Source organism: Variovorax restrictus (genome assembly GCF_051216715.1).
In the GTDB taxonomy this organism is placed as follows: Bacteria; Pseudomonadota; Gammaproteobacteria; order Burkholderiales; family Burkholderiaceae_C; genus Variovorax.
In genome coordinates, this window is record NZ_JBPJZH010000002.1 from 889,618 (window position 1) to 944,948 (window position 55,331).

Genomic DNA, 55,331 nt, shown 5'->3' on the forward strand with positions numbered 1-55,331 from the left:
CCTGCACCGTGCTGATCGTGGCGGCCATCCTCGGAGACCAGTGCAACTACAGCATCGGGCGCTACCTCGGGCCGAAGGTGTTCCAGTGGGAAGACTCCCGCTTCTTCAACAAGAAGGCCTTCAACCAGGCGCATGCGTTCTACGAACGCTACGGCGGCGTGACCATCATCCTCGCGCGCTTCATGCCCTTCATCCGCACCTTCGCGCCCTTCGTCGCCGGCGTGGCCGAAATGAACCGCGCCAAGTTCACGCTGTTCAATGTGGTCGGGGCGCTGATCTGGGTGCTGGGCATCGGCACCGCGGGCTATTTCTTCGGGAACCTGCCGCTGGTGCGCGAACACCTGGAGAAGATCATCTGGGGCTTGATTCTGGTGCCGGGCCTGATCGCCATCTTCGGCGCCTGGCGCGCCGGTCGGGCAGAGAAGGTGCGGGCCGCAAGCCAGCCTCAACCCTGAGCGAACTCCCAACGTAAAAAGGCGCACCGAGGTGCGCCTTTCGACTGGGCCTGCAGCACTTCAATACCGGGGGCCGTTGTTCGGGTAGTAGCGCTGCTGATTACGCTGGTCAACGTTGCGTCCGACTTCGTTGCCCACCAAGCCGCCGATGGCCGCACCGCCGACGGTTGCTGCCGTGCTGCCGCCGATCGCGTTGCCCAGCAAGGCACCGCCGACGGCACCGCCTGCCACGCCGATCTGCTGATTGGGGCCCGTACCGGCGCAGCCGACCAGGGCCATGAGGGAAGCGGCCGCGGCCGTACTGAACAAGAGACGAATCTTCATGGTGTCCACCTTTCGATGATGTTGTGACGCCATTGTCTTGACCACGCTCGGCACGCCTGTAGGAACAGGCCGCCGGGCTGTGCGCGACAGGGCGCGCGATCGCTGAGGGACAGCCTGGCTCAGAGTTGCCGGCTGCGCGCCAGCGGCGGGTTCTGCGCGAAATAGCGCTGGATGCCGCGCATCAGCGCATCGGCCAGGTCTTCCTGGTACTGGGAGCTGCGCAGCTTGGCTTCCTCGCCCGGATTGCTGATGAAGGCCGTCTCCACCAGCACGCTGGGAATATCGGGCGCCTTCAGCACCGCGAACCCGGCCTGCTCGACGCTGGCTTTGTGCAGGCGCGCACCGATGTTGCGGATCTCGCCAAGCATGGCGCTGCCGAGCTTGAGGCTGTCGTTGATCTGCGCCGTGGTGCTCATGTCCAGCAGGGCCCGCTGCACCTGCACCTCGTGCTCGCCGACGTTGAGCCCGCCGACCTTGTCGGCCTGGTTCTCCTTGTTGGCCATCCAGCGCGCGGCGCTGCTGGAGGCGCCCGACTGGCTGAGCGCGAACACGCTCGCGCCGCTGGCCGCCGGCGTGGTGAACGCGTCGGCGTGGATGCTGATGAACAGGTCGGCCTGCACGCGCCGCGCCTTCTGCACGCGCACGCCCAGCGGCACGAAGAAATCGGCGTCGCGCGTGAGGAAGGCGCGCATCGGGCTGCCGTTCACGCTGGCGGCGTTGATGCGCTCGCGCAGTCGGTGCGCCACCTGCAGCACGATGTCCTTTTCGCGCGTGCCGGCAGGGCCGATGGCGCCCGGGTCTTCGCCGCCGTGGCCCGGGTCGAGCGCGACGATGATGATGCGGTCGGTGCGGCTGGCCGTGGCTGTGGCGGGTGGTGCGCTGCGCGCCGGTAATGCGGGCACGGGCGCGGCGGGCCGCGGCGGTGCGGCCGCCACCATCGGCGGCAAGACGGGCGGCGCCACCAGCGGCGGCGCGCCGGAGGCCGGCGGTCCCGGTCGCACGGCTTGCCGCGTCATCAGGTCGCCCAGCGGATCGGCGCCGGGCGGGGCCGCCGGCGTTGGCGCGGGCGCGCCGAGCGTGGCCTGGTCGCGCGGCGCGATGCCCGCCACGGCGGTGTCGCTGCCCGCGCGCGGCGCATCGCGCAGGCGCTCGGCGATCAGCGCTTCCATCGGGTCGACCGGCCGTTCCGGGTACAGATCGAGCACCAGCCGGTGCCGGTACGCGGCGATCGGCGCCAGCGAGAACACCTGCGGCTGCACCGCCTGCTTCAGGTCGAACACGATGCGCACCACGCCGGGCGCGAACTGGCCGACGCGCAGTCCGTCGATGAAGGGGTCGCCGGGCTTGATCTTGCCGACCAGATCGCGCAGCGCCGGGTTCAGTTCGATGCCCTGGATGTCGACGGCCAGCCGCGGCGGGCTGCCCACCGTGAGCTGCTGCGTCTGCAGGCGACCGTCGGATTCGATGGTGACGCGCGTGTAGTCGTTGGCGGGCCAGACGCGCACGGCCATGATGGTCGCGCCGCGCGCGATCTCCTGCACGCCCAGCAACAGCACCAGGCTGCCGGCCTTGAGGAAGGCGCGGCGCGGCGAAGGGGTGACGGGTTGCGCCTTCTTCATGCGGCGGCGGCCGCCAGCAGCGTGTGGCCGCGCGGCGTGCCGGCGGTCAGTTGGACGGTGCGGGTGTCGTCGGTCATGGCTTCGATCTTAAGGGTGAGGTCCGCGGGCGGCAGGTGGCCCGCGGCGTGGTCCGGCCACTCCGCCAGCTTGAGGCCGGGGCCCGCGAAGAGGTCGCGAAAGCCCGCGTCTTCCCACTCGCGTGGGTCGCTGAAACGGTAGAAGTCGAAATGGAAGATGGGCAGCCCGTCGGGCGCTTCGTGCGGCTCGACGACCGCATAGGTCGGGCTCTTGATGCGTCCCGTGATGCCGAGCGCGCGCAGCAGGTGCCGCACGAAGGTGGTCTTGCCGGCGCCCAGGTCGCCCTGCAGCGCGATGAAGGCATCGCGCGACGCCGGGGCCGCGGCGAGCGCGCGCGCGAAGGCCTCGGTGTCGGCTTCGCCGTGCCACGTGAGGGTGACGCTTCGCGTTTCTACAATCGGCAGGTGAACGGCAGCCATCAACTCGTCAATCGGATTCAGGCCTGGGCCCGGGAACTGGGATTCTCCCAAATCGGCGTCGCGGGCATCGATCTGTCGAGCGCCGAGGCCGGTCTGATGCAATGGCTGGCCCAAGGGTTCCATGGCGAGATGCATTACATGGCCGCCCACGGCATGCGCCGCGCCCGCCCGGCCGAACTGGTGCCGGGCACGGTGTCGGTCATCACCGCGCGCATGGACTACCTGCCGCGCGCCACGCCCGACGACTGGCAGGCGGTCGAGTTCGACCGGCTGACGCGGCCCGGCGAGGCGATCGTGTCGCTGTACGCACGGGGCCGCGACTACCACAAGGTGCTGCGCAACCGGCTCGCGAAACTGGCCGAGCGCATCGCACAGGAGGTGGGGCCCTTCGGCCATCGCGCGTTCACCGATTCGGCGCCGGTGATGGAAGCCGAACTCGCGTCGCGCAGCGGCCAGGGCTGGCGCGGCAAGCACACGCTGGTGCTGGACCGCGACGCCGGCTCGATGTTCTTCCTGGGCGAGATCTACCTCGACATGGCGTTGCCCGAAAGCGCACCGGTCACGCCGCATTGCGGCAGTTGCAGCGCCTGCATCGATGTCTGCCCGACGCAGGCCATCGTCGCGCCGCAGCGGCTCGACGCGCGACGCTGCATCTCGTACCTGACCATCGAGCACCCGGGTGCGATCCCGGTCGAGCTGCGTCCGTTGATCGGCAACCGCATCTACGGCTGCGACGACTGCCAGCTGATCTGCCCCTGGAACAAGTTCGCGAAGAAGAGCGCGCTGCCCGATTTCGATGCTCGCGACGGGCTCACCGGCCGTCAGCTGGCCGACCTGTTCGCGTGGACAGAGGACGAGTTCCTGCGCCACACCGAAGGCAGCCCGATTCGCCGCATCGGCCATGCGCGCTGGCTGCGCAACATTGCCGTGGCGCTGGGCAATGCGCTGCGCGCGGGCCAACCCGGCAGCCGCGAGGCACTGGCCACACGCATCGACGACCCGGACGCGCTGGTGCGCGAACATGTCGCCTGGGCGCTGGCGAATCGCCCTTCGTCGTAGCGCAGAGTGTTACCATTCGTTACTACCCGTGCGGGCCGCAAGGCGCATACGGGAGGCGGTCTTGACGTCGGTCATGTCCGGCTTCAAACCATCCGCCGCAGCGACCTTCGGGCGGCCCCCCGAGACCTTCCATGGATTCACGTGGTTTCCCGTCGGTGTCACGACTGACGGCCCTGGCCCTGTGCGCGCTGGCGTGCTGTTCGGGCCATGCGGCCGATTCGGTACCTTCTGCGGCGGTGCCGCGCTTCGAGATCGCCCGCTACCAGATCGAAGGCAACACGCGGGTGTCGAACGCCGCCCTCGAGCGCGCCGTCGCGCCGCTCACCGGGCCGCAACGCGCGTTCGGCGATGTGCAGCGCGCCGTCGAGGCGATCGAGCGGGCCTATGTCGATGCCGGCTTCACCGCGGTGAAGGTCACGGTGCCCGAGCAGGAACTCCTTGGCGGCACGGTCCAGATCCGCATCGTCGAAGCGGTCATGCGCTCGGTCAGCGTGGTGGGCAACCAGCACTTCAGCGCCGACAACGTCCGGGCGAGCCTCGGCAACCTGAAGCCCGGCACCGCGCCGCGCCTGCGTGATCTCTCCGAGTCGATCCAGCTGGCCAACGACAACCCGGCCAAGCAGGTGTCGGTGTCGATGGCCGAGGGCGCGGCGCCCGGCACCGTGGACGCCGTGGTGTCGGTGGTCGATCACCGCCCGTTGCGCTTTATCGCCACGCTGGACAACACCGGCACCGCGTCCAGCGGCCGCTGGCGCACCGGCGTCGCCGTGCAGCACGCCAACCTCTTCGGCCTCGACCACGTGGGCACGCTGGCGTACGCGACCTCGCCGGACAGCCCGACGGGCCAGAACCTGGACGTGTATTCCGTGGGCTACCGCGTGCCGGTGTACGCGCTGGGCGACAGCGTCGACCTCGTCTACGGCCGCTCGAGCGTGAACACGCCCTCGAGTTCGCCCACGCTCGGTGGCGTGCTCGGCTTCACGGGCAAGGGCGAGACCTGGGGGCTGCGCTACAACCATTTCCTCGGCCGCTCGGGCGAAACGTCCTCGAAGCTCGTGTTCGGGTTGGACCACAAGAACATCGACTCGCGCTGCGACGTGGCTGGGCAGCGTGTGAGCATCACCGGCCCGACGCCGCCGATCTCGTCCTGCGTGCCGTACACGACCACGCCGTTAAGCCTCACCTACTTCGGCCAGCGCGACGGTGTGGACCAGGCCTTGGCGTACAGCGTGGGACTGATGCGCAACATCGCGAGCGGAGCGCGCTTCACCAACCTGGACGGTCGCACCGACCGCTACTCGTACCTGACGCCGGGGAACCGCAGCACGCGCGACGGCTTCCTGGTGCTGCGGGGTGGCGCATCGCTCCTGCAGGGTTTGGAGAGCGGCTGGCAGATGCGCCTGGCCGGCAACGCACAGTTCACCGACACACCGCTGCTGGCGAGCGAGCAGCTCGGCCTGACCGGCGCGAACGCGGTGCGCGGCTTCGATGAACGCGCGGTGGCCACGGACAGCGGCGTGGTGCTCAACGCCGAGCTCTACACGCCCGAGCTCGGGCCGCGCGCGGGCCTGCCGGGCAACCTGCGCGGCCTGGTGTTCGTCGACGCCGGCTACGGCGCCAACCGCAACACCTCGGGCACCTATTTGCCAGGCCACACCCACGTGGCCAGCGCCGGCGTGGGCGCGCGCTACAGCTGGACCCGCGACCTCAGCGTGCGCCTGGACGTGGCGCGCGTGCTCGCGTCCGGCAGCGCCTTCACCGAAACGCGCGGCGACTGGCGCGCCCACCTGAGCGCGATGGTCGCGTTCTGAACAGGCACCCCCATGACAACGAGATCCTTCAAGCTTCGCATCCTGCCCCTGGTGGTCGCGGCCCTTTGCGCCGTCCGCGCCGGCGGCGCGCTGGCGCAGATCGCCATGGGCGCGTTGCCCACCGGCGGCATGGTGGTCGGTGGCCAGGCGTCCATCGTGCAGAACGGCACGACGCTCCACATCCACCAGACGTCCGGCCAGGCGCTGATCAACTTTTCGACCTTCAACGTCGGCTCGGCCGGGCTGGTCGATATTCGGCAGCCGGGCGCGGCGGCGGCGCTGCTCGCGCGCGTGACCGGCGGCGACCCCTCGCAGATCCAGGGCCAGGTGAAGGCCAACGGCTCGCTCTGGCTCATCAACCCGGCCGGCATCATGGTGGGGCCGGGCGCTCGCATCGACGTCGGCGGCTTCATCGCCAGCACGCTCAACGTGAGCGACGCCGACTTCCTGGCGGGGCGGCTGACGTTCACCTCCGCAGGCAACGCAGGCATCGTGAGCAACGCGGGGGCGATCACCGCGCCCACCGGCGGGCGCATCTACCTGGTGGGCCAGAAGGTGGAGAACACCGGCACGCTGCAGGCCTCGCAAGGCGAGGTGTTGCTGGCGGCCGGCCAGAACGTGCAGCTGGTCGACACGGGGCATCCGGGCGTCTCCATCATGCTGAGCGGTGCGAGCGGCGACGTGACGAACGTCGGCCGCATCGTGGCCGACGCGGGTCGCATCGGGCTGGCCGCCGGCCTGGTGACCAACGCGGGCGAGATCAGCGCCAGCAGTGCGGTGAGCGAGGGCGGCCGGGTGTTCCTGCGCGCCACCGACCTCCAGACGACGTCGCGTTCGGACATCCATGCCGATGGCACCTCGGGCGGCCACATCGTCCTGCTGGCCGACAAGGCCGCGCGCATCGACGGGCGCGTCTCGGCCACCGGGAGCGCCGGGCCGGGCGGCTTCGTGGACACCTCGGGCCACCAGTCGCTCGATGTGAAGAACGCGCCGACGGTGGGGCAGGGCGGCCAGTGGCTGATCGATCCGTCCAATCTGGAAGTGATCGCCGGCGGCGGCGGCGGCGCCACTGTGGAAGACGGCGCCATCGTGTCGACCGAGGCCGGCACCACGATCGGTGCCGACGTGATCACGGCGCAGCTCAATGCGGGCGCAAGCGTGGCGCTGGTCACCGGCAGCGCAGGCACCGGGCCAGGCAACATCGTGGTGAACGCCGCGATCGCCAAGACCGCCGGTGGGGATGCCAGCCTGACGCTGCGCGCGCACAACGACATCCAGATCAATGCGCCGATCACCAGCAGTGCCGGTGCGCTGGCGCTCAGCCTGAAGAACAACTTCTACGGCAACACCACCGACGCGGGCCATGCCGCCACGCTCAACGCGAACCTGGACCTGAACGGCGGCGTGTTGGATGTGTCGCAGGGCGAGGCGCTGGGCAACGGCACGCTCAACATCGTCGGCGGCACCACGCGGCTCGACGGCAGCGCGACCATCAACGCGGCGACGGTCAACATCGGTGCGAACGCGCGCGTGTCGATCGGCAACGACCTGTCGGTCCGGGGCGCCTGGGTCAACAACGGCGTCATCGACCTGCGCGACGACAACGGCGCGCTGCGCGTGGGCGGCAGCGGCAGCGGCAGCGGCAGCCTGCTCAACAACGGGCAGCTCACCTTGTCCGGCGGCAGCGTCATGCTCGAGGGCGACACGAGCTGGACCAACCACGGCACGATCGACATCGCCTCCGGCGCGGCACTGCGCAGCAGCATGGACCTCTACAACGCGGGCGTGATCCGCGGCACCGGCCTCGTCGAGCTCGGCGGTGCCTCGGTCGCTACGCTGCGCAACAACGGCGTTCTGGCGCCGGGCGGCGCCGGCCAGGTCGGCACGCTGACGGTCGACGGCAACTACGCCCAGGGCCCTGAGGGCACGCTCGCGATCCGGCTGTCGGGCGCCACGGCCGACCTGCTCAGCGTCACCGGTGCCGTGCAACTGGCGGGGGCGATCGACCTGTCGACGCTCGGCGGCGCGATGCCGGTGAATGGCGTGCTCGCCGACTTCCTGGTCGGCGGTGCGGGCGTCACGGGCGTCTTTTCGCAGGTGAACGCGCCCGCAGTGGTGACGGCGGAAACCACCGGCACGCTGTCGGTGGTCTACCCGGCGACGGGCAACGCGGTCGCGCAGGTGCGGTCGACGACGACACCCACCGCACCCGTCACGCCCACATCGCCGCCCTCGACGCCGGCGCCACCTCCGGACATGTGCACCATCGCGCCGAATTCGGCGCTGTGTCAGGCGCTCGCTCCGCCGACGCCGTACGAGCCGCTCAACCCGGCCATCCAGCAGCCGTCGAACGTGCTGATCAACTCGCTGCAGGCGCTGAACCGACTCGATGCGATCACGACCGCCGATATCGCCGGATCGGTCGCGGCCAGTGGCACGAAGAACGACACCCTCACGAAGACGTTTTGCAACTGAGCCACCGCATGAAAAACACGCACCGCATCACCTGCCTGGTCACGCTGCTGGGCGCAGCCCTCGTCTCGCAAGCCGCCCTGGCGCAGGACGTCGCCACCATCACCCACCTGGCCGGCCTGGTGGTCGCGCGCAGTCCGGGCGGCGTGAGCACCCTGCTCGCGGTCGACTCCAAGGTCCATCAGGGCGATACCCTCACCACCGAAGCCCGCGGCTATGCGCTGGTGAAGTTCAGCGACGGCGGCGAGGTCATGATGAAGCCCGACTCCGTGGTCGCGGTGACCCGCTACCACTACGACCCGGCGCAGCCGCAGCTCGATCGCTTCGAGATCGGCCTGCTGCAGGGCGGCCTGGTCAGCACCCCGGGCGTGGTGGGCCGCCGCAGCCCGCAGGCCGCGCTGGTCAAGACTTCCAAGGGCGACCTGCAAGGCGCCGCCACCCTCAACCTGACGCTCCAGCCATGAAAAAATCTGCCTTCCTGATCGTGCTGCTGTCGGCTTTTGCGGCACCGGCGACCGCTACTTACTTCATTGCGGAATACGTCCCGTCCTCGAGCGGGAGCCCTTCGAGCCCCGGGCCCGGGGCACCGGCCCTGCCACCTGGCCTGCATGTTCAGGTGATCGATGGGGCCATCGCTTTGAGCAACGCAGGCGGCACCCTGAACTTCAGCGCAGGCCAGTTCGGCTTCACCAGCAGCATCACGACGCCGCCGGTGCTGGTGCCCAAAGACCCGGGCATCAAATTCACGCCACCGCCGGTGTTCAACAGCAGCACCGGGTCGGGCGCTGCCAGCGCGAACGGCGCCGCGGCGAACGGCAGCGGCGTCGACTGCATCGTTCGCTGAGTCGACGGCGCCGGCGCGTCGCGCGGGCGCCGCTCACGTGTCGTGCGAATCGTGTGTCGCGGCCGTGCCGGCGCGCCAGTAGCCCGACGCGCGGATCCACTTCGGGTTGGCGCGGCATTCGTCGATGAGGTGCGCGCGCAGTGCCTTGGCGTGGGCCGACTCGCAGCCGATCCACGCATGGAAGGCGCCGGTCGGCAGGCGCGCGGCGTGCAGTGCGGCCAGCAGCGGCGGCGTGCCCGTGGTGGCTTCGGCGCGGTGGACCCAGAGGATCTGGACATCGGCCGCCGTCGGCAGGTCCACATGGTCGGCAGCGCTGTCGACCTCGGCCAGCACGACGGCGCGCGCGCCTTCGGGCAACTCGGCCAGGCGCCGCGCGATGGCCGGCAAGGCGGTGTCGTCGCCGATCAGCAGATGCCATTCGAACGCGGTCGGCACGATGAAGGAGCCGCGCGGGCCGCCCACGCCCAGGCGCTGGCCGGGTGCGGCCTGCTCGGCCCAGCGCGTGGCGGGGCCGGCTTCGTGCAGGGCGAAGTCGATCTCGAGCGTCTGCGCGGCGGCATCGAAGCGGCGGGGCGTGTAGTCGCGCATCGTCGGCTTGCGGCCTTCGGGCCAGATCGGGCCCTCGGGGCCGGCGGTCGGCAGCGTCAGCGCGCCCGTGACCTCGTCGGGGAAGAAGAGCTTCACGTGGTCGTCGAAGCCGGGGCTCGCGAAGCCGTCGAGCGCGTCGCCGCCGAGCGTGATGCGCACCAGATGCGGCGTGACGCGTTGCACCGCCTGCACCGTGAGTTCGCGGAAGCGCAGCGGGTGGCGCACGCGCTGCGGCGTGCGGTCGGGGAGGGTGAGGGTGTCGCTCATCAGATCTGTTCCAGTTGTTGGGCCGCCCGGTCGAGCACCGCAGCGAAGGCGTTGGCTTGCTCGGGCGTCAGCGCTTCGCGCGACAACCGCATCCGCATGGCGAGCTTGAGGTTCTCGATGGCGCGCGTGACCTGCGGGGGCCGGCCGCCTCGCGGGCCGGCGCCATCGACGCCGCCCTGCATGCGGGCGAGCATGGCGTCAGCGGTAGTGCGGTTCTCTTCGAGGAAGGTGCTGCCGGCGTCGGTGATGCGGTAGCGCTTGCGGCCACCGGCGTCGGCCTCTTCGACGCTGAGGTAGCCCTGTTCTTCCATCAGCGTGAGCGTGGGGTAGACCGTCCCCGGGCTCGGGCTGTAGGCGCCGCCGAGGCGGTCTTCGATGGATTTGATGAGTTCGTAGCCGTGGCTGGGCTTGTCGGCGATCAGCTGCAGCAGCACGAAGCGCAGGCCGCCGTGGCCGAAGACCCGGCCGCCGCGCGGACCGTCGCCGCGGCCGCCGCCCAGGCCGTCGTCGTGCTCGCCGCGGCGGATGCAGGCGTGCTGATGGCCGTGGGCGTGATGGTGGTGATGAGGATGGTGCATGGTGATCCTTCGTTGTATCTAATTCAATAACGATATATCTAAATAGAGTCTAAGTCAAACGTCGTCAAGTCGTGGCGAGGGGTGCGACATCAGATTCGCCTCATCCCCATGCGATAGCCTCCGCCGATGCGCATCCTTCTGGTCGAAGACGATCCCTCCCTCGGCGCCACGGTCCAGTCGTGGCTGCAACTCGACGGCTATGCGGTCGACTGGGTGCAGCGCGGTGACCAGGCCGACACGGCGCTGCGCACGCACGACTACCAGTGCCTGCTGCTCGACCGCGGCCTGCCGGGCATGACGGGCGAGGCGGTGCTCGAGGGGCTGCGCGCGCGCCAGGCCGCGATCCCGGTGATCGTCATCACGGCGCGCGACACGCTGGCCGACCGCGTCGAAGGCCTCGACCTCGGTGCCGACGACTACCTGGTGAAGCCTTTCGACCTGGAGGAACTGTCCGCGCGCATCCGTGCCGCGCTGCGCCGCGAGGCGCGCGCGCCATCGCCCACGCTGAAGCACGGCGGAGTCGAACTTGACCCGGCCGCCAAGCGGGTGACGCTGGAAGGACAGCCGGTGCAACTGACGGCACGCGAGTTCAACGTGCTGCACGCGCTGATGCGCCGCGGCGGCCAGGTGCTGAGCCGCGCGCAGCTCGAAGAGGCACTGTACGGCTGGGGGGAGGAGGTCGAGAGCAACGCGATCGAGGTGCACGTCTACAACCTGCGCAAGAAGCTCGGCGCGAAATTGATCGTGACCGTGCGCAATCAGGGTTACGGACTGGGCGCGGCGTGATGCGTGCGCGTTTTCAGCGCTGGCGCGACGAGCGGCGAGCCGCCCGCGGCGCCTACTCGCTGCGGCGCCGGCTCACTGCGTCCATCCTCGGCGCCAGCGTGCTCGTCTGGCTGGTGAGCCTGGCGGTCGTGGTGCACGTGGCCTGGCGCGAGACCAGCGATGTGTTCGACGATGCGCTCGAGGAAAGCGCGCGGCTGGTGCTGGCCCTGGGCAGCCCGCAGACGCCGAGCGGCGCAATCAGCGAACGGGCGGCACGGGGCGACGCCGCCAAGCTCGAACTGCACTACCAGCTGGTATCGAGCGACGGCCGCGTGCTGCGCCGTGGCGAGGACGCGCCCGCGCAGCCCTTCTCCCCGGCCTTCGGTAAGCGCAAGGGCTACGAAAACGTGTGGGTCGATGGCCGCGCCTGGCGCGTCTACCTGCTGCGCGCCGCGGCGCAAGATCTGCAGGTGCAGATCGGCCAGCCCTGGGACGAGCGCCTGGAGTTGCTGGAGGACATCGCCGAAGACCTGCTGTGGCCGATGCTCGGCCTGCTGGTGCTGCTGGGCGGGTTCTGCTGGTTCGTGATCCGGCGCCTGCTGCAGCCGCTCGAACGCACCGCGGCGCGTATCGCATCCAAATCGCCGGACGACCTCGCCCCCGTGCCCTCGGCCGACGAGCCACGCGAGCTGCTGCCGATCGTGCAGGCGCTCAACGGCGTGTTCGGCCGCCTCGACCATGCGCTGCAGGCCGAACGGCGCTTCACCGCCGACGCGGCGCACGAGCTGCGCACCCCGCTGGCGGCGCTGCGCATGCGCATCCAGCTGATGCAGCGCCAGCGGGCCGCGGCCCACGATGCGCCGATCGATCTGCAAGGGCTGCGCAACGAGGTCGACCGCTGCACCGCGCTGACCGAAAGCCTGCTCGCGCTGGCGCGGCTCGACCCGGAGCGGGCCGAGGCGCTGGCGAAGGAGCCGGTGGACCTCGGTGCGCTGTTTGCGCGGCTGGTGACGGCGCGACCGACCGGCTTCGGCGCGGCGGTGCAGGTCGATGCGCACGGCCTGGTGCTGCAGGCACACCCTGCGCTGCTCGACAGCGCGTTGCGCAACCTGGTCGACAACGCGCTGCGCTACGGCGCGTCGCGGGTGACGGTCGATGCGGTATCGACGGGCGAGGGCGTGCGCATCGCGGTGCGCGACGACGGGCCGGGCGTGTCCGACGCCGACCGCGCGCGGCTCACCGAGCGGTTCTTTCGCGTGCTCGGCACTGGGCAGACCGGCAGCGGCCTGGGCCTCTCGATCGTGGCGCGCATCGCGGCGCTGCATGGGGCCTCGCTGCGCTTCGAGCCAGGGATCGACGGGCGCGGGCTTGGCGTGGTGATGGAGTTTTCTGTGCCTTGACCGGCAGGGCGTGAACGCGCTGGCTGCCGGCGGCCTGCCCTCGCATCAACCCCACTTCATTTCGCCCTTGGCGACCTTCGCGCCGATCTGCAGTGCGACGCCCATGCCGGCCGTCGGGTAGCGCTGGGTCATGGCCGCGATGAGGGAGGCGCTGTCGGCCGCCTTGGCCAGTTCTTCCTCGAACGCCACGAGGTAGTCGCGCGTATAGGCGATCGCCGACGCATTCGTCGCGGCGCCGGGCGCCATGTGGCCCGGGATCACCACCGCCGGCTTGCGCGCGGCCATCGCATCGAGCGCCTTGATCCAGGCGCGGCGACCTTCGGCACCCGGGGTGTCAGCCGTCCACACATGGACGCCGGCGAACACCAGCACGCCACCGAAGACGGCGTCGAGCGACTTGACCGTGAGGTAGCGGCGGTTGGCGAGGCCGTCGGCATTGACGATGTCGATGGACTGGCCTTCAAGCGCGATCGAGGCGCCATCGAAGGCTTCCGGCATCACGATGTCCGCGAGGGTCTGCGGGCCGTTGTCCTTGAGCTGAGGGCCCCAGGTCGCGAGCTTCTTCTCGACGTTGTTTTTGATGGCCGCGATGGTGTCCGTCGCCGCGATGACGCGTGCCGCTGGAAACGCGGCCTTGATGGGGCCGAGGCTGAAGTAGTAGTCGGGATCGCTCTGGCTGATATAGATGGTGGTCAGCGTCTTGCCGCTGGCCTTGATCGCGTCGACGAGGGCCTTGCCGTCGGGCAGCGTGAAGCCGCCGTCGATCAGCACCGCTTCACGGGCGCCGGAGATCAGGACCGGAGCGCGGAAGAATCCGCGTTCGCCGGCCGGGAAATGCTGAAGGGTCAGGGGGGTCTTTGCTGCCATGGCGTTGTTCACTCCGAGAATGGCCGTCGCGACACCCGCGGCGGCAAGGGTTTGAATGACGTCTCTGCGTGTTTTCATCGGGCGCTTTCGGATGGATGGGGAGGGATGAGCTCATCCTAGGCAGCCTTCATTGATTCTTAAATACATACGTGCTAAACATGTCGTATGTCAAAAGCGAACAATCAGGCCGATGGCGGTCCCGACGGCCTGGGCAATCTGCGGCGCCTGGCCTACTTCGCGGCCGTGGTGGAAACCGGCTCGTTCACCGCGGCAGCGGACCGCCTGGGCATCACCAAGGCGGTGGTGAGCCAGCAGGTCGCTCGGTTGGAGCGCGAGTACAAGACCTCGCTGCTGGTTCGCACCACGCGCCGGGTGCAGGCCACCGACGTGGGCCGCGCCTTCTACGAGCGCTGCGCCGTGGTGCTGCGCGAGGCCGCGCAGGCGTTCGACGGTTTGGCCGAGCGGTCGGCGGCACCGTCGGGCACGTTGCGGCTGACCGCGCCTTTCGACTACGGCGTCGGCGTGGTCGTGCCGGCTATCGCCGCGTTCACCAAACGTTTTCCGGCGTGCAAGGTCGATGCGGTGCTGACCGACCAGACGCTGGACCTGATGTCCGGCAACTTCGAGATGGCGATCCGGGTCGGTTGGTTGGCCGAAACCAGCGAACAGGCGCGAAAGATCGGCACCTTCCGCCAGGTGCTGGTCGCGTCGTCGTCCCTGCAGCGGCAGGTGGCGGGGCTCGAACGCCCCGCGGACATCGCGGCGCTGCCGTTCGTGGCCAACACCAACCTGCGGGAGCATCTGCGTTGGCGATTCACCTCGGACGATGTCGGGTCCGAGCGCGAGGCCGATGCCGAGGTGGTCCAGGTGCAGGCGTCCATCTTTCTCGATGCCACGCTTGCCGTCCGCGAGGCCGTGCGTCAGGGTGCGGGGTTGTCGGTGCTGCCGGACTACGCGGCCGCGGACGATCTCGCCGCCGGGCGGCTCATCGAGGTGCTACCCGGCTGGCACCTGCCCTCGGGTGGCATCCATGCCGTTTTTCCTGCCGCACGCTATCGCCCGGCGAAGGTCCGGGCGTTCGTCGATCTGCTGGTGGAACGTGAGCAGGCGCGGCAGGGCGCTTCGACATCAGAAAGCCTTCAGCTTCCGGCGTTTCAATGAGTCCATGCCTTCGGTGCATCCGGCACCGGGCAGCTCAACCATCCTCCAGGAGTGACCCATGAAGAAGACAACCACCGCTTTCGTCCTCGCGCTCGGCCTGCTCGGCGCCGCCACACCTGCGCTCGCGCAGTACACCGGCCCGACGTCGGGCGCGCAGCCTGCGGCATCGGCCACACCCGGCTACACCGGCCCGAGTTCGGTGCCGACGATGACGGTCAAGCAGCTGCTCGACACCGCCACCGACGACCAGCATGTGCGGCTGCAGGGCCGCATCGTGTCGCACGACGGCGGCAAGAACTACACCTTCGCCGACGACAGCGGCCGCATGCCGGTCGAGATCTCCACCAAGCGCTTCCCGGCAGGCCAACCCATCGGTGCCGATCAGCGCGTGGAACTGGTGGGCGAGGTCGACAAGGACTTCCGCAAGATGGAGTTCGAAGTCGAGCAGGTGCGCCTGCTGCCTTGATCAGGCGGGCTGCGGTGCCCCGTCCGGCGGTCCGGCCTTCTGCGTCGACGCGGTGTCCCCGTCTTCCACGCGCAAGCGCGGCAGGAACTGCGGGTACTCGCGCTGCATGTACGCGATGACGCCTTCGCGCACCGCGCAGCGCAGGTCGAAGGCCAGGCTCGAATTCGACGCCGTGCACAGCACGCGCAGCTGCATGGTGCGCTCGGTGGCGTCGGTCACCTGCAGGTTGAAGAAGCGGCCGTCCCATTGCGGCGCGGCCTTCACCAGGCGCTCGACCTCTTCGCGCAATGGGCCGAGCGGCATGCCGTAGTCGGCGTAGATGAAGACCGAGCCCAGCAACTGCGAGCCGGTGCGCGTCCAGTTCTGGAACGGCTTCTCGATGAAGTAGCTCAGCGGCAGGATGAGCCGGCGGTCGTCCCAGATCTTGAGCACGACGAAGGTGCCGGTGATCTCTTCGACGCGGCCCCATTCGCCCTCGACCACCAGCACGTCGTCGATGCGGATCGGCTGCGCCAGCGCGATCTGCAGGCCGGCGATCAGGTTGCTGAAGACCGGCTTGGCGGCCAGGCCGGCCACGATGCCGATCACACCGGCCGAGGCCAGCAGGCTGGCGCCGACCTGGCGCGCGCCGGGGAAGGTCATCAGCATCATCGCGGCGCCGGCCACCAGCAGCACGCTGTTGGCCGAGCGCGCCAGCACGCGGGTCTGGGTGAGCACCCGGCGCGCCTGCAGGTTGTCGGCCGCGTCGTAGGGGTGCTTGGCGATCAGGCCGTCGGCGAAGCCGTTGACGGCGCGCACCAGCACCCAGGTCGCCATGGCGATCAGCAGCAGGCCGTTGAGGTGCCGCACGCCGGCGATGAAGCGCAGGTTATCGGGCGCGGCCTGCCACACCGCCTGCAAGGCGATGAGCGGCAGCAGCGCCTGCGCCGGCCCCTTGATATTGACCAGCAGGGCATGCAGCACCGGCGTGTGGCGCGTCACCCGCTGGAGCACCAGGCTGGCCACGCGGTGCACGAGCAGCGCGAGGAAGACGGCAATCAGGGCGGAGAGGAGGGGCGGGAACCACGGGTGGCCGAGCAGCATGTCTTTGGTCATCGTTCAGGGGGTCCTTTCAGGGGAAATGGAGGAGGGGTCGTCGAGGGATTGCAGGATGCGTGCCGCGTCGTCGCGCAGCTGGCTCGAGATGGCGGTCGCGAGGTCGAGCCGGCGCAGCAGCCATGGGCTGATGTCGTTGTCGAACGGGTCCGGCAAAGGGATCGGCCCGGCCAGCGCCGTGGCGGGCGGGCTCTCGGGCAGGTTGCTTCCGGCGATCGGGGCGCTGCCGATCGTCGCCTCGATGCGTGCGGCGGTGCGCGCGAGCGGGCCTTCGATGTCGGCCGGCGTGAGCCGGTCGCGCCGCAGCACCAGCATCGACTTGACCGCGCTCAGCTGCGCCAGCAGCTGGTAGCTGTGGGCCTGCAGGTGTTCCAGCGGCGCGATGGGCGGGCGCACGGCGCGCGGTTCGGACAGCGAACGCTGCGTCGCCTGCACCAGTGCCGAGAGGCTGTCGAAGGCTTCCTTGCGGGCCAGTCGCCATTCGAGCTCGGGGCTGGTGTCGACGGCGTGCAGCTGGCCCAGGCCGAGCGCGAGCCGCGCATGGAGCGCCTGTGCCTTCAGCGTGCGCGTCACCAGCGACGGGATCTGGCTGCGCTCCCACGACGGCAACACGTAGCAGAAGGCCCAGGCCAGGGCCGCGCCGATCAGCGTGTCGGCCACGCGTTCGAACAGCGCGAAGGTCGGCGCCGCACCGACATTGAGCATGTGGGCCTGCACCAGGCCGAGCACCGTCGCTGCCACGGCGGTGATCAGGTAGCGCCGCACCGCGAAGCCGTGCGCGATGGCCTGCGCCACCACCGACGCGACCAGCATGCCCATTGCCGAAGGATGCGCCGACAGCAGTGCCACCGCGAAGACGCAGCCCAGCAGCGTGCCGGCCACGCGCGCGTTGCGCCGCTCGAGCGTCTGCGACAGGCTGCCGCGCAGCACCACCACGATGGTCAGCAGGATCCAGTAGTCGTGCGAGCCCCAGGGCAGCAGCAGCGTGGTGCCGTAGCCAGCCGCGATGGCGAGCGACGCGCGGATCGCATGCCGCAGCGGCGGGGCGTCCCAGCGCCACAGCGTGCGCAGCGGACGCCACGACCAGTCGGTCGGGCTCACGAACATCTGCCAGTTGGCGCGCACCACGGCCAGGTCGGGCGCGATGTCGCCGCGCGCCATCGCCACCAGCCGGAGCACTTCGTCGTTGATGTGGCCGATGCGGCTGGCCAGGCCGCGCGCCAGCATGGCGGCGGTGGGGCCGGGCGGGCCGGGCTGCTTGGCGTCGGGCGCGAGATGGATCGCCATCAGCTGCGGGCGGCGGTCGGCTACCGGGTCCGGCCTGCGCCCCAGCAGCAGGGCGTCGGCCAGCGCGGCGGTGTCGTCGCCCAGCGCTTCGAGCACGCCGCGCATCTCACGCAGCGCCGGGGCATGCGCGGGGTTGGACTGCAGCGTTTCCAGGTCGAGCTCGCCGGCGAGCAGCTGGTCGCGCACCTCCAGCACGATCACCAGCATGCCGGCCAGGCGCTGGCGGTAGGCGGTGCGGGGCGACTCCAGCACGATGTCGCGCGTGGCCTGCAGCTGATCGGCCAGCGCGGCCTGTTCGCGCAGCAGGCGGCCCAGCAACGGTGCGGGCGTTTCGCGCACATCGCCGGATTCGTCGCGCGAACTGAACTGGCTGGCCTCGGTGCGCATCAGCGCCGCCAGCGACAGCAGCACGTCGGCCATCGCCTGCACGCGGTAGCGGCCGTTGAGCGCCAGGTTGGCGAGCACCGCGTACACCACGTACAGCCCGGCGCCCAGGCCGAAGAGCATCGTGCGGTACAGCGCCTCGTGCAGCCCCTCGGGCTTGGGCGTCGCCATCGAGAAGATCATCGAGAACATCACGGCGATCGCGATCGGGATGCCGCGCTTGCCCCACGCCATGGCCGTGAAGGCGAGAAAGGTGGCCGGCACCAGCACCAGCCCGAGGCGGATGGGGGCCGCGTGCAGCATCTGCACCGCGAAGAACAGCGGCAGGCCGATCAGCGGTGCCGGCAGCATCTGCCAGAACTTGCCGCGGCGCGGGCCGGGGAGGTCGGGCGGCGCGGTGACGATCACGCCGACCGCGGCCGAAGCCGCTGCGAAGGCGCCCAGCCCGGCGTGCACGCCGGCCGCGATCAGGAACAGGCCGAGCGCGACCGACAGTCCGTTGGCGATGTAGTGGCTCAGCGCGACGCGCAAGGCGGCGCGGCTGCGCTGGACGGCGGCGCTCGGCGCCCGCATCAGCGCTCGGTGGGGTCGCCCTCGGCGGGCGGTACGGCGGCGCTGTCGGCCGGCAGGTCGCGACGGATGCGGGTCAGTTTGCGGGGTGCCGGCGCGGCGGCCGGGGCGGCGGCCACGTCGCTCGCCACTTCTTCGTCGGCCGCGATGGTGCTACGGGTGTAGATGTCGGTGGCCGATGCATCGGCGTCCGGCGAGATCGAGGCCGACACCGCGCGGGCACGGTCGCTCGCGCGCATCTTGGCGTCCAGGCCGGCGAACTTGGAGTACTGCGACAGCAGCGGCACCAACTGGCCGTAGATGCGCGGGGCGCCCGCCAGGCATTCGCGCTGGTCGAGGAAGTCGGGCTCGCCGGTGAAGTTGCCGATCAGGCCGCCGGCTTCGGTCACCAGCAGCGAGCCGGCCGCCACGTCCCAGATGCTCAGGCCGGTCTCGAAGAAGCCGTCGGTGAAGCCCGCGGCCACGTACGCCAGGTCGAGCGCCGCGGCGCCGGGGCGGCGCAAGCCGGCCAGCTTGGGCATCAGGTCGGACATGATGGCCAGGTACTGCTTGAAGTTGTCGCCGGTGCGGAAGGGGAAGCCGGTCGAGATCAGGCACTCGGGCAGCTTGGTGCGCTTGGAGACGCGGATGCGGCGCTCGTTCATGTAGGCGCCGCGGCCCTTGGTGGCGGTGAACAGGTCGTTGCGGCTCGGGTCGAAGATGACCGCCTGCTCGACCTTGCCCCGCACGGCCAGCGCGATCGACACGCAGTAGACCGGGAAGCCGTGGATGAAATTGGTGGTGCCGTCGAGCGGATCGATGATCCAGACGAATTCGGAGTCCCGGGCGCCATGCTCGGTGCCGGATTCTTCCGCGAGGATGCCGTGGCCCGGGTACGCGGTGAGCAGCGTCTCGATGATGATGCGCTCGCTGGCGTGGTCGACCTCCGTGACGAAATCGTTCACCTGCTTTTGCGAGATGCGAACGGCTTCGACGTCGAGCGCGGCACGGTTGATGATGGCACCGGCGGCGCGGGCGGCCTTGACGGCCACGTTGAGCATGGGATGGAGGTTGGGCGACGACATGAATTGTGGGAAGAGCGGGCGAGGGCACGGGGCCCCGGGAAATGCGGCCCGGCGATGCGGGCGGCGACAATCGCAGGATTTTACCGGCTCGCCGATCTCCACGTGCTGCCCGGTTTCTTCTGCCGACGTTTCGAGCCCATGCGCACCCGCTTCATCCTGATCCAGACCAGCCACGCCGGCAACGTCGGCGCTGCCGCCCGCGCCATGAAGACCATGGGCTTCGGCGACCTCGTGCTGGTCGCACCCCGCTGGGCCAATGTGCTGCGCCGCGAAGAAACCATCCAGCGCGCCAGCGGCGCCCTCGACGTGCTGGCCAACGCCCGCATCGTCGACACGCTCGACGAGGCCCTCGACGGCGTCACGCACCTGTGCGCCACGGCCATGATCCCGCGCGACTTCGGCCCGCCGACGCGCACGCCGCGAGAGCACCTGGAGCCGTTGGCCAAGAGCGACCCGCCCGAGCACGTCGGCTTCCTCTTCGGCTCCGAGCGCTTCGGCATGCGCAACGAGGACGTGTACCGCTGTAACGTGGCGCTGAGCATCCCGGCCGACCCGGCCTTCGGTTCGCTCAACCTCGGCGCGGCCATCCAGCTGATCGCCTACGAATGGCGGCTGGCGCTGGGCGGCTTTCCGGTCACCGAATCGGTGGTGCCCACGCAGGCGGCCGACGCCCAGGCCGTGGCCGGCATGCTGGCGCACTGGGAACGCTCGCTGGTGCAGATCGGCTTCCTCGACCCCGACGCGCCGAAGAAGCTGATGCCGCGGCTCCAGCAGCTCTTCAACCGCGCGCAGCCTACGCCGGAAGAGATCCACATCCTGCGCGGCATCGCCAAGGCCATGGCCGACGCGAAGACCCCGCCGCCGCCGCGCCCCCACGGCGCCGCTTAGACTGCGCGCCCGCTGTCTTCATCTCGACAATAGCCATGCTTTCGCGCCTGCGTTCCGACATCCAGTGCATCCTCGACCGCGACCCCGCGGCGCGCACGCGCTGGGAAGTGATCACCCTGTACCCCGGCTTCCACGCCGTGGTGCTGCACCGCGCGGCGCACTGGTGCTGGACGCACGGGCTCAAGTGGGTCGGCCGCTTCGTCTCGCAGTTCTCGCGCTGGGTCACCGGCATCGAGATCCATCCAGGCGCCAAGTTGGGCGAACGCGTTTTCTTCGACCACGCGATGGGCGTGGTGGTCGGCGAAACCGCCGAGATCGGCGACGGCTGCACCATCTACCAAGGCGTGACGCTCGGCGGCACCTCGCTCTACAAGGGCACCAAGCGCCACCCGACGCTGGGCCGCGACGTGGTCGTGAGCGCCGGCGCCAAGGTGCTGGGCGGCTTCGTGGTCGGCGACGGGGCCAAGATCGGCAGCAACGCGGTGGTCATCAAGCCTGTGCCCGCGGGTGCGACGGCGGTGGGCATCCCGGCGCGGATCATTCCGTCGAAGACTGGCGCCAGCGCCGACGTGACGGGTAGCGAGCGCAAGTTCTCGGCGTACGGCATCACGCTGGACGATGACCCGCTAAGCCAGGCGATGCGCGGGCTGATCGACAGCGCCAAGGGCCAGGAGCACCAGATCGCGCTGATCTGGGAAGCGATCGAGAAGCTATCGTCGAGCACCGCCGACAAGGGCGACTGCATGCCCTGCGATGCGGCGCGCGAGGAATGCTTCGAGGCGGAGAAGCTGACGCAGCTGGTCGGCAAGTAGACGACACCGTCTACTGGCAAGACTGTCAGCACCTTGTGCAGCTGTTTCCGGCTGATTGACCCAGCCGTTTTACTGGAGATGCACGCCCTCCGAACGTCGGCTTTCTGCCGCATCACGGTGCGGCTCGTCCAACGAGTTTGCGAGGAGCCTATGACCTCGGAGAGGTGAGTGCAGGTTGGGCTTGTTGACGATCCGTGTGAGCAACAAGACAGCAGCCTGTCAGAGCATGACGAAGCCGCCCGAAGCCCCAATGGTCTGTCCCGTGATGAACAGCGCGCGGTCCGAAGCAAGGAATGTCACCAGTCCGGAGATGTCTTCCGGCCGTGACAAGCGCCCGACGCCTTTGGAGATGGGATAGACGTTCAACATCTTGCCCAACCGCTCATCGTTGTCGACAGTGGCATCGACATGCAGCGGCCCGTCCTTGATCCCTGCGTGGGACACGGCGCCCAGGGCCACGGAATTCACCGTGATGGCGTGGCGCCCATGTTCTCGCGCCAATGCTTTTCCGAAGCCGGCGATCGCCGCCTTGGCACCTGAGTACACAGCCATGTTGGCCTCGCCGATGCGGCCAGCTTCGGAGATGATGTTGACGATCCGCCCGCCCTTGCGCGCCACCATGCCAGGCAGCACGGCATGGCAGCAGTTCATGGTGCCGTAGACGTTGAGGTTGACGATCTTTGCCCAGTCCCCGACGGGCATATCCAGGAAGGGTGGCGTTCGTCCGCCCTTTTCTCGGCGCTCCGGGATGATCCCCGCGTTGTTCACGAGCACCGTCACCGGCGCATCGAAATGCCCGGTCCCTCGCTCCACCATGGCATCCACCTCTTCGGCGCGGGTGATGTCCGCCCGTGCAGCCATGGCCTCGCCGCCGGCCGCCACGATCTCCTGCACCACGGCGTCTGCACGCGCGGCGACCAGGTCGTTGACGATGACGCGTGCACCTTCGGCCGCGAGTTCGATGCAGATCTGGCGACCCACGCCCTGACCGCCGCCGGTCACGAGCGCGACCTGGCCTTCCAATCCGAGTTTCATGTGTATTCCTTCTGGGTTTCGTTGAAGACGTGAGGGCACTCAGCGGCCGGTGAAGACCGGCTTGCGCTTTTCGACGAACGCGCGCATGCCTTCCTTGCGGTCCTCGCTGTCGATGATCATGGCCGCCGCATAGCGCTCGTATTCGAGGCCCGAGTCGAGGTCGGTCTGCATGCCGCGATTGATCGCCCGCTTGGCGAAACGCACCGCGAGCGGCGGGTGCTCGGCGATGCGCTGCGCCAGCGCCAGGGCGGTGGCCATCAACTCGGCCTGCGGCACGACCCGGCTGACGATGCCCAGGCGCAGCGCGGTGTCCGCATCCACCAGGTCAGCGGTGAGGATCAGCTCCTTGGCGCGTGCTTCGCCGATCAGACGCGGCAGCCGTTGCGTGCCGCCGGCGGCTGGTATCACGCCCAGCTTGATTTCCGGCAAACCGACGCGGGCGTTCTCCGACGCGATGCGGATGTCGCAGCACAGCGCAATCTCGAGGCCACCGCCAAGGGCCACGCCGTTGAGGGCTGCGATCACCGGCTTCTCGAACTCCTCGATGTTGCGAAACAGGTCGTGCGTGGCCTTTTGCGCGACGAAATAGTCGGCGCCCGTGATCTGGTTGCCGGCGCGCTCCTTGATGTCGGCGCCGGCACAGAAGGCGCGATCGCCGGCACCGGTGACGAGCACCGCGCGGACGCGGTCGTCGGCACGTGCGTATTCGAAGAAAGCGCGCGCCAGATCGGGCTTCATGGAGCCGCCCAGCGTGTTCATGCGGTCCGGCCGGTTCAACGTGACGATGGCGACGTTGTCGCGCACTTCGTAGAGCAGCGTTTCGAGAGTGGGATGGGAGGAAGTCATTGGATTCAGGTCCTGGCTTTGAAGGTGGTTCAGGCGTGCGCTGCAGACAGCACGTGGGCGATGGCCACCGAGCCGAGGCCGATCATGTGGGCCATACCCCAATGCGCATTCGGGTGCTGGCGGCCTTCGGCCTCGCCACGGATCTGGCGGGTGATCTCGGCGATCTGGCCGATGCCGGTCGGCCCCAAGGGGTGCCCCATGCCGATCAGGCCACCGGATGCGTTGATGGCACAGCGTCCGCCGATGCGCGAGTCGCCGCGCTCGAGGTAAGCGGCCCCTTCTCCCGCTGCGCACACGCCGACGGCTTCGCTGTAGAGCAACTCTTCCACCGAGAAGGCATCGTGCAGTTCGAGCAGGTCCAACTTCGTGGGCGCGATGCCCGCCTGCGCGAGGGCCGCCTCGGCGGTGCCGCGTACCAGGTCGATCGCACCTTGGCCGTACACCGTCTCGTCGCGCTCGCTGCTGGCGGTCGACGCACGCACCCGCACGCAGCGTTGCGGGTCGATATTCATGCGGCGAAGGGCGCGGCCCGACACCAGCAGCACGGCCGCGGCCCCTTCGCCGCGTGGACAGCATTGCTGCACCGTGAGATCGCCCGCCACCTTGGGGGACGCCAGCACCTGTTCCAGCGTGCGCGGCTTGCGAAACTGCGCGTACGGGTTGAGCGATGCATTGCCGTGGTTCTTGACCGCCACCTTCGCCATCGCCTCGATCCCGGCACCGCGTTCGCGCAGGTAGGAGCGCGCCATCAAGGCGAACTTCACGGCCGGCACGGTGGCGGTGTCGCTGAGGCGCTCGAGCCCGTCCTTGTTCGCGGCACGGCGGCCGTCGCCGTGCTTGTCCACCCCCATGGCCAGCACCACGTCGCTGATGCCGTGGCTGACTTCCATGCACGCCTGGCGAAAGGCGAACGAGCCCGAAGCCGAGGCGTTCTCGACCTGCGTGACCGCCAGACCCGTCGAGCCCAGGTGGCGAAACATCACGCGGCCTGCAGCCATGCCGATGGAGGTCGTGCCCACGTAGGCGCTCTGGACCTGCTTCCAGTCCAGTCCTGCATCAGCCAGCGCCGCACGCACGGCGGTGAGGCCGAGGTGCGTGTAGGGCGTGTCGCTCGGGAACTGGTAGGGGTGCATCCCGATGCCCACGACATAGACGCCGTCGTTGCCGTCGATCCATTGGCTCATCGCGTCGTCTCCTGGGCCGGCACGAACTGGCAACCGTAGGTGTCGGTGGCGGCCAGCGGCACCGCAACGGCCCGCAGCGCCATGCCGGGTTGCAGGCGGCTTTCATCGTCGACGGCGATCACGCCTTCTTCGACCACCTGTTCGGCAATGCGGATGTCGCCCGCGATGCTCGGTGCCTGCATGCCCGGGACCAGCGCCACGTGCAGCGTGACGTACTCCAGCAAGGTGCCGCCGCCGGGCCGAACGACCTGCATCGCTTCGTCCGTCGGATGACCGCAATGCATGCAGCCGGGCGCCTTGGCCGGAAAGCTCAAGCCCTGGCAGGCCGGGCAGTGCGTGAAGAAGAAGTCGAGCGAGTGCCCGTCGGCCGCCAGGCGATACAGCGACGGCCGCTGCGGTTTCAAGGTGGAGAGATCCGGGGTCATGGGCTTCGATGGAAGTGAAGTAGACAAACTCATTCGACCTTGGCGCCGGACGCCTGGACGACTTCGCGCCAGCGGACCATCTCGGTCTTCACGAACTCGCCGAGCTTGGCGTCGCGCAGGTCCTTGAGCGGAACGCTGCCGAACTTCTCCGTCACCTGCAGCATTTCCGGATCCACAATGGCCTGCGCGATCGCATCTCCCATCTTCTTGACGATCTCGGGCGGCGTCTTGGCGGGGAAGAACACGGCGCTCCAGGCGCTCGACTCGGCCTTCGGGAAGCCGAGTTCACTCACGCTCGGGACCTCCGGCGCGGCGGTGAGCCGGCCCTTGCCTGTCACGGCCAGCGGCGTGAGCTTGCCGGCCTTGACGAAGGGCATCACCACCACCGGGTAGTCGAACATCAGGTCGAGGTTGCCCGCCATGAGGTCGGTCAACGCAGGGCTGCTGCCCTTGTAGGGCACGTGGGTCATCTTGGTGCCGGTCGCGACCTGGAACAGCTCGGCGGTCAGGTGCGTCCCGGTGCCGGGGCCGGCCGAGCCGAAGTTGAGCTTGCCGGGATTGGCCTTCGCGTAGGCGATGAGTTCAGGCACCGTCTTGTACGGCCGCGAGGGATTGATCACTAGGATCAGTGGCGTCTCCGACATCGCGTGCACCGGCACGAAGTCCTTGACCGGGTCGTACCGGATGTTCTTGTACAGCGCGAGGTTGGCCGCCTGCGTGCCCTGGGTGCCGTAGATCATGGTGTAGCCGTCCGGCGGCTGGCGCGACGCGGCTTCCACGCCGATCGAACCGCCCGCACCCGGGCGGTTGTCGACCACCACGGGTTGACCGAGCTTGTCGCCGAGGATCTTCGCCATCAGCCGAGAGGTGTTGTCGGTGATCCCGCCGGGCGTGAAGGGAACGACGAAGGTGATCGGCCGGGTCGGCCATGCCTCGCCCGCTGCGTGCGCGACGCCCAGCATCGCCGCCGTCGCGCAGAAGCCGACGACCGCTTTCTTCCAGAACTTTTGCATGCTTGTCTCCGATGGTTTTTGGCTCGTTTTCTCTACGGGTAATCGCAATATAGGACGGTATGTCGTAGATGTGCAAGAGGTGATGTGCCGATGTGCTGAGATATTTGTGGCTGCAGAATTGCCGATGAAGAATCAAAGTCACGACCCATTGCTCCGCTAATATTCGTCATCGTCTACGAAATATCGGAGGAACTATGCCCACACTCGTCCCTGCAGCCGCCCGCACCATGTCCCTGCTCGAACTGTTCGCACGCGAGAAGCGCGAACTGTCGAACTCGGACCTCGCGCGCCTGATGGACCTTCCGGAGAGCAGCTGCTCCGACCTGCTGCACACCCTGCATGAGCTCGGCTACTTGCTGCGCACGGCGCGCACGCGCCGCTTCTATCCGACGGCGCGGCTGCTGTCGGTGGCGAAGGAGATCTCGGCCAGCGATCCGCTGTACGCGGTGGCCGCCGAAGCCGCGGAACTGCTGCGCGACAAGACCGGGGAGACCGGCCTGTGCGGGCGCGTCGAAGGCGGCGTCGTCAAGGTTCTTGCCTTCACCGAGGGTCGGCATCCCCTTCGGTACATGCAGAACGTCGGCGACAAGCTGAGCCTGCACGTCTCTGCACTGGGCAAGGCCGTGCTCGCGCTCGGAACGCCCGAGGAGGCCGCGCGTCAACTGCGGCTGAAGCCCTTGCGCAAGATTGCCGAAGGCACCGTCGTCGACTTGGCCGTGCTCGAGGCACAGGTCGACCAGGCCCGCGCGCAGGGCTGGATCTGGGTCGAGAACGAGGGCGGCGACGGCCTCGCCGCGTTGGCCGTGGCCGGACACATCGGCGGCGAGCCGATGGCGATCTCGGTCGCCGGCCCGACCGATCGACTGCGCCAGCACCGCGAACCGTTTCTCACCGCCCTGCAGGAAGTGCAGGCCCTCGTGTTTCGCCCACGCCCCGCCAGAGAACCCGCCACGTCCCAGTGAGCGGGCTGGCTTCGGCCTTTTTGCCAACCCTTAAGGAGACATCCGGATGAACTTCACCCCCGACGCCGATCAGGAACTGTTGCGCGACAGCATTCGACGCTTCATGAAGAGCGAGGTCACGCCGCTGATCGCCAAGCACGACGTCGAGAAGACCTTTCCCTTCGAGATCCTCAAGGAGTTGGCACAGTTCGGCTACATCGGCGGGCGCTTGCCGGAGTCTCAGGGCGGCATGGGCATGGACCAGTTCACCTGGGCCATGCTGATGGAAGAGGCCGGCTACGCCTGGCTCTCGATGCGCACCATGCTCAACATCACCAACGGGCCGATCCACAAGATCGCCGCCGAAGGAACACCCGAGCAGAAGGAACGCTTCCTGAAGCCGCTGCTGGCGTCGGAGCGCCGCTGCTTCACCGCCATCAGCGAGCCGGGCACCGGGTCGAACATCGCGCAGATCCAGACGCGCGCCGACCTGAAGGACGACCACTACGTGCTCAACGGGCGCAAGCTCTGGATCACCAACGGTGCGTTCGCCGACTTCGGCATCGTGGTCGCGCGCACCTACAGCCCCGACTGCCAGGGGCAGCTGTCGACCTTCCTGGTCGAGCGCGAGGTGTCGCCTTATGAAGTGCGACGCGTCGACACCATGGTGCTGCGCAGCACGGGCACAGCCGAACTGAATTTCGACAACGTGAAGGTGCCGCGGGCCAACCTGATCGGCGAGGAGGGCAGCGCGCTCAAGCGCATGCTGGTCGGGCTCGACGGCGCACGCGTGAACATCGCCATGGGCGCCGTCGGTGCGGCGCAGGCTGCGCTCGACCTGTCGATCGACTACGCGCGCACGCGCACCCAGTTCGGCAAGCCCATCGGCAGCTTCCAGCTGGTGCAGAAGCTCATTGTGGATATGACGGTGCGCGTGGAGGCCGCGCGGGCGCTGGGCCTGCGCGCCGCCGCGGCCCTCGACGCCCAGAAGGACGCCCGCATGGCCTGCTCCATCGCGAAGCTCTACGCCACCGAGGCGGCGCACGAGGTCGCCAGCATGGCGCTGCAGGTGCACGGCGGGCTCGGCTACTCGACCGACTACCCGATCGAGCGGATCTTCAGGGACACCCGTGGCGGCACCATCCCGGAGGGCACGACCGAAGTGCAGACGCTCATCATCGGGCGCGAAATCCTCGGCATGTCGGCCATCGTCTGAGCGCACGAGGAACCACCATGGAGACAACCCCCAATCACGCGGCCGACCTTTCGCGCCTCATTCGTCCCCGTTCCATCGCCCTGGTCGGCGCGTCCGATCGCGAGGGCAGCATCGGCGAACGCACGCTGACCAACCTCGTCACGCACTCGGCGTTCGACGGCGAGGTTTACTTGGTCAATCCGAGCAAGCCCGAGATTCGGGGACAGCGCTGCTGGCCCAGCGTGGCGTCGCTGCCGGCTACGCCAGACGTCGCCGTGGTCGCGGTGCCGGCGAGCGGCGTGCTGACCGTGATTGAGGAATGCGCGGCGCGCGGCGTGGCCTTCGCAGTCATCCTGAGCTCCGGCTTCGGTGAGGCGGGTGCCGAGGGCGAACGCGAGCAGCATCGCATGAAGGAGATCGCCGAGCGCGGCGGCTTGCGGCTCTACGGCCCGAACTGCCCCGGCCTCACCAACGTGAACGGCCGCCTCGGACTGACGTTCTCGCCATCGTTTCCGCACGACCTGACGCCGGGGCCGATCGGCTTGGCGACGCAGGGCGGCGGGCTCGGGCGCAACGTGATGCAGGCCATGGAGCGCGGCATCGGCATCGGTCTCTGGGCGTCGACCGGCAACGAGGTCGATCTGCAGGTGGCGGACTTCATCCACTACATGGCCGAGGCGCCGGACATCAAGGTCATCGTCACGCTGCTCGAGGGGATCAAGGACGGCCCTAGGTTCGTCGCGGCGGTGCAGCGCGCGGCGGCCAACGGCAAACCGGTGATCGGGCTGAAGGTCGGCAAGTCCGAGTACGGCCGTCGCGCGGCGCAGTCGCACACCGCTTCGCTGACCGGCTCCGCCGAGGTCAACAGCGCGGTGTTTCGCCAGTTCGGCGTCATCGAGGTCGACGACATCGACGAACTGGTCGACACCGCCTGGCTGTTCGCCCGCGCGATGCCGGGCGCGCAGGACGCGCTGGGCATCTACTGTTCGTCGGGCGGCACCGCGGCGCTCACGGCCGATGCGGTGGGCTCGGCCGGTCTGACGCTTGCGGCCTTCACCGCGGAGACCACCGAGGTGCTGCGAGCCAAGCTGCCGGCCTATGCGGCGATCGGCAACCCGGTGGACACCACCGCCATGGTGCTGAGCGACAAGACGGTGGTCGAGACCACCTTGGGATGCGTCGCCAACGACCCCAACCTGGCGCTGACCATCGTCCCGATCGCGCTCGACTACGGCGAGACCACCACCCGGCTGGCCGACAACATCATCAATGCGCAAAAAGGCTGCGCCGCGCCGATCGTGCCGATCTGGATGAGCGACCGTCTCGGCGAGGGCTACCAGAAGTTGGTGGCCGAGGGATTCGCGCCGCCGCGCTCGGTCGGCAAGGCGATATCGGCCATCGGCCGATGGGTCGAATACGGGCGATGGCAACGCGCGAACGCCGGTGCCGAGCCGCTCGCGCTTGCGCCCTTGGCCGCGCCGCTCGGCGACGGCACCACGCGCAGTCTCTCCGAAGCCCAGGCCAAGGCACGGTTGCGTGAGGCCGGCATTGCGCTGTTGCCCCACGCGCTGGCCCGGAGCGCCGAAGAAGCGCGCGCTTTGGCCGACGGCATGGGCTACCCGGTGGTGGCCAAGATCGCGAGCGAACAGATCGTGCACAAGTCTGACGTCGGTGGCGTGCAGGTCGGGCTGCAGGACGACGCACAGGTCGAGGCGGCTTGGCGTCAGATCATGGCCTCGGTGCTCGCGCACCAGCCTGGCGCGACGATCGATGGACTGCTCATCGAGAAGATGGCACCGCGCGACGGTGTGGAACTGATGATCGGCGTGACCCGCGACCCGGTGTTCGGCCATGTGATGACCTTCGGCCTTGGCGGCATCTACGTCGAGATCTTTCGCGATGTCACGCGGCGCCTGCTACCCATCGGTGCGCGCGATGCGGCGGCGATGGTGCGCGAGATGCGCAGCTTCGCGCTGCTCGATGGCGCGCGCGGTCGGCCGAAAGCCGACGTGGCGGCGCTCGAGGCGCTGCTGGTGCGTGTCTCCGACTTCGTCGTCCGTCACGCGGACCGGCTCGAAGAGATGGACCTGAACCCCGTGTGGGTCGGCGCTGCGGGCGAGGGCGCGATGCCGCTCGACGCCGTAATCATCGAGCGAACCGGGAAGGGCGCATGACCGGCAACGCCGTACCGCCGCCGCTGGCGGGCATCACCGTGGTGGACTTCAGCGAGCTTTTGCCCGGCCCCTTCTTCACCCAGAGCCTGGCCGAGATGGGCGCGCGCGTCGTCAAGATCGAGCGGCCGCCGCATGGCGACAACGTGCGTCGCATGGGACCCGGTGTGTTTGACGCGGTCAATCGCGGCAAGCAAAGCCTGCTGGTCGATCTCAAGGACGAGCGCGGGCGCGCCGAAGTGCACGCGCTCATTGCCGAGGCCGATGTGGTGGTCGAGTCGTACCGCCCAGGCGTGATGTCGCGGCTCGGGTTCGACGCGGCCCGGCTGTGCGCCGAGTTCCCGCGGCTGGTCTACGTGTCGCTCAGCGGCTATGGCCAGGAGGGTCCATGGGCCGACCTGCCGGGTCACGACATCAACTATCTCGCCGCGGCGGGCGTGCTGGCGGTCTCGGGCGTGCCCGACGGTGGCCCGGCACAGAGCTTCGGCCTTCCGTTGGCCGACCTGTGCGGTGCGATGTACGCGCTGTCGTCCACGATGGCCGCGCTGTACCAGCGTGTGCACACGGGCCAGGGCCAGTACCTGGACGTGGCGCTGGCGGACTGTGCGCTGCACTGGATGAACCCGCGCTTCGGCGCCTGGCGCGAATCCAGCGTCATTTCGCTCAAAGCACAGCGCGAGGCGACGCTGGTCAAGCCCGCGTACGGCGCCTTCGCCTGCCGAGGCGGGCAGCATGTGTCGATCGCCGCGCTCGAGGATCACTTCTGGGCACGCCTGTGCGATGCGTTGGACCTTGCACCCTACGGCGGCGAAGAATTCCGCGCGATGAAGGCGCGCAAGGAAGTGGCCGTCGCCATCAACGCGCGTATCGCCGAGGTGCTGGCAGGCCGGGAGGCGGACGAGGTGTTCGCGCTGCTGCAGCGCCACGACGTGCCTGCCGCCCCGGTGGTCGAGCCGTCGCAGGCCAGCGGGCTTCCGCAGTTCGCGCAGCGGGACAAGTTCGAAGCCGGCGGCCTGCTGCCGGTGGCGCGCTTCCCGGTCGCCATGGCCGGCATGGTGACCGGCCGCCTCGGCGGCGCGCCCGCACTCGACAGCGCACGGGACTGACGCCATGGCACCGGTCTTCCGCACGCGCATCACCGAGCTGTTCGGCATCGCGCATCCGATTTTGGGTGGCGGACTGATGTGGCTGTCCGACGCCGAGTACGTGGCCGCGCTCGTGAACGCCGGCTGCATGGGCTTCATCACGCCGCGCTCCTTCGACAGCGACGAAGACTTCACAACGGCGCTGGTGCGATGCGCAGCGCTGACCGGCGGAAAGCCCTTCGGCGTGAACCTCACGCTGTCGAGCCGTCCCGAGGCGAACGGCGCCGTGCGGCGCTGGCTCGACATCGCGCTCGCGCATGGCGTGCGCCACTACGAGACCGCCGGCTATGCGCCGACCGAGCTCATCGGCACGCTGCATGAAGCCGGCGCCATCGTCCTGCACAAGGCGCCGAGCATTCGGCATGCGCTGTCGGCCGAGCGTGCGGGCGCCGATGCGATTGCACTGATCGGCATGGAAGAGGGCGGCCACCCGGGCACCAACGAGCTGCCGACCATGCTGATGGGTGCATTGGCCGCAGAACAGTTCCGCGTGCCGGTGGTGCTGGGCGGCGGCATCGGGCACGGCCGGCAGATCGCGGCCGTGCTCGCGCAGGGCCACGAGGGCGTGATGATCGGCAGCCGCTTCCTGGTCTGCGCCGAGATCCGCGCGCACCGTGCGTACAAGGAGCACCTGCTGAGCTGCGACGAGCACTCGACCGTGCGCCTGTTGCACACGCTCGGCAACACCTGGCGCGTGCTGCGCAACGACACCGCGCGGCGCATCGACGAGATCGAGCGCGCCGGCGCGGCCGACCATGCCGCGTTCGGTGAACTGATCAGTGGTCGCATCGCGCGCGACCGCTGCTATGCCGAAGGCGATTGGCAGCGCGGCATGCTGTCGCTGGGACCGTCCATCGCCTTCGCCAAGCGCATCGAACCGCTTTCGGCCATCGTGGCCCAACTGCTGGAGGAGGCGCGGACGTCTCTCGCCCGGCTTTCCTCGCTCGAACGGGCTTCGGCATGACACGTCGACAACTGCCATTCCTGGATCGGCTCGCACTCCCCCTGATCGCGGCACCGATGCTGCGCGTGTCGGGCATCGAGCTGGTGTCGGCGGCGTGCCGGGCCGGCGTCATCGGTGCATTTCCGACCGCCAACTGCGCTTCGCTGGACGAGTTCGATGCCTGGCTGCAGCGCCTGAGTGCTGAGGCTGTCAGGGCCGAGGGGCGCCACGCGCCGTACTGCCCCAACCTCATCATGCGGCGTGATCCGGCGAAGGTGCGTGCTGAGGTCGACCTCATCGTGCGTCACCGGGCCGAGGTCGTCATCACCAGCGTGGGCTCGCCGGCCTCGGTGATCCCGGCGCTGCACGACGGCGGCTGCCTGGTGCTTGCCGACGTCGCCTCGGTGCACCACGCCGAGCGCGCGCTGGAAGCCGGCGCCGATGGCCTGGTGCTCTTGACTGCAGGCGCCGGGGGCCACACGGGATGGGTCAACCCCTTCGCATTTGTGCGCGCGGTGCGGGCGTTGTTCGACGGCCCCATCGTCCTGGCCGGTGGCTTGTCGGATGGCGTCGCACTCAAGGCCGCCACGGTGCTCGGCTGTGACCTGGGCTCGATGGGGACGCGCTTCATCGCGACACGCGAAAGCCTCGGCAGCGACCCGTACAAGCAGATGCTGGCGGCGAGTTCGCTCGACGACGTGATGACCACGCGGGCGTTCACCGGCCTGCCGGCGAACTTCCTGCGGCCCTCGGTGGTCCAGGCCGGGCTGGACCCGGCCGCGCTCGACGAGTCCGTGTCGGTGCAAGAGGCGCGAAGTCGCTTCGGCGGCGGCTCAGAAGGCGCGGTGGTGCAGCGATGGGCCGATCTGTGGAGCGCGGGGCACTCGGTGTCAGGCGTGTCGTCCATCCCCACGGTGGCCGAACTGGCGCGGGCATTGGCCAGCGAATTCGGCAGCGCAGGCTGATCCCACACAACGGGTTGCTTGCAGGCCCGCTTTTGCGCGTCCCGAACCGCCGGACCTATGCAACCGAGCGCGAACGACGGCGGCTACTGTCCGATCTTGAAGTTGGTGTCCTTCGCCATCTTGCGGTAGCGCTCGATGTCTTCCCTGATGGCTGCCGCCAATTCCTCGGAACTGCCGCCCACCGCGTCGTAGTCGAGGCTCGCGAACTTCTGGCGCACGTCTGGCATGGCGGCGACCTTCGCCACTTCGGCCTGCAGGCGCTGAACCACGGCCGGCGGCGTCCCGGCCGGGGCGAGCAGGGCGGCGTAGCCCTTGGTCGACATGTCGATGCCTTGTTCCTTCATGGTCGGCACGTCGGGCAGCGTCGGCGAGCGCTGGTCCGAGAACAGGCCCAGCGCGCGCAGCTTGCCCGCCCGGATCATCTGCAAGGAGTTGAAGGTGTCGATCATGATGTCGGCCTGCCCCCCGATCACCGCCTGGGTCTGCGGGCCGGAGCCGTTGTACGGAACATTGATCATGTCGGGCGCACCGACGAGCAGTTTCAACTGCTCGCACATCAGGCTGTACCCGCTGGTCCCTGCCGCAAAGCTGGTGGAGCGCTTGCCGCTGCGGGCCAGCTCGACGAGTTCCTTCACCGTCGTCGCGGGCACGTTGGGGTTCGCAACCAGCAGCAGAGACCAGGAGGCGAGCATGCTGATCGGTGCAAAGCTCTTCACCGGATCGAAGCTGGTCTTGTAGAGCAGCGGGCTGAGCGCCAGCACGCTGCCGGCGGGGAACAAGAGCGTGTAGCCGTCCGGCGCGGCACGCGCCACCAGCTCGGCGCCGATGATGCCGTTGGCGCCCGGCTTGTTCTCGACCACCACGGGTTGCTTGAGCGCCTGTCCGAGTTTCTCTGCCAGGAGTCGCGCCACGACATCGGTGGATCCGCCGGGGGCATACGGCACGATGATGCGGATGGCGCGCGCCGGGTACTCGTCGGCCGCCTGCGCCGTCAGCGCTTGGGTGGCGGCCAACGTGGCCAGACCGAGCAGCAGCGTACGACGGCGCTGGCCTTTCAACGTAGCGATGTTCATGGGGTCTCCTGAAACGAAGGCATCGGGTCGACGCCGGACGAGGACGCGCTCTCGCGACCCGCGGTGCTCACATGCGGGCAAGGTCCTTGTCGTAGCCGGGCTCCAGCTCGACGTTCATCGACTGGAGGAAGCGGCTGACACAGACATAGAAGCTCGCCGTAAGCACCAGTTCGACAACCGCCGCATCGTCGAAGCCGCAGGCTCGAAGTTGCGCCACGGTCGCCTCGGAAGCCGAGGGGCCGCGCGTCACCTCCTCGGCGAGTTGCAGCACGGCGCGCTCGTTCGCATTGAACAGGCTGGAGGTGTGCCAATCCGCGAGCGCATCGATCTGCGCGTCGCTGACACCTGCCGCCGTCGCCATCGGCACGTGGTGGGCCCATTCGTACGCGGTCCCCGCCACCTGTGCGCCACGCAGGATGAGCAGCTCCCGCAACGGACGCGCGGTCTTCGCCTTCAGGCGTAGCGGCCACGCGAAGTCGAGCCAGCCGCGGAACATCTGTGGCGCGGTGCCCAGCACGCGGTACAGGTGCGGCATGCGGAAGTCCGGCCCCTGTGCGCGCCGCACTTCGTCGAACAAGGCCTGGGCAGCGGGATCTTCCGGATGTTCGGGGAGCAGGGGAATGCGTGACATGGAGGGTCTTCGTGCGTTGGAGGGAAAGCGGACCTCGTGTGGCTTCAGGCCGCCTTGGCGTCGGGCTTGAGGCCGGGCGACGGGGCGTTGCCTGCGGTCGTGCCGGCGTCCACCGGCAGGATCACGCCGGTGACCCAGCGTGCTTCGTCGCTCGCGAGGTAGGCCACTGCCTGGCCCACGTCCCAGCCCGAGCCTTCGGTCTGCAACAGCGAACGTTTGCGGCGCTGCTCGCGCACTTCGGGTGTCATGCGCCCGGCGACCATCGGCGTGTAGACCATGCCGGGCGCGACGCAGTTGACGCGGATGCCCTCCACCCCGTGATGCGCCGCCATGGCACGTGTCATGTTGACCACTGCGCCCTTGGAGGTCGGGTACAGCAGGGCCGGCGTGCCGCCGATCAGGCCGGCGACCGACGCGATGTTGACGATCGCGCCGCGGCCGACCTTGCGCATCTCCGGGATCGCGTACTTCGCCATCAACATCATCGAGGTGACGTTCACGCGCAAGGCGCGGTCCCATTCCTCGATGTCGAGGTCGACGGCGTTGCCGGCCGGACCGCCGATGCCGACGTTGTTGACGAGGATGTCGACACGACCCCACGCCTCGACGGCCATGCGAACGGCCTGTTCGCACTGGGCCGCGTCCGACACGTCGCACCGGGCTGCCAACGACGTGCCGCCCTCGGCCGCGATGAGGCGTTCGGTCTCTTGTGCGGGCGCCAGCTCCGCATCGAGCAGTAGGACCCTGGCGCCGCGGCGCGAAAGCAGGATGGCCGCTGCACGGCCGTTGCCGATGTCCGCAGTGCGCGAGCCGGCCCCGGTGACGATGGCGACACGGCCGTCGAGGCTGCTGCTGGCGGCCTCTGCATGCGCGGCCGCTGCCGGAATGGGTGATGCAGGAAAGGTGTTCACGGTGTGAGCGCTTGCCGGCGCCATCGGGAAAAGTGCCCGAACCTTAGGCCTGTGTCGCCGAGCGAAGAAGGGTGTTTATCCTAGGATGAAACGTTTCATATTGAGGCGTATGACGTTGCCGAAGCGCATGGAAAACCCCTTCAGTAGTTATCCGGATGAAACGTTTCATCAAAGCCTCTAGGCTGCGTTCAATGGCTGAACTCACGGACAAGAGCCCGGGATCGCGAATGGCGCAACGCGCGGCGTACGTCGGCCGCCGCGCCGGGCATCTTTTCGCAGTGCTCCTGCTGCTGAGCGTGGGCACGTTTCTCATGCTCGAACTTCTGCCGGGCAACCTGACCGATTCGCTGCTTGGCGACAATGCCAGGCCGCAGGACATCGCATTGCTGGAAGCGCAGCTGGGCTTGGACAAGCCACTGCCGCAGCGCTTCGGCTCATGGGTGTTGAACGCCTTGCAAGGCGACCTGGGCCGGTCGCCGCTGAGTGGAGAGGCCGTGACCGAGGCCATCGCGCACCGGCTGCCGGTGTCGGTGCAGCTCATGCTGTTCGCGCAGATCCTGGCCCTGGCGATGGCGTTGCCTCTGGGCATCTGGGCGGGCTACCGCGAAGGCGGCCTGGTCGATCGGCTGGTGTCCAGTGCCTCCTTCGGCGTGCTGGCCGTCCCGCACTTCGTGCTGGGGCTGCTGCTGATTCTGGTGCTCGCCATCTGGCTGCGATGGTTTCCCGCCACCGGCTACGTGCCGTTCAGCGAGAACCCGTTCGAGAGCATCCGCTCGATGACGCTGCCGTCGCTGACGCTCGCATTGGTCGAGGCCCCGGTGTACCTGCGGCTGCTGCGCAGCGACCTCGCCACGACGCTGCGGGAGGAGTTCGTCACCGTCGCCCGCGCCAAGGGATTGCCCGATCGGCAGATCCTGCTGCGCCACGCGCTGCGGCCGTCGATGTTCAGCCTGATCACCGTGATGGGCATCAACATCGGGCACCTGATCGGTGGCGCGGTCATCATCGAAACCGTCTTCGCGCTGCCTGGCGTGGGCCGCCTTCTGATCGAGGCCATCACGCGCCGCGACTACCTCACGCTGCAGGGCGTGGTGCTCTTCATCGGCACCACCTTCGTCGTCGTCAACCTCGTGGTCGATGCGCTGTACAGCGTGCTCGACCCGCGTCTCTCCGCACGGCATGGCTGATCGCTCGGTGGTTCGCAGCCCGCTCTCCCGTGCGTTGTGGCGCATGGGCCTTCCGCTGGTCTGGCTCACGGTGGTGTTCGTCTGCGCATTCGGCGCCGACGTCATGCCGTTCCCCCCGCCTTCCGACATGGACTTCGCCGCTGCCGAGCAAGGCCCGAGCATGGCGCACCCGTTGGGCGCCGACCTCGACGGCCGCGACGTGCTGTCGCGACTGGCGCATGGCGCACGCATCTCGCTGACCGTGAGCCTGCTCGCGCCGTTGATCGGATTGGTCATCGGCACGGTGCTCGGGCTGCTCTCCGCGTACTACACCGGTGTGGTGCGGACGGGCATCCTGGCCGTCCTCGACGCGATGCTTGCGTTTCCCAGCCTGGTATTCGCGCTGGCGCTCACCGTCGTGTTGGGCCCGTCGGTCCAGAACGTGACGCTCGCGCTCGGCATCATGTCCGTGCCGGCCTTCGCGCGCATCGCACGTGCCAACGCCTTGCCGCTGATGTCGCGCGAGTTCGTGCTGGCCGCGCGCACGGCGGGTGCCAGCGACGCGTACATCATGTTTCGCGAGATCCTGCCGAACATGGTGATGTCGCTGTTGACCTACGCGCTCACGATGATGTCGATCATGATCGTCGCGGAAGGCTCGTTGAGCTTTCTCGGCGTCGGCGTACCGCCCCCCACGCCCAGTTGGGGCAGCATGATCGCCGAGGGCCGGGAGTCGCTCGAGCGCGTGCCCCATGTCAGCATGATTCCCGCGGCAGCGATGTTCCTGACCGTGCTCAGCCTGAATCTGCTGGGCGACAGCCTGAGGCAACTCAAGTCGGGAAAGTCCGGAGGGTTGTCGTGACGCGCGAACCGCAGCTCGGCCCGCGTTCCGAGCGCACGATGCCTGCACCCGACGGCCGGGACGGTGAGGTACTGCTGAGCGTGCAGAACCTCGGCGTGCGCTTCCCGACGCCGCGTGGCGACCTGCAGGCGTTGGACGATGTCTCGATCGACCTGCGTCGATCGCGCACGCTGGCCATCGTGGGCGAGTCCGGCAGCGGCAAGTCAGTGCTGTCACGCAGCATCCTGCGACTGCTGCCTTCGAAGGCCCGGGTGTCACCCGCAGCGCGCATCGTGTTCGACGGCATCGACCTGCTCGCGCAAAGTCAGGCGCAGATGCAGAAGGTTCGCGGCCGCCGCATCGCGATGGTGTTTCAGGACCCGATGACCGCGCTGAACCCGGTGCGCACGATCGGCTCGCAGCTAGTCGAAGGGCTCAAGCTGCACCTGAACATGCCAGCTGCCGCGGCGTACCAGCGTGGGCTTGCGCTGCTGCAGCAGGTCGGCATCAACTCGCCCGAGCGCCGTCTTTCCCAGTACCCGCACGAGCTGTCCGGCGGCATGCGCCAGCGCGTGGTGATTGCCATGGCGATCGCCTGTGAGCCCGAACTGCTGATCGCCGACGAGCCCACCACGGCGCTCGACGTCACGGTGCAGGCCGAGATCCTCGAGCTGCTGCAGCGTCTTCAACGCGAGCACGACATGACGATGATCCTGATCACGCATGACCTGGGCGTGGCCGCGGGGTTCGCCGACGAGATCGCCGTGATGTACGCAGGCCAACTGGTCGAGCGCGCCGCCACGCACGACGTCTTCAAGACCCCGCGCATGCCGTACGCCGGCGCGCTGCTGCGGTCCATTCCACGGCTCGACGATGCGCCGCACGCCGAGCTCTTCACGATCGGCGGGCGTCCGCCCACGACCTACGGTGACGCGCCCGCAGGCTGCCGCTACGCGGCACGTTGCGAGCGCCGCGTCGAGCGCTGCGACGCAGAGACGCCGCCCATCGCCGAAGGCCCGCCGGGCCATGCGTTTCGCTGCTGGCGACCTTTGGAGTGGCGATGAAGACCGTGCCCGCCGTCGTCGATTCGGCCTCGCCCGGTCTGTTGATGCGGGTCGACAACCTGCAGGTGACGTATTCGCTCGGCGGCTCGCAGCGGATGCGCGCGGTCGACGGCGTCAGCTTCGACATCGCGCGCGGAGAGACGCTGGCGCTGGTGGGTGAATCGGGCTGCGGCAAGTCGTCGGTGGCACGTGCCTTGATGCAGCTGGCGCCTGCCTCGGGCGGCGACATCCAGCTCGAAGGCCAGTCGCTCTCGGCACTGCCGCACCGAAAGCTGAAACTGCTGCGCCGCCGCTTTCAGATGATCTTTCAGGACCCGATCTCGTCCCTGAATCCCAGGCGCAGAGTGCGCGACATCCTGGCCGCGCCCCTCAAGGTCAATGGCCTGTTCGACCGACGAACAAGCGAGCCCCGCATCTGCGAAGTGCTCGAGTTGGTGGGCCTGGACGCCACATCGGTGATGGACCGCTATCCGCACGAGTTCTCGGGCGGTCAATGCCAACGCATCTCCATCGCACGCGCACTGATCCTGGATCCCGCTCTGCTGGTGTGCGACGAGCCGGTGTCGGCGCTCGACGTCTCGGTGCGTGCGCAGGTCCTCAACGTGCTCAACGGCCTGCGCCGGCGCTTGGGCTTGGGCTTGGCAATGCTGTTCATCTCGCACGACCTCGCCGTGGTGCGCAACGTGGCAGACCGTGTGGCCGTGATGTACCTGGGGCGCATCGTGGAGATCGGCGACGCCGACGCGGTGCTGCGCACGCCGGCGCACCCCTACACCGCGGCGCTGCTGAGCGCCGTGCCGGTGGCCGACCCGGACGCCGGGCGCGCGCGCATTCGGCTCGAAGGCGAGATGCACTCGCCGATGTCGCTGCCCTCGGGCTGCCGGTTCCGCACCCGGTGCCCGGCTGCGCAGGCGCGCTGCGCGATCGATGACCCGGGGTTGGTCGAGGTCGGCCATGCACGCCGTGTTGCGTGCCACTTCCCCTTCTCGGCGACGTCCGCCGTTCCCGCGACGCGCATGACGACGGCGCACCCCTTTGTTCGAAACACCCCACAGGAGACCGCACCATGACCTCATGGACCCCGTTCCGATTTGTACCCACTGGCGTCGCACTGGCCGCCGTCGTTCTCGCGGGGACGCCAGCGCTCGCTCAGAAGAAGGGCGGCACGCTGACCATCGCGACCGAGGCCGAGTTCAGCGGCTTCAACCACCTGAAGGCGAAGATCTTCAACCAGAACACCACGGCACCGGCGTCATCGGTGATGGAGACCTTGTTCGCCTACGAAGGCAAGACCATCGTGCCGCGCCTCGGGCTGTCGCTGGCCGAGGCGCCTGACCGCTTGAGCGCCACCGTGAAGCTGCGTCAGAACGTCAAGTTCCACGACGGCACGCCCTTCAACGCCGACGCGGTGGTCTTCCATTACGCGCGGCTGATCGCGCCCGATTCGGGCGTCAACGTCGGCATGATCGCGTCCATCGAGAAGGTCGAGAAGGTCGACGAAAGCACGGTGCGGTTCGTGCTGAAGGCGCCGTGGTCGGCGCTGCATTCGGCGTTGGCGATCGAAGGCCTGACCAACTTCATTGGTTCGCCCACGGCGCTCAAGGACGGCGAAGCCTTTCACCGGTTTCCGGTCGGCACCGGCCCGTTCAAGATGAAGGAATGGCGCGCCGGAGACCGCCTGGTGATGGAGCGCAACCCCGACTATTGGGACAAGAAGCTGCCCTATGTCGACCAGTTGGTGTACCGCGTGATGCCCGACGGCAACACCCGTTATCAAAGCATGAAGTCGGGCGAGGTCGACATCGGCCGGATGGACGTCGCCGAACATGTGATCGCGGCGAAGAATGAGCCGTCGCTGAAGGTCTACAGCTACGAAGGCGCTGGGGCCTTCATGTGGAACTTCAACAACAGCAAGCCGCCTTTTGATGATCCGCGCGTGCGCCAGGCCGTGACGCACGCCTTCAACGCGAAGGCCATGATCGACACGATGTTCCAGGGGACGACCACTGCGACCAACGACCTCATGGGGCCGAAGTCGGAGTGGCACTGCCCCAATCTCAACTGGCGTGGCTACGACCTGCCCAAGGCGCGCGCGCTGGTCGCGCAGTACGGCAAGCCGGTGGAGTTCGAACTGGTCAGCACCAACACCCCGGCGGGCCGACGTCAGGGCGCGATGGTCCAGCAGTTCGTGCAGCAGGCGGGCATGAAGGCAACGATCCGCCTTGTCGAGCAAAGCCAGAACGTACGCGTCGGCCTGAGCGGCGATTACCAGATGGACGTCTGGCGCTACTCCGACATCGCGATGGATCCGGACATGATCCTCACGTACTACTTCGGTGGGGCGGCGGGCGAGCCCGTGACGCGTCACGACACCCGCAAGATCGATCCGCTGCTGGCCAAGGCGCGCAGCGAGGCGGACCCGAAGAAGCGCAAGGTTCTCTACTGCGAGGCCATGCAACTGATCTCCGACGAGGCGGTCGCGCTGATCCCGATTCGCACCACGTACTTCGCCATCGCGCGCCCGTACGTCAAGGGCCTGCCAGACATGCAGAACGGCCTGATCAAGACCCGCGCGATGTGGATCGAGAAGTGACAAGAGCCTGAAGCCAACCCCATTCGCACAAGGAACACCATGGCCCGCATTCCGTATTTCGACATGAACCAGGCACCCGAGGACTACAAGGCGTTGTTGGGAGGGCGACCACCGCTGAACCTGTACCGCATGCTGCCGCACGCCGGCCCCGCGCACTCGAAGGCGTTTCTCGGCCTGGGCGGTGCGATCCTGCGCAGCAATGAGCTTGACTCGCAATTGCGCGAAATCGCGATCCTGCGCGTGGGCATCCTCAGCGAGGCCAGCTACGAGGTCCACCAGCACAAGCGCGTGGCACGCAACGTCGGCTTGTCCGATGCGAAAGTCGCGGCACTCGAGGTCGGTGCCGACATCTCCGCGTTGGACGACACCGAGAAGCTTGTGCTGGAGTTCACCGACAAGCTCTTCCACGACGTGAAGGCGCCCGATGAACTGTTCGCCCGCGTCAGCGCGAAGTTCAACCATCGCCAAACGGCGGAACTGGTACTGACGATCGGCTTCTACATGCTGGTCAGCCGCTTCCTCGAGAACTTCGAGGTCGACATCGAGCCGCCGGGGACGATCCCCGATGCGGCGATCAACCCGAATTGAACGCGCCTCACCGCGCCTCACGACAAGCGCACTTGCGCCGCAGCGGGCGCCGTGCCAACGACCGCAGCCCGTCCACAACACCACGCCAAGACACGCTCATGAACACCGCCCCCACCGAAATCGATCCGACCCGCTCGATGCACCCCGAAACACTGGGCCAGGTGCCTGGACGCGGACGCCTGCAAGGCCGCCGCGTGCTGGTCATCGGCGCAGGCCAACGCGTCATCCCGGAAGAGTCCCCGCCGGTTGGCAACGGCCGCGCCATCTCGCTGCTGTTCGCCCGCGAAGGGGCACAGGTCGTCTGTGCAGACATTTCCGAGGAAGCCGCCACGCAGACCGCGGACGCGGTCAGGAAGGAGGGCGGCACCGCCTTCGTGGAGGTGATCGACGTCAACGATGCCTCGGCCATCGCGCCGCTGGTGCAGCGCGCACAGGAGCTGATGGGCGGGCTCGACGGCCTGGTTCTGAACGTCGGCATCTCGCATGGGCTGCCGCTCGACCAGCTGACCATCGAGGCCTGGGACAAGGAGTACTCGGTGAACGTTCGCAGCCACATGGTGTTCGCGCAGGCGGCGCTGGAGGTGATGGCGCCGGGCGGATCGATCGTGCTCATGTCTTCGCTGGCCTCTCTGCGCAACTCGAGCCGCAACCCCGCTTACGAATCGTCGAAGGCTGCCCAGGTGTCGCTGGCCCGCAGCATTGCCGTGGCGGGAGAATCTAAGGGCATCCGCGGCAATTCAATCCAGCCTGGCCTGATGGACACGCCGATGGGCCGCGATGCGACACGGCGCCGCCCCAACCGCGCGATGGCGGTCCCCTTCGGGCGGCAGGGCACCGGCTGGGAGGTGGCCTACGCGGCGCTGTACCTGATCTCGCACGAATCGAGCTACGTCAATGGTCATGCACTGCTCATCGATGGCGGCCTTGCCATCGGTGTGACCCGCGCGGTCTGATGCAACCTCGCGGAACTGTCGTCCAATCTCTCCTGCCATTTCTCCTGAAGGTCCGTCCATGAAAGCCGCTGTTCAGTTCGGTGAGGGCCTTCGCATCGAGGAGGTCGCCGTGCCACGTCCCGGCCCCGACGAGGTGCTGGTGAAGGTGCACGCCTGCGGACTCAACCGCGCCGACCTTTCGATGCTGGCCGGTCGCACGCACGGCGCGCACGGGGGAGCGGGCACGGTGCTAGGTCTGGAATGGTCCGGCGAGGTGACGGAGGTCGGTGCCCACGTGACCGAGCTGCGCTGTGGCGATCGGGTCATGGGCTCGGGGAAGGGCGCGTTTGCCGAGTACGCCGTATCCGACCACGGCCGCGTGACGAAGATCCCGGCTCGGGCGATGAGCTACGAACAGGCCGCCACGCTGCCGGTGGCCCTGCAGACGATGCACGACGCACTGGTCACCCACGGTCGGCTGCAGCGCGGCGAGACGGTGCTGATTCAGGGCGCCTCGTCCGGCGTGGGCCTGATGGGCCTGCAGATCGCCAAGCTGCTGGGGGCCGGCATGGTGATCGGCACGTCGACCACGCCGGATCGCCGCGAGCGGCTGAAGGACTACGGCGCGCAGCTTTCGATCGACACCACGGCGGCGGACTGGCCGCAGCAGGTGCTGGATGCGACCCACGGCCTAGGCGTCGACCTTGTCGTCGACCAGCTCGCAGGCACCCAGGCCAACAACAACATGCACGCCTGCGCGTTGAAGGCGCGCATCGTCAATGTCGGCCGCCTGGCCGGCAGCCGGGCGGAGTTCGACTTCGACCTGCATGCTCTGAAGCGCATCGAATACATCGGCGTCACCTTCCGCACGCGCAGCGTTCAGGAAGTGCGCGACATCAACCGCCGCATGCGCGCCGACCTGGGTTCGGCCATCTCGGACGGCCGCCTGTCGCTGCCGATCGACCGGTGCTTCGGGTTCGCCGAGGTGGCCGACGCGCTGGCCCACATGGCCCGCAATGCGCACTTTGGCAAGATCGTCTTGACAATGCCGCAATGACGCAACCCTGATGCCGTTGCCTGCGCGCGGGTCACCGCCCGAAGCCGAGCCGTCGGAACGCCGACTCGCACCGCTGTGGTTGTTGAGCGCGCTGCCGGCGGTCGGCCTGTTCGCGTCGTCGGCCTACTTGCCGTCGTTGCCCGCCATGGCCCGCGATTTCGGCGTGCCGACCGGCCAGGTGCAACTGACCGTCACGGCCTACTTGGCCGCCATGGCCGCGTTCATGCTGGTCGTCGGCCCCTGGAGCGACCGCATCGGACGGCGTCGCATCGGCCTGTGCTCGCTGGTTATCTTCTTCGTCGGCAGCGTGGCGGCATGGCTCTCGCCGAGCGTCGGCTGGCTGCTGGTGGCACGCGTGGTGCAAGGCATCGGGGCCAGCAGCGGCATGGTGCTGTCGCGCGCCATGGTCCGCGATGCGATGAACGACCACGAAGCGGCACGCGCCAACGCGCAGATGGGCATGTCGATCGCGATCGCGCCTATCGTGGCGCCGATGATCGGCGGACTGGTGCAGCAGGCCTTCGGCTGGCGCGCGAACCTTCTGCTGTTCGCCGTTCTTGGTCTGGCGCTCTGCATCGCGTCGATCCGCGGGCTGGTCGAGACGTTGCCGCCGAATCGCCGGCACGCGCAACGAGGTTGGCGACTGCTGTCGGGCTACTTCCAACTGCTGCGCACGAGGCGTTTCATGACCAACACACTGCCGGTGGCCCTCGGCGGTATGGGGATCTTCGCGTACAACACACAGGCGCCGGTGCTGCTGGTCGGCGATCTGCACGTCAGTGCCGCGGCGTTCGGCGTCTACGGTGCCTTGCCGCCCCTGGGTTACGTGCTCGGCAATTTCCTGACTTCGCGGTGGACGGGGCGCGTGCCGCAACGCAAGTTGATCGAGCGCGGTTGTTCGCTGCTGGCGCTGTCGGGCACACTGGTGGTCCTGCTGGGATGGATCTTCGGACCCATCGCTCCCTTGATCGCCGGTCCGATGCTTCTGTTCGGCCTGGGCAACGGCCTGCTGATGCCCACCGCCTCTTTGCGCAGCATGAGCGTCGCCCCGACGTTGGTCGGCTCGTCGGCTGCGCTGTCCGGCGGCATGCGCATGGGCGCGGGGTCGCTGGGCAGCCTGATCGTGGTGACCTTGGCGGTGCACGACGGTGCCACCCTCGGCGTGCTCGTTGGCACGATGGGATTGCTGTCGCTGGCGTGTTTTATGCTGCTGTCGCGCGGGGAGAGCTGAAGGGGCCGCGCTCAGCGCGGACGTGTCGGTCTTCCCGTGGATGCGGGCGGCGGCCCGCAGGACTGGCGTTCGATGTAGTGGCAGTCGATCATCACGCAGCGTGGCTTGCTACCGCCGACGCCTCTCAAGCGCGAAAGCAACAGCTCCGTGCTGGCTTGTGCGGCGGCATCCAGATCGACGCGCAGCGATGAAATCGCTGGCGCATAGCTCGCGGCGAAGTCGGGGTCGCCGATCGAGACCACCGAGATGCCCTGAGGGATGCGCATGTTGAGATTGCTGATCGCGTTCAACGTCTCGTTGAGAATGTTCGTGCCCATCGCCACGATGGCGGTGGGTCGGTCCGGTCGCTGCAGCAAGGTCGTCACGGCCTCGAAAGCAGCGCTCATCGCGGTGGGCAGGCGCACGATGAATTCGTCGTCGACCGGCAGGCCGTGTGCCTGCATTCCGCTGCGGAAGCCCTCGATGCGGCGGCGCATCGGCCGGTTCGGCGACTGCGTGACGATCAGGGCGATTCGCTGGTGGCCTAGCGCGGCGAGTCGCGACACGACACCGTGCATGCCTGGCACATGATCGAAAAGCACCTGGTCCGTCTTGCTCTTGATGTCGCGGTCGAGAAGCACCACCGGAACCTCCATGCCGTGGATTGCCTTCAACACGTCGGGGTCGCGCTCGTTGCCAGGCGCCAGGATCACGCCGTCCATGCCGCGGCTCTGAAAGGTCGAAAGGATGTCGATCTCGCGTTCGGCCACGTTGAGGCTGTTGGCCAGCAGCATCATGTAGCCCGCGGTTCGCATGCGCTCTTCCAGCGCGCGGAACAGCTTGGCGTAGAGCGGGTTGGTGACGTCGGTCAGCAGGCAGCCGATGGTGCGCGTCGTGCGCAACCGCAGCGACTGCGCCGCATGGTTGGGCCGGTAGGCCAGCGCAGCGATTGCCTGTTCGACCTTCTCGCGCGTCTTCGCGGTGACGTTGTCGACCTTGTTGATGACACGCGACGCACTGCCGAGCGACACGCCGGCGAGTTCGGCCACGTCGCGAATGCTCACGGACTTCGGCCTGGGTATGGGTGCCATGGAAAAGGAGCAACGAAAAAGCAAGGGCGCGAGAAGCGACGTCGCCGACAGAGACAGGGCTGCGGAATTGTAGACACGCTGCGCCGCACACTGCTTGTTCCGTCGGCATTCGGCCGAGGGGTTGGATCTTGCGCCACGCCAGCCGCAGTTCGCCAATGGTCTCGGCACGTCCCGCTCATGACGCAAGGAGCGGAACGTCCTTACGAGAGTTCCCGTGAATCGATTGTGCCGCTCACGGCACACCCCGAGTCGGTGCTTCACCGGCGCCGGCCATCGGGCATTTGCCGTCGATGTGCTGCATGTCGAGTTCGCTTCTCGAGGCCCTCGCCAACGAACAACTCCCGTTCATGACCGAAGAGGACGAAAGCGTCGACTCGTGAAGGAGATCCCGCCGGGATGGGTCTGGCGCTCGTCCGACGCTTGCTGCGGTAGTTGCGCTGGATCGGCGGGAGCGATTCACGACGCGCCAGCCGCTACCCTTCGAGTCGGTTGCATCGTCCTGCCCGCCTCGGTCTGGTCGCTATGGATGCCGGCGACGCTTCAGTTCTGCCCTGCCTCGACGATGAAGCTCACCACCGTCGTGGCGCTGCCTCCGATGTTGAGCGTCGCGAAGCGGCGCGCGCCTTCAACCTGGCACTCGCCGGCGCGGCCCGTGACCTGATGGGCCGCGTCGAGCACCATGCGCACGCCGGTCGCGCCCACCGGGTGACCGAGGCCGATCAGGCCGCCGCTCGGGTTGATGGGCAAGCGACCGCCGGCCGCGATGGTGCCGTCTTCGATGGCGCGCCAGCTTTCGCCGGGCGCCGTGATGCCGAAGTGGTCGATCGCCATGTATTCGGTGGTGGTGAAGCAGTCGTGCGTCTCGATGCCGTCGAGCGCGAACACGTCGGCCAGGCCCGCGCGCCGGAACGCGCCCTGGATCGCATCGCGCACGTGCGGAAACACATAGGGCTGGCCCGCACTGGATTGCAGCTTGGGTGCGAGCTTGAGGTGCGATGTGCGATGGCCCCAGCCCGCGATGCACGGCAGCGCGTCGAGCGACACGCCGTGCCGCGTGGCCCAAGCCTTGGCGAATCGCGGCGATGCGAGAACCACCGCCGCTGCGCCGTCGGTTACCTGCCCGCAGTCCTGCCGCCGGATCATGCCTTCGATCACCGGATTGGCGTCGTCGTCGGCGGTGAAGCTCGCGTCGGTGTACTGCCAGTCGCGCGTCTGGGCCAAGGGATTGCGGCGAGCGTTGCCGATGTTGATCTCGGCAATGTGCGCGAGGTGCTCGTACTTCAGACCGTAGCGTCGCTCGTATTCCTGGCCCACGAGATGGAACATGTGCGGCCAGACGTACTTGACGTCTTCGCCCTCCTGGCCGACCCAGGTCGCTGCGCCCAGGTGCTGTGCCGCCACCGCGCCGGGCACGTTGCGTTCGAGCTCCACGCCGGTGACCAGCACGCAGTCGTAGCGGCCGCATTCGATCTCGGCCGTCGCCGCCAGCATGGCGATGCTGCCCGAGGCGCAAGCGGCCTCGTGCCGACCCGCGGGCGTGCCCTCGAAGCCGGGGTCGATGGCCGCGAGCATGCCCCCCAACTGGCCCTGGCCGGTGAACAGCTCGCCGACGAAGTTGCCCACGTGACCCGCCTCGATCTCGCGTGCATCGAGCCCGGCGTCGGCCAGCGCGCCCTGCACGGCCTCGCGCATCAGCTCGAACAAGCCATCGCCGGCCCGTGCCGCGTTGCGGGCGAAGTCGGTCTGGTAACCGCCGAGGATGTAGACGGGTGGGATGCTCATGAGGTGTGCTCCGAAGGAATGGCGTTGCGTCGGTCGGCCGCCTCGCGCGCCTGGGCGCGCAGCGGTGCCTTGACCAGCTTGCCGTTGAGATTTCGTGGCAGCGGCGTGGCGCTGACGGTGACGAAGTCGGGTGTCTTGTAGTCGGCCAGCGTGCGGCGGCAAAGGGCGCGCACCGCCTCGGGGTCGACCGGTTCGGTCGCATGCACGAACACATGAACGCGCTCGCCGAGCACCGGGCACGGGCTCGCCACCGCGGCCACCTCGACCACGCCGGGATGGCGCTGGATGACGTTCTCCAGTTCCACGCAGTACACCTTGAAGCCGCCGCGGTTGATCATGTCCTTGATGCGGTCGAACACGCGCACGAAGCCCTCGGCGTCGACGCTCCCGATGTCGCCCGAGCGCCAGTAGCCGGCCACGAAGGACGCGCGCGTGGCCTCGGGGTTGGCCCAATAGCCGATGGCGTTGCCGGGGCTGCAGATCCACAGCTCGCCCGATTCGCCGACCGCGACTTCTCGCCCTTCGGTGTCAAGCACCCTGATGTCGACGCAGGGCACGACCGTGCCCACGGTGTCGGGTTTGCGTGCCGCGTCGCCGCGCTCGGTGAGGGTCACGGCCGAGGTCGTCTCGGTGGCGCCGAAGCCGTTGTAAAGCGCCAGGCCGGGCAATGCTTCGGCCAGGCGTGCGATGGTGACCTCGGGCATCGCGGCACCGCCGAAATGGCCGATGCGCCAGCACGAGAGATCGCGCTTCGGCAGGTCGGGGTGCAACAGGCAGAGGTTGTACATGGCCGGGACCATCACTGCGGCGCTGACGCGGCTTGCCTCGATCAGGGCCAGCGTCTCGCTGGCATTGAACTGGCGCTGCAGCACCAGGCAGCTGCCGATCTGGAGTGAGACCACCACCACCGCAAGAAGGCCGGAGATGTGCGAGCCGGGGATGGTCAGCAGCAAGCGGTCGTAGGCGGTGTAGCCGAAGCGGCGCACGTAATGACGCGCTGTGTGGAAGAAGCCCAGATGAGAGAGCACCGCGCCCTTGGGATGGCCGGTGGTGCCGGAGGTGTACATGATGCAGGCGGGCTGCGAGTCCGCAAACTCGGCTTGCACCGGCGTGTCGTCGCCGCTGGCCAGCAAGGCGGCGTATGTCAAGGCATCCGCTTGCCCCGTTTCAGGGATTCCGGCGTCTTCAATGCACACGAGGCAGTGCACGTCGGCGATCTGCTCCCGGGGCGGCAGGCGTTCGGCCAGCGACGCATCGAACACCAGCGCAGCGGCGCCGCACTGCCCGAGCATGTACGCCAGCTCGCCCGCGCTCTGACGCACGCCGATCGGCACCGCGATCGCACCGAGCCGCCAGATGCCGGCCAGCAACACGACGAACTCGGCGCGGTTGCCGACGAACAGCGCCACGCGGTCACCGGCCTTCACTTGCCGTGCGAGCAGACCCGTGGCGACACGGTTGGCCAAGCGGTCCAGCTGGCGGTATGTGATGGTGGCCTCGCCATCCTCGAGGGCCGGCGCATCGCCGCGCGCGGCCACCGAGGCACGCAGCATCGCATCGAGGTTGCGCGGCCGTTCGGCGTAGCAGGGCACGAGCCGGTCACCATAGAGCGCCTCGAGGCGCAAGACGTCGCTCATGGCTGGAGCCTCGCTTCGCGCGGCGCCGTGGGTTCGCGCATGCGTACCGCGCCATCGATGCGCACCACCGAGCCGTTCATCATTCCGTTCTCGATCAACGCCTGCACCATGTGCGCAAACTCTCCGGGACGGCCGGGTCGCGGCGGAAAGGGCACGTCGTCGATCAATGTGCGGCGTGTGTGCGCGGGCACGACCTCGTACATGCCGGTCTCGAAGGTGCCGGGCGCGATCGCCATCACGCGGATGCCGAAGCGCGCCAGCTCGCGCGCCATGGGCAGCGTCATGCTGGCCACGCCGGCCTTCGACGCGCCGTAGGCCGTCTGCGCCGACAGCGCCTCGTACGCGGCGACCGAGGCGGTGTTGACGATCACGCCGCGGTCCTCGCCGTCGCTCGCGTCGTCGCCGCTCAACCCTTCGGCGAACAAGCGAATGGTGTTGAAGGTGCCGACCAGATTGACCTCGATGACGCGGCGAAACACATCGAGTTCGCGCGGCACGACCTTGCCGGTGGTCTTGTCGGTCTTGAAGACCCTCGCGGGCCCGAGCACGCCCGCGCAGTTGACCAGGATGCGCGGCGTGCCCAGCGTCTGGCGAAGCTGCGCGAATGCTGCGGCCATGCCGGTATCTGAACAGACGTCGCCGCCGAGCGTGAGCACCTGCGGCATCGCTTTCGCGAGCGCATCAAGCGGCGCGCCCGGCAGGTCGATCGCGGCCACCCGCGCGCCGTGCGCGGCAAGTCGCTCCACCGTGGCCCGGCCCAGGCCGGAAGCGGCGCCTGTAATGACGGCCACTGCTTGGTCGATCTGCATCAAGGTTCCTTTCTTCAAGGGTCGGCGTCAAACGCGGGCCGGCATGCGCAACCCGCCGTCCAGGCGGATCACCTCGCCGTTGAGCATCGGGTTCGCGGCGATGGACATCACAAGCGCCGCGAATTCGTCGGCATGGCCCGGCCGCTTGGGAAACGGGGGCACGGCCGCGAAGACCACCTCGCGCGACTTGGGCGCGAGGTTGAGCGTCATCGGTGTCTCGAACACGCCGGGTGCAATGCCCATCACGCGGATGCCGTACTCCCCCAGTTCACGTGCCAGCGGCAACACCATGCCGGCCACGCCGCCCTTCGACGCGGCATACGCGGCTTGCCCCATCTGGCCGTCGAAGGCGGCGATGGAGGCGGTGTGACGATCAGGCCGGCCTCGCCGTCGCCGATGCGCCCTTCGATCATCTGCGGCACCGCGCAGCGGATACAGTTGATCGCGCCGAGCAGGTTGATTTCGATCACGCGGCGGAAGGCTTCCAGTGGCATGGCCACGCCGCGGCGGACCACGCTGCCGGGGTCGGCGATGCCTGCGCAATTGACGAGCATGGAGACGCGCCCGACGCGGTCCTCGATCTGCCGGAACACGGCTTCGATGCGCTCGGCGTCTGCCACGTCGGCAGTGAAGCCGATGGCGTCCATCGAAGACGCCGCCGCCTCGACGGTGGCGGCGGCCAGATCGATCAGCACGACCCGTGCACCGGCGGCCCGCAAGGCCTGCGCGGTCGCTGCGCCCAACCCCGAGGCGCCACCGGTGACCACCGCCACCCGGCCCTCGATGCATGTACGAACGTCCTGCACGCGCGGGTCAGCTCGGGCGGTTCATCTGGCAGTTCACCGGCAGTTCGGTGACGGGGCCCGGCACCTTGGCGACGGTCTTCCAGCCCATGCCCAGCCCTTCGGCGTCGTACTTGACGCCCTTCACAAGCTGGTTGATGTAGAGCGGATGGGTGGCCTGGTGGTCTTCCTTGCGCATCTGGATCTTGCCGAAGGGCGAGTCGTACTCCATGCCTTCGAGCGCCTGCGCGATCTTCACCAGATCGGTGGTGTTGCCGACCTTCTGGATGGCACGCGCGAGCATGTCCATCTGCACCAGGATCGAGGTGTAGTAGAGGTCTTCGCCGTACTTTGCCTTGAAGTCCTTCTGGTACTTCTCGAGCGCGGGCTGCTTGTCTTCCACCGGCACGTTGGGGTGCCAGGATGAGATCTGGAAGACCGTGTCCTGACCGGCTGCGCCGATCGAGGTCGGTACGCCGAACAGGCCCCCGTAGTAGGTCATGTAACGGGCGTTCGAGCCCGATTCCTTGCTTGCGCGCACCAGCAGCGACAGATCGTTGCCCCAGTTGCCGGTGAGCACCGTGTCGGCCCCCGACTGCTTGATCTTCAGCACGTAAGGAGAGAAATCCTTGACCTTGCCGAAGGGATGAAAGTCGTCACCGACGAACTGCACGTCGGGCCGGGCCTTGCCGATGATGGCGCGCGCGTCGGCGCTCACCTGGCGGCCGAAGGCGTAGTCCTGGTTGATCAGGTAGATCTTCTTGATCTGCGGGTTCTGCTTCACGTAGTCCGCGATGGCGTACATCTTCATCAGCTGGTGGGCCTCGAAGCGGAACATCCAGAAGCTGCACTTCTCGCCGGTGAGCTCGGGCAGTGCCGAGCCGTAGTTGAGGTAGAGCACGCGCGCATCGGGATTGCGCGCGTTGTGCTTTTCCACCGCGCCCTGCAACGCGCCGGCAATGCCGGAGTTGCCCGCCTGCACCATGAAGTTGATCTTCTGGTCGACGGTGGCGCTGAGCATCGAGACCGCCTTGGCCGGATCGCCACCGTTGTCCATCGGCACCACCTCGAGCTTGCGCCCCAGAACGCCGCCGCGTTCGTTGATCAGGTCGACTGCGTAGAGCAAGGTCTTGGACACCGTGACACCGGTCGAGGCCGTGGGGCCCGAGAAGGTGTCGATGTGCGAGATCTTGAGCGTCGGCTGTGCTTGCGCATGGGCCGTCATCGCCCAGGGGAGGAGTGCAGCGCTCAGGAACAAGCTTCCGCGAAGCGAATGAAATGCCATGGTCTTGTCTCCGGAATGGCGATGCACGGTACGGTTTGCGCCCGCCGATGGGTCTGGTCAGGAAAAGTTACTCTGTGGTAACTGACAGTTAATATATGAACCGACCAGCGCTTCGTCAAGCGGGCAGACCCGCCGCGCGCGTGGCCGACAATCGTCCGACTCCATGGCCTCCAAGAACAAAGCCCAACCCCCGTCGAAGCCGCCGCGCTGGAACAACGCGCTCGCAGGCACGCCCGATCCCCGCGAGATCCGAAAGCGGGCATTGATCGCGGCCGCGGGAAGAACCTTCGGCGCCAAAGGGTTCCACAACACCACGCTGGACGACATCGCCGAGGCCTTGTCGGTGACCAAGCCGGCGCTCTACCGGTACGTCAAGAACAAGCACGAGATCCTGTACGAGTGCCATCGGTTGGCCATCGGCATGGCCGAGGAGGCATTGGCCGAAGCGGAAGCCGGGCAGACGAGCGCGCTCGATGTCTTGCGTGATTTCATCGAGCGGTACATCCGCAAGATGACCAGCGAGCTCGGAACGTGCGTGGTACTGACCGAGTACTACTCGATGACCACACAGCACAGTGCATTGATCCAACAGCGCCGACGTGTCGTCGATACCCAGTTGCGCGCACTGATCGCACGCTGCGTGGATGAGGGCGCGATTGCCCCATGCGATCCGAAGCTCGCGGTCTTCTTCTTCATGGGCGCGATCAACAACATCAACCGCTGGTTCAGCGAGAAGGGTGAAACGCGTGGCGACGCGATCGCGACAGCCTTCGCAGACCATGTGATCTACGGGCTTCGGCCGACCGTGAAGGGCAGATCCACGAATCTCCCGGCCAGGAAATCGTCACGCCCTTAGCGCCCAGATGCTTGATGGGCTGAAGCCGCCCAAGGGCCAATGGATGGCCGGCGGGAACGTTCGCAGGAGCGGCCGTGGCGAATCGGCGTCGATAACCTGGAACGCCCGGGCAAACCCGCTCGACTCACATCCCCACGTAGTTCGGCCCGCCGCCGCCTTCGGGCGTGACCCACACAATGTTCTGCGTCGGGTCCTTGATGTCGCAGGTCTTGCAGTGCACGCAGTTCTGCGCGTTGATCTGCAGCCGTTCCTTGCCGGCGTTCGCCTCGTCGGGCACGAACTCGTACACGCCGGCGGGGCAGTAGCGCGCCTCGGGGCCGGCGTATTCGGGCAGGTTGATGCGCGTGGGCACCGTCGCGTCCTTCAGCGTCAGGTGCGCCGGCTGGTTCTCTTCGTGGTTGGTGTTGCTGATGAACACGCTCGAGAGCCGGTCGAAGGTGAGCTTGCCGTCGGGACGGGGGTAGGCGATCTTCTTGCACGCGCTCGCGGGCTTCAGGCGCGCATGGTCGGCCTCGGTGCGGTGGATGGTCCAGGGGATGTGGCCGCGCAGCACGAACTGCTCGATACCGGTCATCACCGTGCCGACCGCGAGGCCCTTCTTGAACCACTGCTTGAAATTGCGCGCCTTGTTCAGCTCGGTATGCAGCCAGCTCTTCTCGAAGGCGGCCGGGTAGGCGGCGAGTTCGTCGTGCTGGCGGCCGGCGGTCACGGCGTCGAAGGCGGCCTCGGCCGCCAGCATGCCCGTCTTGATCGCGGCGTGGCTGCCCTTGATGCGGCTCGCGTTCAGGTAGCCGGCTTCGCAGCCGACCAGCGCGCCGCCCGGGAACACCGTCTTGGGCAGCGACAGCAGGCCGCCGGCCGTGATGGCGCGCGCGCCGTAGCTCAGGCGCTTGGCCGGCTTCAGCCCCTTGTCCTGGCCTTCGAGGTACCAGCGGATGTTCGGGTGCGTCTTGAAGCGCTGGAATTCCTCGAACGGGCTCATGTGCGGGTTCTGGTAGTCGAGCCCGACCACGTAGCCGATGATGAGCTGGTTGTTCTCGGCGTGGTAGACGAAGGAGCCGCCGTAGGTGTCGTTCGGCAACGGCCAGCCGGCCGTGTGGATGGCCAGGCCGGGCTCGTGGCGGGCCGGGTCGATCTCCCACAGCTCCTTGATGCCGATGCCGTAGCTCTGCGGGTCCTTGCCGTCGTCGAGCTTGTACTTGGCGATGAGCTGGCGGCCCAGGTGGCCGCGCGCGCCCTCGGCGAACACCGTGTACTTGCCCAGCAGCTCCATGCCGAGCTGGAAGTTCTCGGTCGGCTCGCCGTCCTTGCCGATGCCGAGGTTGCCGGTGGCCACGCCGCGCACCTTGCCGTCATCCGTGTACAGCACTTCGGCAGCAGGGAAGCCGGGGAAGATTTCCACGCCCAGTTCCTCGGCCTGCTGCGCCAGCCACTTCACCACATTGCCGAGGCTGACGATGTAGTTGCCTTCGTTGTGGAAGTTGTGCGGCAGCATGAAGTTCGGCGTGCGCGTCGCGCCGGTCTCGCTGAGCATCAGGAAGGTGTCAGCCGTGACCGGCTGGTTCAGCGGGGCGCCCTTGGCTTTCCAGTCGGGGATCAGCTCCGACAGTGCCTTCGGGTCCATGATGGCGCCCGACAGGATGTGCGCGCCGGGCTCCGAGCCCTTCTCGAGCACCACCACCGAAATCTCCTTGTCGTTCTGCGCCGCGAGCTGCTTCAGGCGGATCGCGGTCGCGAGGCCGGCGGGGCCGCCACCGACGACGACGACGTCGTACTCCATGGATTCGCGCGGGCCGAACTGGGCGATGATTTCGTCGTGGGTCATGGGGTCTGTTCGATAATGGTTTTTGGACGCATCGGCACGTGAAATGCTGCCGAACAATGAAA

General features: G+C 68.1%; 51 protein-coding genes and 1 pseudogene (1 of these 52 running past the window's edge). 28 read left to right on the plus strand and 24 right to left on the minus strand.

Annotated elements, in window-relative coordinates; translation table 11 throughout:
- Nucleotides 1-455 carry the 3' portion of a DedA family protein gene (locus ACSFA0_RS18810; RefSeq protein ID WP_435451779.1) on the plus strand. 214 nt of this gene lie to the left of the window's left edge, so the window shows 455 of its 669 coding nt (coding positions 215-669); the start codon falls outside the window, past its left edge; its stop codon occupies nt 453-455.
- 60 nt (nt 456-515) lie between these two features.
- Here ACSFA0_RS18810 and ACSFA0_RS18815 read toward each other — a convergent pair whose 3' ends face one another.
- The 3 genes from ACSFA0_RS18815 to tsaE all read right to left on the minus strand — a co-directional run bounded on the left by ACSFA0_RS18815 (nt 516) and on the right by tsaE (nt 2,895).
- Complete coding sequence (locus tag ACSFA0_RS18815) at nt 516-779, minus strand: glycine zipper domain-containing protein (RefSeq protein ID WP_435451780.1); 264 nt, start codon at nt 777-779, stop codon at nt 516-518.
- Between the two features lie 119 nt (nt 780-898).
- A complete protein-coding gene (locus tag ACSFA0_RS18820; protein ID WP_435451781.1) occupies nt 899-2,398 on the minus strand; it encodes an N-acetylmuramoyl-L-alanine amidase in 1,500 nt (499 codons plus the stop codon).
- Nucleotides 2,395-2,895 (minus strand): tRNA (adenosine(37)-N6)-threonylcarbamoyltransferase complex ATPase subunit type 1 TsaE, encoded by a 501-nt coding sequence (gene tsaE / locus ACSFA0_RS18825; RefSeq protein ID WP_435451782.1) that lies wholly within the window; start codon nt 2,893-2,895, stop codon nt 2,395-2,397. Before tsaE ends, ACSFA0_RS18820 begins: the two co-directional genes overlap by 4 nt.
- On the opposite strand from tsaE, the gene queG reads away from it, so the two are divergent.
- From queG to ACSFA0_RS18850, 5 genes are all read left to right on the plus strand, one after another.
- Complete coding sequence (gene queG, locus ACSFA0_RS18830; RefSeq protein ID WP_435451783.1) at nt 2,881-3,954, plus strand: tRNA epoxyqueuosine(34) reductase QueG; 1,074 nt, start codon at nt 2,881-2,883, stop codon at nt 3,952-3,954. The genes tsaE and queG overlap by 15 nt on opposite strands.
- A gap of 131 nt (nt 3,955-4,085) precedes the next feature.
- The gene (locus ACSFA0_RS18835; RefSeq protein WP_435451784.1) at nt 4,086-5,765 is read left to right on the plus strand and encodes a ShlB/FhaC/HecB family hemolysin secretion/activation protein; all 1,680 of its coding nucleotides are present in this window, start codon (nt 4,086-4,088) and stop codon (nt 5,763-5,765) included.
- Between the two features lie 12 nt (nt 5,766-5,777).
- Nucleotides 5,778-8,240: a two-partner secretion domain-containing protein gene (locus tag ACSFA0_RS18840; protein WP_435451785.1), complete on the plus strand. Its 2,463-nt coding sequence runs from the start codon at nt 5,778-5,780 to the stop codon at nt 8,238-8,240.
- Between the two features lie 8 nt (nt 8,241-8,248).
- A complete protein-coding gene (locus tag ACSFA0_RS18845) occupies nt 8,249-8,701 on the plus strand; it encodes a FecR family protein (protein WP_435451786.1) in 453 nt (150 codons plus the stop codon).
- Nucleotides 8,698-9,081: a hypothetical protein gene (locus ACSFA0_RS18850; RefSeq protein WP_435451787.1), complete on the plus strand. Its 384-nt coding sequence runs from the start codon at nt 8,698-8,700 to the stop codon at nt 9,079-9,081. Before ACSFA0_RS18845 ends, ACSFA0_RS18850 begins: the two co-directional genes overlap by 4 nt.
- Nucleotides 9,082-9,114: 33 nt before the next feature.
- Here the strand turns inward: ACSFA0_RS18850 and ACSFA0_RS18855 are convergent, their stop codons facing one another.
- Together ACSFA0_RS18855 and ACSFA0_RS18860 are read right to left on the minus strand one after the other, a co-directional pair.
- Nucleotides 9,115-9,936 (minus strand): siderophore-interacting protein, encoded by an 822-nt coding sequence (locus ACSFA0_RS18855; RefSeq protein WP_435451788.1) that lies wholly within the window; start codon nt 9,934-9,936, stop codon nt 9,115-9,117.
- Nucleotides 9,936-10,514: a PadR family transcriptional regulator gene (locus ACSFA0_RS18860; protein WP_435451789.1), complete on the minus strand. Its 579-nt coding sequence runs from the start codon at nt 10,512-10,514 to the stop codon at nt 9,936-9,938. Before ACSFA0_RS18860 ends, ACSFA0_RS18855 begins: the two co-directional genes overlap by 1 nt.
- Nucleotides 10,515-10,640: 126 nt before the next feature.
- On the opposite strand from ACSFA0_RS18860, the gene ACSFA0_RS18865 reads away from it, so the two are divergent.
- Nucleotides 10,641-11,300: a response regulator transcription factor gene (locus tag ACSFA0_RS18865; protein ID WP_435451790.1), complete on the plus strand. Its 660-nt coding sequence runs from the start codon at nt 10,641-10,643 to the stop codon at nt 11,298-11,300.
- Nucleotides 11,300-12,679 (plus strand): ATP-binding protein, encoded by a 1,380-nt coding sequence (locus ACSFA0_RS18870; RefSeq protein ID WP_435451791.1) that lies wholly within the window; start codon nt 11,300-11,302, stop codon nt 12,677-12,679. Before ACSFA0_RS18865 ends, ACSFA0_RS18870 begins: the two co-directional genes overlap by 1 nt.
- A gap of 45 nt (nt 12,680-12,724) precedes the next feature.
- Here the strand turns inward: ACSFA0_RS18870 and ACSFA0_RS18875 are convergent, their stop codons facing one another.
- A complete protein-coding gene (locus ACSFA0_RS18875) occupies nt 12,725-13,624 on the minus strand; it encodes a twin-arginine translocation signal domain-containing protein (RefSeq protein WP_435451792.1) in 900 nt (299 codons plus the stop codon).
- 87 nt (nt 13,625-13,711) lie between these two features.
- Between ACSFA0_RS18875 and ACSFA0_RS18880 the strand changes: the two genes are divergently transcribed.
- Together ACSFA0_RS18880 and ACSFA0_RS18885 are read left to right on the plus strand one after the other, a co-directional pair.
- On the plus strand, nt 13,712-14,707 hold the full coding sequence (locus tag ACSFA0_RS18880; RefSeq protein ID WP_435451793.1) for a LysR family transcriptional regulator: 996 nt from the start codon (nt 13,712-13,714) through the stop codon (nt 14,705-14,707).
- Between the two features lie 58 nt (nt 14,708-14,765).
- Nucleotides 14,766-15,173: a YgiW/YdeI family stress tolerance OB fold protein gene (locus ACSFA0_RS18885; RefSeq protein WP_435451794.1), complete on the plus strand. Its 408-nt coding sequence runs from the start codon at nt 14,766-14,768 to the stop codon at nt 15,171-15,173.
- Here ACSFA0_RS18885 and ACSFA0_RS18890 read toward each other — a convergent pair whose 3' ends face one another.
- The 3 genes from ACSFA0_RS18890 to ACSFA0_RS18900 are packed head-to-tail and all read right to left on the minus strand — an operon-like array spanning nt 15,174 to nt 19,573.
- Complete coding sequence (locus tag ACSFA0_RS18890; protein WP_435451795.1) at nt 15,174-16,268, minus strand: mechanosensitive ion channel family protein; 1,095 nt, start codon at nt 16,266-16,268, stop codon at nt 15,174-15,176.
- Between the two features lie 3 nt (nt 16,269-16,271).
- Nucleotides 16,272-18,512: an FUSC family protein gene (locus tag ACSFA0_RS18895; RefSeq protein WP_435451796.1), complete on the minus strand. Its 2,241-nt coding sequence runs from the start codon at nt 18,510-18,512 to the stop codon at nt 16,272-16,274.
- Complete coding sequence (locus tag ACSFA0_RS18900) at nt 18,512-19,573, minus strand: inositol monophosphatase family protein (protein WP_435451797.1); 1,062 nt, start codon at nt 19,571-19,573, stop codon at nt 18,512-18,514. The genes ACSFA0_RS18895 and ACSFA0_RS18900 overlap by 1 nt, the downstream gene beginning before the upstream one ends.
- Nucleotides 19,574-19,711: 138 nt before the next feature.
- Between ACSFA0_RS18900 and ACSFA0_RS18905 the strand changes: the two genes are divergently transcribed.
- A complete protein-coding gene (locus ACSFA0_RS18905) occupies nt 19,712-20,461 on the plus strand; it encodes an RNA methyltransferase (protein WP_435451798.1) in 750 nt (249 codons plus the stop codon).
- Nucleotides 20,462-20,496: 35 nt separating this feature from the next.
- Complete coding sequence (gene cysE / locus ACSFA0_RS18910) at nt 20,497-21,273, plus strand: serine O-acetyltransferase (protein WP_435451799.1); 777 nt, start codon at nt 20,497-20,499, stop codon at nt 21,271-21,273.
- A 219-nt stretch (nt 21,274-21,492) separates the two neighbouring features.
- Here cysE and ACSFA0_RS18915 read toward each other — a convergent pair whose 3' ends face one another.
- From ACSFA0_RS18915 to ACSFA0_RS18935, 5 genes are read right to left on the minus strand one after another with little or no spacing between them, the layout of a single operon-like run.
- Nucleotides 21,493-22,308 (minus strand): SDR family NAD(P)-dependent oxidoreductase, encoded by an 816-nt coding sequence (locus tag ACSFA0_RS18915; RefSeq protein ID WP_435451800.1) that lies wholly within the window; start codon nt 22,306-22,308, stop codon nt 21,493-21,495.
- A gap of 39 nt (nt 22,309-22,347) precedes the next feature.
- A complete protein-coding gene (locus tag ACSFA0_RS18920; RefSeq protein WP_435451801.1) occupies nt 22,348-23,154 on the minus strand; it encodes an enoyl-CoA hydratase/isomerase family protein in 807 nt (268 codons plus the stop codon).
- A gap of 29 nt (nt 23,155-23,183) precedes the next feature.
- On the minus strand, nt 23,184-24,338 hold the full coding sequence (locus ACSFA0_RS18925; RefSeq protein ID WP_435451802.1) for a thiolase family protein: 1,155 nt from the start codon (nt 24,336-24,338) through the stop codon (nt 23,184-23,186).
- Nucleotides 24,335-24,763 (minus strand): Zn-ribbon domain-containing OB-fold protein, encoded by a 429-nt coding sequence (locus ACSFA0_RS18930; RefSeq protein ID WP_435451803.1) that lies wholly within the window; start codon nt 24,761-24,763, stop codon nt 24,335-24,337. The genes ACSFA0_RS18925 and ACSFA0_RS18930 overlap by 4 nt, the downstream gene beginning before the upstream one ends.
- A gap of 29 nt (nt 24,764-24,792) precedes the next feature.
- The gene (locus tag ACSFA0_RS18935; RefSeq protein WP_435451804.1) at nt 24,793-25,776 is read right to left on the minus strand and encodes a Bug family tripartite tricarboxylate transporter substrate binding protein; all 984 of its coding nucleotides are present in this window, start codon (nt 25,774-25,776) and stop codon (nt 24,793-24,795) included.
- A gap of 194 nt (nt 25,777-25,970) precedes the next feature.
- Between ACSFA0_RS18935 and ACSFA0_RS18940 the strand changes: the two genes are divergently transcribed.
- From ACSFA0_RS18940 to ACSFA0_RS18965, 6 genes are read left to right on the plus strand one after another with little or no spacing between them, the layout of a single operon-like run.
- Entirely contained in the window at nt 25,971-26,738 is a 768-nt protein-coding gene (locus tag ACSFA0_RS18940; RefSeq protein WP_435451805.1) for an IclR family transcriptional regulator, read from the plus strand.
- Nucleotides 26,739-26,784: 46 nt separating this feature from the next.
- The gene (locus ACSFA0_RS18945; RefSeq protein WP_435451806.1) at nt 26,785-27,933 is read left to right on the plus strand and encodes an acyl-CoA dehydrogenase family protein; all 1,149 of its coding nucleotides are present in this window, start codon (nt 26,785-26,787) and stop codon (nt 27,931-27,933) included.
- 17 nt (nt 27,934-27,950) lie between these two features.
- Nucleotides 27,951-30,086 carry an acetate--CoA ligase family protein gene (locus tag ACSFA0_RS18950; protein ID WP_435451807.1) on the plus strand — a complete coding sequence of 712 codons (2,136 nt, stop codon included), beginning with the start codon at nt 27,951-27,953 and terminating at the stop codon, nt 30,084-30,086.
- Nucleotides 30,083-31,189 carry a CaiB/BaiF CoA transferase family protein gene (locus tag ACSFA0_RS18955; RefSeq protein ID WP_435451808.1) on the plus strand — a complete coding sequence of 369 codons (1,107 nt, stop codon included), beginning with the start codon at nt 30,083-30,085 and terminating at the stop codon, nt 31,187-31,189. The genes ACSFA0_RS18950 and ACSFA0_RS18955 overlap by 4 nt, the downstream gene beginning before the upstream one ends.
- Nucleotides 31,190-31,193: 4 nt before the next feature.
- On the plus strand, nt 31,194-32,192 hold the full coding sequence (locus tag ACSFA0_RS18960) for an NAD(P)H-dependent flavin oxidoreductase (RefSeq protein WP_435451809.1): 999 nt from the start codon (nt 31,194-31,196) through the stop codon (nt 32,190-32,192).
- Nucleotides 32,189-33,136, plus strand: coding sequence for an NAD(P)H-dependent flavin oxidoreductase (locus tag ACSFA0_RS18965; RefSeq protein ID WP_435451810.1), 948 nt, complete (start codon nt 32,189-32,191; stop codon nt 33,134-33,136). Before ACSFA0_RS18960 ends, ACSFA0_RS18965 begins: the two co-directional genes overlap by 4 nt.
- An 83-nt stretch (nt 33,137-33,219) precedes the next feature.
- On the opposite strand, the gene ACSFA0_RS18970 is transcribed toward ACSFA0_RS18965, so the two are convergent.
- The 3 genes from ACSFA0_RS18970 to ACSFA0_RS18980 all read right to left on the minus strand — a co-directional run bounded on the left by ACSFA0_RS18970 (nt 33,220) and on the right by ACSFA0_RS18980 (nt 35,751).
- A complete protein-coding gene (locus ACSFA0_RS18970; RefSeq protein ID WP_435451811.1) occupies nt 33,220-34,209 on the minus strand; it encodes a Bug family tripartite tricarboxylate transporter substrate binding protein in 990 nt (329 codons plus the stop codon).
- A 67-nt stretch (nt 34,210-34,276) separates the two neighbouring features.
- Nucleotides 34,277-34,840, minus strand: a complete 564-nt coding sequence (locus tag ACSFA0_RS18975) for a carboxymuconolactone decarboxylase family protein (protein WP_435451812.1) — start codon at nt 34,838-34,840, stop codon at nt 34,277-34,279.
- 44 nt (nt 34,841-34,884) lie between these two features.
- Nucleotides 34,885-35,751 carry an SDR family NAD(P)-dependent oxidoreductase gene (locus ACSFA0_RS18980; protein WP_435451813.1) on the minus strand — a complete coding sequence of 289 codons (867 nt, stop codon included), beginning with the start codon at nt 35,749-35,751 and terminating at the stop codon, nt 34,885-34,887.
- Between the two features lie 191 nt (nt 35,752-35,942).
- Here ACSFA0_RS18980 and ACSFA0_RS18985 point away from each other — a divergent pair, with 191 nt between their 5' ends.
- The 9 genes from ACSFA0_RS18985 (at nt 35,943) to ACSFA0_RS19025 (ending at nt 45,223) form a co-directional block, all read left to right on the plus strand.
- Nucleotides 35,943-36,938 (plus strand): ABC transporter permease, encoded by a 996-nt coding sequence (locus ACSFA0_RS18985; protein WP_435451814.1) that lies wholly within the window; start codon nt 35,943-35,945, stop codon nt 36,936-36,938.
- Nucleotides 36,931-37,779, plus strand: a complete 849-nt coding sequence (locus ACSFA0_RS18990; protein WP_435451815.1) for an ABC transporter permease — start codon at nt 36,931-36,933, stop codon at nt 37,777-37,779. Before ACSFA0_RS18985 ends, ACSFA0_RS18990 begins: the two co-directional genes overlap by 8 nt.
- Nucleotides 37,776-38,822 (plus strand): ABC transporter ATP-binding protein, encoded by a 1,047-nt coding sequence (locus tag ACSFA0_RS18995; protein ID WP_435451816.1) that lies wholly within the window; start codon nt 37,776-37,778, stop codon nt 38,820-38,822. The genes ACSFA0_RS18990 and ACSFA0_RS18995 overlap by 4 nt, the downstream gene beginning before the upstream one ends.
- Nucleotides 38,819-39,892, plus strand: a complete 1,074-nt coding sequence (locus tag ACSFA0_RS19000; protein WP_435451817.1) for an ABC transporter ATP-binding protein — start codon at nt 38,819-38,821, stop codon at nt 39,890-39,892. The genes ACSFA0_RS18995 and ACSFA0_RS19000 overlap by 4 nt, the downstream gene beginning before the upstream one ends.
- A complete protein-coding gene (locus ACSFA0_RS19005; RefSeq protein WP_435451818.1) occupies nt 39,889-41,415 on the plus strand; it encodes an ABC transporter substrate-binding protein in 1,527 nt (508 codons plus the stop codon). The genes ACSFA0_RS19000 and ACSFA0_RS19005 overlap by 4 nt, the downstream gene beginning before the upstream one ends.
- Before the next feature lie 39 nt (nt 41,416-41,454).
- Nucleotides 41,455-42,003 (plus strand): carboxymuconolactone decarboxylase family protein, encoded by a 549-nt coding sequence (locus ACSFA0_RS19010; RefSeq protein WP_435451819.1) that lies wholly within the window; start codon nt 41,455-41,457, stop codon nt 42,001-42,003.
- Between the two features lie 98 nt (nt 42,004-42,101).
- Nucleotides 42,102-42,956: an SDR family NAD(P)-dependent oxidoreductase gene (locus ACSFA0_RS19015; RefSeq protein ID WP_435451820.1), complete on the plus strand. Its 855-nt coding sequence runs from the start codon at nt 42,102-42,104 to the stop codon at nt 42,954-42,956.
- Between the two features lie 58 nt (nt 42,957-43,014).
- Complete coding sequence (locus ACSFA0_RS19020; protein WP_435451821.1) at nt 43,015-43,992, plus strand: quinone oxidoreductase family protein; 978 nt, start codon at nt 43,015-43,017, stop codon at nt 43,990-43,992.
- Nucleotides 43,993-44,002: 10 nt separating this feature from the next.
- On the plus strand, nt 44,003-45,223 hold the full coding sequence (locus ACSFA0_RS19025) for a multidrug effflux MFS transporter (protein ID WP_435451822.1): 1,221 nt from the start codon (nt 44,003-44,005) through the stop codon (nt 45,221-45,223).
- A gap of 11 nt (nt 45,224-45,234) precedes the next feature.
- Here the strand turns inward: ACSFA0_RS19025 and ACSFA0_RS19030 are convergent, their stop codons facing one another.
- The 6 genes and pseudogenes from ACSFA0_RS19030 to ACSFA0_RS19055 all read right to left on the minus strand — a co-directional run bounded on the left by ACSFA0_RS19030 (nt 45,235) and on the right by ACSFA0_RS19055 (nt 52,588).
- Nucleotides 45,235-46,266: a LacI family DNA-binding transcriptional regulator gene (locus tag ACSFA0_RS19030; RefSeq protein ID WP_435451823.1), complete on the minus strand. Its 1,032-nt coding sequence runs from the start codon at nt 46,264-46,266 to the stop codon at nt 45,235-45,237.
- Between the two features lie 567 nt (nt 46,267-46,833).
- Entirely contained in the window at nt 46,834-48,075 is a 1,242-nt protein-coding gene (locus ACSFA0_RS19035) for an acetyl-CoA acetyltransferase (RefSeq protein ID WP_435451824.1), read from the minus strand.
- Nucleotides 48,072-49,712 carry a class I adenylate-forming enzyme family protein gene (locus ACSFA0_RS19040; protein ID WP_435451825.1) on the minus strand — a complete coding sequence of 547 codons (1,641 nt, stop codon included), beginning with the start codon at nt 49,710-49,712 and terminating at the stop codon, nt 48,072-48,074. The genes ACSFA0_RS19035 and ACSFA0_RS19040 overlap by 4 nt, the downstream gene beginning before the upstream one ends.
- Nucleotides 49,709-50,521, minus strand: coding sequence for an SDR family NAD(P)-dependent oxidoreductase (locus tag ACSFA0_RS19045; protein WP_435451826.1), 813 nt, complete (start codon nt 50,519-50,521; stop codon nt 49,709-49,711). The genes ACSFA0_RS19040 and ACSFA0_RS19045 overlap by 4 nt, the downstream gene beginning before the upstream one ends.
- Nucleotides 50,522-50,548: 27 nt before the next feature.
- Nucleotides 50,549-51,306 (minus strand): annotated as a pseudogene (locus tag ACSFA0_RS19050) (SDR family NAD(P)-dependent oxidoreductase).
- Between the two features lie 28 nt (nt 51,307-51,334).
- Entirely contained in the window at nt 51,335-52,588 is a 1,254-nt protein-coding gene (locus ACSFA0_RS19055; protein WP_435451827.1) for a branched-chain amino acid ABC transporter substrate-binding protein, read from the minus strand.
- Nucleotides 52,589-52,751: 163 nt separating this feature from the next.
- On the opposite strand from ACSFA0_RS19055, the gene ACSFA0_RS19060 reads away from it, so the two are divergent.
- The gene (locus ACSFA0_RS19060) at nt 52,752-53,444 is read left to right on the plus strand and encodes a TetR/AcrR family transcriptional regulator (RefSeq protein WP_435451828.1); all 693 of its coding nucleotides are present in this window, start codon (nt 52,752-52,754) and stop codon (nt 53,442-53,444) included.
- A gap of 124 nt (nt 53,445-53,568) precedes the next feature.
- Here the strand turns inward: ACSFA0_RS19060 and ACSFA0_RS19065 are convergent, their stop codons facing one another.
- Nucleotides 53,569-55,269 carry an electron transfer flavoprotein-ubiquinone oxidoreductase gene (locus tag ACSFA0_RS19065; protein ID WP_435451829.1) on the minus strand — a complete coding sequence of 567 codons (1,701 nt, stop codon included), beginning with the start codon at nt 55,267-55,269 and terminating at the stop codon, nt 53,569-53,571.
- Nucleotides 55,270-55,331: the final 62 nt, after the last annotated feature.

Excerpts from the sequence above, each read along its gene's own strand:
- ACSFA0_RS18815 (WP_435451780.1), bottom strand. The coding sequence starts at position 779 with ATGAAGATTCGTCTCTTGTTCAGTACGGCCGCGGCCGCTTCCCTCATG.
- ACSFA0_RS18820 (WP_435451781.1), bottom strand. The coding sequence starts at position 2,398 with ATGAAGAAGGCGCAACCCGTCACCCCTTCGCCGCGCCGCGCCTTCCTC.
- tsaE (WP_435451782.1), bottom strand. The coding sequence starts at position 2,895 with ATGGCTGCCGTTCACCTGCCGATTGTAGAAACGCGAAGCGTCACCCTC.
- ACSFA0_RS18835 (WP_435451784.1), top strand. The coding sequence starts at position 4,086 with ATGGATTCACGTGGTTTCCCGTCGGTGTCACGACTGACGGCCCTGGCC.
- ACSFA0_RS18840 (WP_435451785.1), top strand. The coding sequence starts at position 5,778 with ATGACAACGAGATCCTTCAAGCTTCGCATCCTGCCCCTGGTGGTCGCG.
- ACSFA0_RS18845 (WP_435451786.1), top strand. The coding sequence starts at position 8,249 with ATGAAAAACACGCACCGCATCACCTGCCTGGTCACGCTGCTGGGCGCA.
- ACSFA0_RS18850 (WP_435451787.1), top strand. The coding sequence starts at position 8,698 with ATGAAAAAATCTGCCTTCCTGATCGTGCTGCTGTCGGCTTTTGCGGCA.
- ACSFA0_RS18855 (WP_435451788.1), bottom strand. The coding sequence starts at position 9,936 with ATGAGCGACACCCTCACCCTCCCCGACCGCACGCCGCAGCGCGTGCGC.
- ACSFA0_RS18860 (WP_435451789.1), bottom strand. The coding sequence starts at position 10,514 with ATGCACCATCCTCATCACCACCATCACGCCCACGGCCATCAGCACGCC.
- ACSFA0_RS18865 (WP_435451790.1), top strand. The coding sequence starts at position 10,641 with ATGCGCATCCTTCTGGTCGAAGACGATCCCTCCCTCGGCGCCACGGTC.
- ACSFA0_RS18870 (WP_435451791.1), top strand. The coding sequence starts at position 11,300 with ATGCGTGCGCGTTTTCAGCGCTGGCGCGACGAGCGGCGAGCCGCCCGC.
- ACSFA0_RS18875 (WP_435451792.1), bottom strand. The coding sequence starts at position 13,624 with ATGAAAACACGCAGAGACGTCATTCAAACCCTTGCCGCCGCGGGTGTC.
- ACSFA0_RS18880 (WP_435451793.1), top strand. The coding sequence starts at position 13,712 with ATGTCAAAAGCGAACAATCAGGCCGATGGCGGTCCCGACGGCCTGGGC.
- ACSFA0_RS18885 (WP_435451794.1), top strand. The coding sequence starts at position 14,766 with ATGAAGAAGACAACCACCGCTTTCGTCCTCGCGCTCGGCCTGCTCGGC.
- ACSFA0_RS18890 (WP_435451795.1), bottom strand. The coding sequence starts at position 16,268 with ATGACCAAAGACATGCTGCTCGGCCACCCGTGGTTCCCGCCCCTCCTC.
- ACSFA0_RS18895 (WP_435451796.1), bottom strand. The coding sequence starts at position 18,512 with ATGCGGGCGCCGAGCGCCGCCGTCCAGCGCAGCCGCGCCGCCTTGCGC.
- ACSFA0_RS18900 (WP_435451797.1), bottom strand. The coding sequence starts at position 19,573 with ATGTCGTCGCCCAACCTCCATCCCATGCTCAACGTGGCCGTCAAGGCC.
- ACSFA0_RS18905 (WP_435451798.1), top strand. The coding sequence starts at position 19,712 with ATGCGCACCCGCTTCATCCTGATCCAGACCAGCCACGCCGGCAACGTC.
- cysE (WP_435451799.1), top strand. The coding sequence starts at position 20,497 with ATGCTTTCGCGCCTGCGTTCCGACATCCAGTGCATCCTCGACCGCGAC.
- ACSFA0_RS18915 (WP_435451800.1), bottom strand. The coding sequence starts at position 22,308 with ATGAAACTCGGATTGGAAGGCCAGGTCGCGCTCGTGACCGGCGGCGGT.
- ACSFA0_RS18920 (WP_435451801.1), bottom strand. The coding sequence starts at position 23,154 with ATGACTTCCTCCCATCCCACTCTCGAAACGCTGCTCTACGAAGTGCGC.
- ACSFA0_RS18925 (WP_435451802.1), bottom strand. The coding sequence starts at position 24,338 with ATGAGCCAATGGATCGACGGCAACGACGGCGTCTATGTCGTGGGCATC.
- ACSFA0_RS18930 (WP_435451803.1), bottom strand. The coding sequence starts at position 24,763 with ATGACCCCGGATCTCTCCACCTTGAAACCGCAGCGGCCGTCGCTGTAT.
- ACSFA0_RS18935 (WP_435451804.1), bottom strand. The coding sequence starts at position 25,776 with ATGCAAAAGTTCTGGAAGAAAGCGGTCGTCGGCTTCTGCGCGACGGCG.
- ACSFA0_RS18940 (WP_435451805.1), top strand. The coding sequence starts at position 25,971 with ATGCCCACACTCGTCCCTGCAGCCGCCCGCACCATGTCCCTGCTCGAA.
- ACSFA0_RS18945 (WP_435451806.1), top strand. The coding sequence starts at position 26,785 with ATGAACTTCACCCCCGACGCCGATCAGGAACTGTTGCGCGACAGCATT.
- ACSFA0_RS18950 (WP_435451807.1), top strand. The coding sequence starts at position 27,951 with ATGGAGACAACCCCCAATCACGCGGCCGACCTTTCGCGCCTCATTCGT.
- ACSFA0_RS18955 (WP_435451808.1), top strand. The coding sequence starts at position 30,083 with ATGACCGGCAACGCCGTACCGCCGCCGCTGGCGGGCATCACCGTGGTG.
- ACSFA0_RS18960 (WP_435451809.1), top strand. The coding sequence starts at position 31,194 with ATGGCACCGGTCTTCCGCACGCGCATCACCGAGCTGTTCGGCATCGCG.
- ACSFA0_RS18965 (WP_435451810.1), top strand. The coding sequence starts at position 32,189 with ATGACACGTCGACAACTGCCATTCCTGGATCGGCTCGCACTCCCCCTG.
- ACSFA0_RS18970 (WP_435451811.1), bottom strand. The coding sequence starts at position 34,209 with ATGAACATCGCTACGTTGAAAGGCCAGCGCCGTCGTACGCTGCTGCTC.
- ACSFA0_RS18975 (WP_435451812.1), bottom strand. The coding sequence starts at position 34,840 with ATGTCACGCATTCCCCTGCTCCCCGAACATCCGGAAGATCCCGCTGCC.
- ACSFA0_RS18985 (WP_435451814.1), top strand. The coding sequence starts at position 35,943 with ATGGCTGAACTCACGGACAAGAGCCCGGGATCGCGAATGGCGCAACGC.
- ACSFA0_RS18990 (WP_435451815.1), top strand. The coding sequence starts at position 36,931 with ATGGCTGATCGCTCGGTGGTTCGCAGCCCGCTCTCCCGTGCGTTGTGG.
- ACSFA0_RS19000 (WP_435451817.1), top strand. The coding sequence starts at position 38,819 with ATGAAGACCGTGCCCGCCGTCGTCGATTCGGCCTCGCCCGGTCTGTTG.
- ACSFA0_RS19005 (WP_435451818.1), top strand. The coding sequence starts at position 39,889 with ATGACCTCATGGACCCCGTTCCGATTTGTACCCACTGGCGTCGCACTG.
- ACSFA0_RS19010 (WP_435451819.1), top strand. The coding sequence starts at position 41,455 with ATGGCCCGCATTCCGTATTTCGACATGAACCAGGCACCCGAGGACTAC.
- ACSFA0_RS19015 (WP_435451820.1), top strand. The coding sequence starts at position 42,102 with ATGAACACCGCCCCCACCGAAATCGATCCGACCCGCTCGATGCACCCC.
- ACSFA0_RS19020 (WP_435451821.1), top strand. The coding sequence starts at position 43,015 with ATGAAAGCCGCTGTTCAGTTCGGTGAGGGCCTTCGCATCGAGGAGGTC.
- ACSFA0_RS19025 (WP_435451822.1), top strand. The coding sequence starts at position 44,003 with ATGCCGTTGCCTGCGCGCGGGTCACCGCCCGAAGCCGAGCCGTCGGAA.
- ACSFA0_RS19035 (WP_435451824.1), bottom strand. The coding sequence starts at position 48,075 with ATGAGCATCCCACCCGTCTACATCCTCGGCGGTTACCAGACCGACTTC.
- ACSFA0_RS19040 (WP_435451825.1), bottom strand. The coding sequence starts at position 49,712 with ATGAGCGACGTCTTGCGCCTCGAGGCGCTCTATGGTGACCGGCTCGTG.
- ACSFA0_RS19045 (WP_435451826.1), bottom strand. The coding sequence starts at position 50,521 with ATGCAGATCGACCAAGCAGTGGCCGTCATTACAGGCGCCGCTTCCGGC.
- ACSFA0_RS19055 (WP_435451827.1), bottom strand. The coding sequence starts at position 52,588 with ATGGCATTTCATTCGCTTCGCGGAAGCTTGTTCCTGAGCGCTGCACTC.
- ACSFA0_RS19060 (WP_435451828.1), top strand. The coding sequence starts at position 52,752 with ATGGCCTCCAAGAACAAAGCCCAACCCCCGTCGAAGCCGCCGCGCTGG.
- ACSFA0_RS19065 (WP_435451829.1), bottom strand. The coding sequence starts at position 55,269 with ATGACCCACGACGAAATCATCGCCCAGTTCGGCCCGCGCGAATCCATG.